The organism is bacterium (assembly GCA_024228115.1).
Classification (GTDB): domain Bacteria; phylum Myxococcota_A; class UBA9160; order UBA9160; family UBA6930.
In genome coordinates this window covers 1-52,399 of the sequence record JAAETT010000175.1, presented here as the reverse complement: position 1 = coordinate 52,399, position 52,399 = coordinate 1, and the positions used below count along the sequence as shown (strand labels likewise).

The following is a 52,399-nucleotide window of genomic DNA, read 5'->3' as shown; positions in this document are numbered from 1 at the left end:
GAATCTCCCGCCACTCCTCGCTCGACCGCCTCACCTTCCCGTTCGCTTGCACCCGCATGCCGCCTCCTCCCGGATTGTCATGCGGTGGGTCTACATCTCGCCGGCGAGCCCGGGAAGAACGGCGATATCCGGCCGCTTACATCTTGCTGGCTCTCGCCCTCGTCCTACCGGCGGGCGCGACCCTGGCCGCGGATCCCGTCCATGACCTGGCCGGTATCTACGATGTCGTTGGTGAAACCATCATCGGCGAGACAGGCGTCCGCTTCGTCATGACCGGCAGCCTCGTCGTTCGCCAGAAGGGTCCGAACCTGGACATCTCGACCGAGGCTTCCGTCAAGCGAGTTGCGGGCGATGCCGGCCCCGCCAGTCTCAAGTTCATCACCCGCGGCGACTCGGTCCTGGTGGGCGACAAGATCGAGGGCGAGCTCGAGGTCCAGACGATCGTGGGCATGGTTCCCGGCGTGGACGTCTCGGTGCCCGGGATGACCAAGAAGACCGTCCCGACCTTCATTGCGAAATCGTCCGGTGTCGTCGTGGAGGAAGGAAAGCTTCACTTCGTGTTGACGTCGGGCACCGAAGTATTCGGGCCCGGTGCCGATCGCCGGACCACCATCGACGCTGTGCGGGTCGCCCGCAAGCCCTGGGAACTCAAGAAAAAGAAGAAGAAGTAGTCGTCGACGGAGCCGTGACGGGGGATTCGCACCTGCTCCGGGACCGTTAGGATCCGCGCGATGCCGAGAGCGCTTCGCAGAGGAACCCGGCTCGGCAAGTACCGCCTGGACCGAGCCATCGGGAAAGGCTCGTTCGGTGCGGTCTGGAAGGCTCGCGACACCGTCGAGGGCCGCTTCGTTGCGCTGAAGGTGGCGGACGCCGAGATGATCGAGGAGCACGGGCGGGCGGCCATCGAGCACGAGGCGCGGGTAGCGCGTCGTCTCGACCATCCGAACGTGCTCAAGGTCTACAACGCGGACTGGATCGATGGGCAATTCGTGTTGGCGACGGAGCTGGCCGAGCGCAGCCTTGCGGACTACATCGGTGCCCGCCGCTCTGGCCCCATCGCTCTCGGCGTGATTCGCGGCATCGCAGCGGGGCTGGCCCACGCCCACGAGCGCGGCGTTCTGCATCGGGACGTGAAGCCCGAGAACGTCATGATCTTCAAGGATCGACGCGCGGCCCTGGGTGACTTCGGAGTCTGGCGGCTCGCCAAGGGTGCGACCGCCACCTACACCGAGGCAGGCACTCTTGGCTACATGGCCCCCGAGCAGGCCTACGGCCGTCCTCGGCTCAGCTCTGACGTCTTCTCGGTCGGATTGATCGCCTACGAGCTCCTGACGGGAAAGATCCCGAGCTGGCCCTTCGAATGGCCACCGCCGAATGCGAAGAGCTTTCTCGCGAAGGTGCCGCCGGCTGTGCAACCGGTCCTTCGGAAAGCAGCCAGTTTTGACCCCAAGGGTCGCTACCCGGATGCCATGACCTTCCATGGCGCCCTTGAACGAGCATTCGACCGGGCCGAGCTGGCCTCCGCACCCCGGCAGCGAAAACGGCGACGGACGCAGACCCAGCTGCGTTCGCCGATGGTGATCGAAGCCGAGCACTTCCGCCGCCGCCACGGCGCGGCCCTCGGCATGCGCTATCGCTGCCATCGCTGCGACGGACCGATCGCGGAGGCGATGGCCTGGTGTCCCTGGTGCGGAAGCCCCGACAACTCGTTCCGCGAAATCACCCGCTATCCGCTCGTCTGCCCCGAGTGCGAACGAGGTGTCCGGGCCGAATGGACCGCCTGCCCCTGGTGCTACCCCGGCCGCTTGGAAGGAAACGGCCGAGATCCGCGGCCCGATGCATGCGCCGAACGTGCCTGCCCGAGGCGGGGCTGCGGCGGGGAGCTGCGCCTCTTCATGCGCTACTGCCCCGAGTGCAAGCAGAAGCCCAAGCGGCCCTGGTCCCACCCGGATCTTCCGGACCGCTGTCCGCGCTGCCGCTGGCCTGTCTCCAAGGCACATTGGCGCCACTGCCCCTGGTGCGGCCGGCGAGAAGCGAAAGCGGGATCCTTCTCGTAGCTAGGAAGTCAACGAGCGGGGACGGGGTTTACAATTGACTTGATTGGCAGCGGAGCCGCCAATCAAGTCAATTGTAAACCCCGTCCCCGCTCGTTGACTTTCCTAGGGGCGGAAGACGACCAGGGTGGCGTCGTCGGGCTTGGATGGGCCGCCGTGTTCGCCGAGCATCCGCTTTCGGCACGTCGTACGAATCGTTTCTACGCCTTGCTCCAGCGGCCCGGTTCGGATGGCGTCTACGATCTCCTGCTGTCTCAGGTTGTCGAGCACTCCATCCGTTGCGAGGAGCAGGGTGTCGCGGGGAGCCATCGTCACCGCGCTGCCGACTTCGATGCGCATGTCGGTCGTGCCCACTGCATTCGAGATCAAGTGCCGCTCGTCGTGTTGGAGTGCCTCTCGCTCGTCGAGCAGGCCGGCCTCCTGTGCGTAGCCGACCGGCGAATGGGCCACAGTCTGGAGCTTGATGCGCCCGCGTTGGCCCACCAACAGGATGGCCGCATCTCCGACGTGAAACGTACGCAGCTCCCGCCCGCGCACCTCAACCACCGCCAGGGTGGTGGCCGCGCCGGTGCCGCCGAGGGTGAGCTCCCGATTCGCGGCTTCGATGCCATCGAGGATCGGAGTGCGCAGGCTGTCTGCCGTCGGATCCGCCGCGAGCAGTGCATCCCACAGACATTCGAGCACCTTGCGCGAAGCGCTCTCGCCGGCTGGATGCCCACCGACCCCGTCGGCAACTGCGAGAATGCCGCCCGACCCGAGTGGGAACATGCCGGCTGCATCCTCGTTCAGTTCCCGGCCGGGAGCGGCTGATGTGAACAGGAAAGCGTTCCCGCCTGCGATGGCCAGCCGCTCTGTCTCCTCCAGGGATACGCCCGCAACGAGCCGGCCCTGGGGCGAGCTCGGCTCGGTCACGCGTCTCCGAGCCCCAACACCCGCTCCATGTCGTAGAGGCCAGGCCCGCGCTCACTCACCCAGGCCGCAGCACGAACCGCGCCGCGCGCGAAGTGGTCGCGGGTCATGGAGCGATGGGCAAGTTCGAGGCGCTCCCCCTGGCCGACGAGGTGGAGCGTGTGTTCGCCCGGGTTGTCGCCGCCGCGCAGGGTCTGGATACCGATTGCGCCTGTCGGTCGTGCGCCCGTGAGGCCTTCGCGCGAGAGCACCTGGTGATCGGCGAGCCGCTCGGCGCGGCCTTCCGCCACGGCGGCACCCAGGCGCAGGGCCGTACCGCTCGGTGCATCGACCTTCGCGGAATGATGCAGTTCGACGATCTCCGCATCGAAGCCGTCTCCGAGCAGACGGGCTGCTTCCCGGGCCAGGTGGAAGAGGACGTTCACCGCGACCGAGAAGTTCGCAGCCACGACCATCGGAACTTTCTCGGCCAGCGCTTCCAATTCAGCGCGTTGCTTCGCATCGAATCCGGTGGTTCCCACCACGCAGGCAACCCCACGGTCGCTGGCTGCCCGTACCACGTCGAGACTACCTGCCGGGTTGGCGAAAACGATTGCCACATCGCAACGCTCGAGTGCGGCGCCGGCATCGTCTTCGATGCAAACGCCCGGTGCGATTTCCTGGCCCAATCGGGGATGGCCCGGCGCCTCGAGCGCCGCACGTAGCGAAAGTGCCGGATGCCCCTCGAGGGCAGCCCGCACCCGCTCTCCCATCCGCCCAAGGGCGCCAACGACGAGAACGCGTCCACTCACAGGAGGCCGAATTCCTTCATGGCGACCTGCAGGCGTTCGCGATTCGGTGGCGTGATCGGTGTCAGCGGAAGGCGAAGCTCGTCGCTGCACAGCCCGCGTAGTGCGAGCGCCGTCTTCAACGGAATCGGATTCGTCTCACAGAAGAGCACGTCGAAGAGCGGCAGCAGGCGATAGAAGGTTTCCCTGGCGCGTTCGAGATCGCCTGTCTGATGCGCTCGCACCAGCTCTACCATGTCAGAAGGCGCCACGTTGGCCGCCGTGGAGATGACTCCCGATCCGCCCAACGTCATCATCGGAAGCGCGGCCCAATCGTCGCCTGAGAGCACGCTGAAATCATCCGGTGTCGCGGCGATCATGTGGGCGACCTGGTTGAGGTCTCCACAAGAATCCTTGACCGCCACGACCTGCTCGATTTCGGCAAGCCGGGCAAAGGTTTCGGGCAGGATATTCGACGCCGTGCGCCCGGGAATGTTGTAGACGACCAGCGGGAAGGCTGTTTCCGCGGCAATCGCCGCGTAATGTCGGAGAATGCCTTCCTGGGTGGGCTTGTTGTAGTACGGAGAGATCAGGAGCGCGCCGTCGGCGCCGGCTTCCTTGGCGTGGCGAGTGAGCTCGATGGCCTCCAAGGTGGAATTCGATCCGGTACCGGCCACGACCTGCACGCGGCCGCGCGCAGCTGCCACCACCACTTCGATCACCCGCCGGTGTTCGCCGTGGCTGAGCGTGGCGGATTCACCGGTCGAGCCGCAGGGTACGAGACCGTTCACTCCAGCGGCGATCTGGATCTCCACCAGCTCCTGGAGTGCACGCTCGTCCACCGCCCCATCCCGGAAGGGGGTGACCAGCGCTGTCAGCACACCTTCGAACATGCTCACCCCTTTGCCAATGCGGCCAGGTCGATCTCGCCGGCGAAGACGGTCGACGCCGGTCCCGTCATGAAGACACTGGTGGTTCCACCACCCCAGGAAACATCCAGTACGCCGCCGCGCAGCACAACGGCAACCTCGGGATCCACTCGGTCCTGGAGCATGAGGGCTACCGCAGCCGCGCAGGCGCCGCTGCCGCAAGCCAGTGTCTCGCCGGTTCCGCGTTCCCAGGTGCGTTGGAGGATGCGCGAGCGATCCTCGACCTGTACGAACTCGACGTTCACCCGGTTCGGAAACGCCGGGTGGTTCTCCACCAGTGGGCCCACCTTCTCGACCGGATACGCGTCGAGATCATCGACCCGTGTCACGCAATGGGGGTTGCCCATCGAGATCGCGGAGACCTCGAGCGATCGTTCGTCCACCTCGAGTGCTACGCCCAGGACCGGGCCCTCGCCCGCGGGATCGCCCAGGGTGGTCGGGATCTTGGCCGGCGCGAGGACCGGCGGTCCCATATCGACGGTTACGCGGCCTTCGCCGGCCCAGCGCGGAAGTACGACGCCGGAGAGTGTCTCTACCCGCACTTCGTTCGCCTCCGTGTGGCCAGCGTCGCGGAGGTATTTGAAGAAGCAGCGGATGCCGTTCGCGCACATTTCCACCTGGGAGCCATCCGCGTTGAAGATTTCCATCCGGAAATCTGCGCAGGCGCTGGGCCGCACGACCAGGAGCTGGTCGAAGCCAACGCCCGTGTGGCGGTCTCCCAAAGCAGCGGCGAGAGGCTCGAGCGGCGGAAGCTCCGCGCGAAGGCCGTCGAGCACGACGAAGTCGTTCCCGGCGCCGTGCATCTTCACGAACGGAGTGATGCTCACGGCGCAGGCGACTCCGCCGGGACTTCGGCCGGAGCCGCTTCCTCCGCGGTCGCCCCCCCTGGGGCCGGAGTCGCTTCGGGTGCGGGCTCCGGCGGGAGGTTGCGAACCGGAGGCCCGTATTTTCCGCAACCGAGCGTCAGGCCAAAGGCCAGAAGCAGTCCGAACCCGAGTTCACGCATTCTCACGCTTCCTTCTCCTGTTCCAGATCGAGCCTTGTTGCGGCCTCGGTCAGAGCCTCTTGAACCTGAGCGCGAGCGGTTCCGCCGGGAAGCGCCCGTTCTTCGAGCGCCCGTTCCAATGCCAACAGCTCGTCGGCCCCGGCGGGAAATGCCGGATGGAAGCTTCGCAGCGCCTCATGGGACAAGCCTCCCAGATCGAGATCGTTCGTCTCGCAATGGGCGACCAGTTTGCCGACCACCTCGTGAGCCTCGCGGAAAGGCACGTCCTCGCGTACCAGCGCCTCCGCCAGATCCGTGGCCAGCAGCATCGGATCACTGGCCGCATCGCGCATGCGCGATGCGTTCACGGTGAGCGTTGCCAACGTGCCCGCGCTCACCTCGAGGCAATCCCCCAACGTGCGCGCCGAGTCGAAGATCGGCTCCTTGTCTTCCTGGAGGTCCCGGTTGTAGGTGAGGGGCAGTCCCTTCAGTACCGTCAACAGGGTCACCAGGTTTCCGATCGCCCGGCCGCTCTTGCCACGTACCAGCTCCGGGACGTCCGGATTCTTCTTCTGGGGCATCAGGCTCGAGCCCGTCGAATACGCGTCGGCCAGGTTCACGAAGCCGAACTCACTCGTGGACCACAGCACCAGCTCATCGGCGAAGCGTGAGAGGTGCACCATGGTGATGGCCACCGCCGACAAGAATTCGAGCCCGCAGTCCCGCGATGCCACCGAATCCATGCTGTTCCGGGAGGGGCCCGTGAAGCCCAGGCTCTCCGCCGTATGGTCCCGATCGAGCGGCAGGGTGGAGCCCGCCAGCGCGCCGGAGCCAAGCGGCGCCCGGTCGAGCCGTGCGCGCAGGTCGCGGAAGCGCCCGGCGTCCCGGGTCCACATCTCGAAGTAGGCGAGCCAGTGATGGGCCAGCCGCACGGGCTGGGCCCGTTGCAGATGGGTGTAGCCAGGCAGCACTGTATCGACGTGCTCCCGGGCGCGTTCGAGCAGTACGCCACGCAGTTGGGCCAGCCCGGCTTCGGCGGCGGAAGCCGCATCGCGCAGGTAGAGCGTCAGATCTGTGGCGATCTGGTCGTTGCGGCTCCGGCCGGTGTGCAAGCGGCCCGCTGCGGGGCCGATGCGCTCCCGCAACGCGGACTCCACGTTCATGTGGATATCCTCGAGGGCATCGTCGAAGACGAAGTGGCCGGCTTCGATATCCGCTCCGATGCTCTCAAGCCCCTCCACGATGGCAGCGACGTCGGCCGGTTCGACCAGCCCTGTCTTGCCGAGCATGCGGGCGTGGGCGATCGAGCCGCGCAGATCGTACCGCGCAAGCGCCTGGTCGAACGCGACGGAGGCGCTAAAGCGTTCGACCGTGGGATCGGTTGCTTGCTGGAAGCGGCCACCCCAAAGCTTGGTCCGAGCCTGTTCATCCTTCCCTGACATAGAGAAACTCTCCGAAAAACCGGGCCGTTCCGCAACGGGTCCCTGGGCCCCGGCTGGCATGGACACCGGATCCTCTCAATGGGTACCGGCCTTCAGGATAGGCGGCTGGAATTTCACGGCCCGGCAGCGCTGGCGCAGGTGGAACCCGGGTCCTGCGGGCGGCCCCCAACGCCATGTGCGAGTTTCCCTCTCGGGGGTGAGCCGGTCCGGCCAGGCGCAAGTGTGCCCGGAGTCCAAGGCCGGCGCCTGGCTCATCGAGACGGGTGGACGGCCTCTCCAGTCGAGGATCGTGCGTGGCAGCAAGGCGGAAAAAGACAGGAAAAGCCGGGAAGCGTTCCGGCGGGGGCTCTCGAAGGAGGCCGGCGCCGCGCCGTAGGGGTCTCCGCTGGCGCCGCTGGGTCGGGGCCCTGTTGCTTCTGGTCAGCCTGGCCGGCGGATTCATGCTCGGGCGCATGGTCCGGGAGCTGGATCGCACGGTGGTCGCCCGTTTCGAGGGGCGACTGTTTCGGGTGCCGTCCCGGGTCCTCTCGGCACCCACGATTCTCTATCCCGGCCTCGATTGGAAGCGGGTTGGCCTGCGAGGGACCCTCGAGCGGCTTGGCTACCGGGAGATCGGCCGCGACGCCGACATTCCCGTGGGGCGCTTCCATTGGAGCCGCCGCGGTGTCCGGCTCCACCGGCGCGCCTTCGATCATCCGAGCAGGCCGGAACCCGCGCGGATGGTCAAGATCCGCTTCGCCGGCAACTCGATCGAGGAGCTGCGCGATGCACGGACTGGCCGCGAACTCGGCGCGCTCTTCCTGGAGCCCGAACTGGTGGGTGCCTACTACGGGCCCGATCACGAACAACGCGATCTGGTGCATGTAGGCGACGTTCCCCAGCACCTGCTCGATGCGGTGCTCGCCGTCGAGGATCAACGCTTCCACCAGCACCCGGGAATCGACATCCGGCGGATCGCCGGTGCCCTCGTCGCCAACCTTCGAGCCGGCGGGATTACCCAGGGTGGCAGCACCCTCACGCAGCAGCTGGTCAAGAATTTCTTCCTCACGCCGGCGCGAAGCTATGAGCGCAAGGCCCAGGAAGCCGTGATGGCCCTGCTACTGGAGGCTCGTTACGACAAGCAGGCGATCCTTGAGGCCTACCTGAATGAGATCTACCTCGGTCAGCGCGGCTCGACGGCCATCCACGGAGTGGGTGAAGCGTCGCGGCTCTATTTCGGGCAATCCGTGCGTCATCTCGAGCTGCACGAATCGGCGTTGATCGCGGCGATCATCCAGAGCCCCAACGGCCTGTCTCCCCACAGGCAGGTCGAGGGTGCCACACGGCGGCGAGATCTCGTCCTGCGGCTGATGCTCGACCAGGGCCGCATCGAAGGGGCGGCCTATCAGTTGGCTGCGGCCCGGCCGCTGAAGGTCGCCACGGTGACGCCGGAGCCGCGGGAGGCGAGGTTCTTTCTCGACGCCCTACGACGACAGTTGCCCGAGTTCTATGGTGCCACCACCCTGACCACCGAGGGTCTCGAGATCTATTCGAGCCTCGATCTCCGCTTGCAGCGGGCCGCCACCCAGGCGGTTCGAGAAGGGTTGGCCGCGCTGGAGGAGAAGCACCCCTCTCTTACCAAGGGCCCCGACAAGCTTCAGGCCTGCCTGGTCGCACTTCGCCCCCAGACGGGGGAGGTGGTCGCGATGGTGGGCGGGCGAAGCTACGCCGACAGCCAGTTCGATCGCTGCACCCAGGCACGCCGCCCGGCTGGGAGCGTTTTCAAGCCCTTCGTCTACGTGGCCGCGCTCGAGCCGGTCGGGGGGACTCCCCGGATCACGCTTGCGAGTCACCTCTCGGATGCGCCGCTCAGTGTGCCGACGACCACCGGGCCCTGGGAGCCGCGGAACTTCGATCGCAAGTTCCACGGCACGGTGCCGGTGCGCACGGCCCTGGAGCGCTCCTTCAATGTGGCGGCTGCGCGGCTCGGGCAGGACGTAGGTGTCGCCCGCATCGCGGAGGTTGCACATCGGTTGGGTGTCGAGAGTCCCCTGCCCGCAGTCCCCTCTCTGGCCATCGGCGCTGCGGATGTGTCGCCCCTCGAGATGGCGCGAGCCTACGCAACGCTCGCGAACCGCGGCGTGCGACCAGAGATCCGGACATTCGAAGATGTCGTCGACCCGCGGGGCGGAACCGTCGAACGCCAGGAGATCCGTTTCGAGCGCGTGCTCGACGCGGGCACGGCGTTTCTGGCGACGTCCTTGATGCAGGGCGTGGTGGACCGGGGTACGGCGGTTGCCTTGCGCCGGGCTGGGATCCAGGGGCCCGTCGCCGGAAAGACCGGGACCAGTGATGAGGAACGCGATGGATGGTTCATAGGCTTCACGCCGGAGCTGGTCGTGGCAGTATGGGTCGGCTTCGACCAACCACGGAGCATGGGTCTTTCGTCGAGCAAGGTCGCCGTGCCCTTGTGGGCGCTCTTCGTACGCGAGGCGACGGGAGGAAAGATCCGCGGACGTTTCGTCCCTCCGGGTGACGTGCTGAGTGTGGACGTGGATCCTGAGACCGGCGCGTTGGCTTTGAACGGTTGTCCTCAGCGAGAAGCCGAGTACTTCCTGCGGGGAACCGAGCCCTCTCGTACGTGTCCGGCGTGGGCACGTGCGCCGCAGGAAAGGGGTCGCGAGGGGGAACGGCGTGGGCAGAATCCCCGCGCTGTCATTCAGCGGCTCTTCGAACGATGGCTGGATCGTTTGTAGTGCGTAGAGGGTTCGCCGTGTTGCTTGCAGTCGCGTTGCTGCTCGGGTGCGCGGGGATGGGTCGCACCCCGCGGGTGGAGCCGTTCCGCATCTCCCAGATTGCGGGCGAGGGCGACGCAGCGCGCAAGGCGTCGACACGTCTCGTCCTGGGTGGCCTCGAAGCGGAGACAGCAGGAAATGCGAATAGGGGTCGCTCTCTATTCGAGCGGGCGCTGCAAGTCGACCCGAACAATCCCTACGCCTTTCTCGCGTTGGCCCGTAGTGCCTGCGCGGCCGGTGCCGCAGAGCGATGCGAGGATTTCTTGGAGCAAGCCGACGCCTTGATGCGGTTGGAGGATGCTCCGCCCGGCGCATTCGTTCACGTGGAGGGGCTGCGAGGTGCGCTGGGTTCTGCACAACAGCTCCGCTATGCCGAGGAGGCCTCTCCTGCAGTCTGGGGTGATGGTCTGCTCGACGCTCGAGAGCTGCGGTGATAGGTTTCTGCGCCCGATGACCCCGAAATTGAAGGTGTTTCTCGTCGCGCTCGCAGCGAGCCTGCCTCTCGACATAGTGAGCAAGCACTGGGTGGTGACGACGCTTGCCTACGGCGATCGAATCCCCGTGGTCGAAGAATTCTTCTACCTGACCCACGTGCGCAATCCCGGCGCGGCGTTCTCGATGTTCGCGACGGCGCCAGAGCCGTTCCGGCGCTGGTTCTTCCTGATTGCCACGTCGATTGCTCTCGTGCTGATCGTTTCCTTTTTTCGTCAGCTTGCCCCGAGGGATCGACTTTCAGGTTCTGCACTCGGGCTCATCCTCGGCGGGGCGCTCGGGAACCTGCTCGATCGCATTCGCTTCGGAGAGGTGATCGATTTTCTGCACTTCCGTCTTGGCACTGGCTATTCGTGGCCCGATTTCAACATTGCGGATTCGGCCATCGTGATTGGTGTAGGTCTCTTGATCCTCGAGCTGATTGCGAGCGAGGGCGCAGAGCGCGGCGCTCCCTCGGGGAGTGACGAAGACGGCGATGCGGCTTCTCATGCGGAGAACCATCCGTAGACACAGTTCGGTGTTCGCTTTGATCAAACAAGTGAGAAACTCATCGAATTCGCACTTCAACTTATTGACACGGGAACGTTGTCTCGACTACAAAGCTCGAGGCTCCGAAGTTCTCCTGTTGCTCCCGCCGCCGCCCCGAGCCTTTCTTTCCTGCCCGTCCCAGGCATCCCGCCGATGGTTGTGGCCGGCCATCTCGAGTGAGCGTTCTTGAAGTTCTTCATTGACACCGCGAACGTGAGCGACATCCGGGAGGCCGCAGGCATGGGGCTCCTCGATGGAGTCACCACCAATCCCAGCCTGCTCGCGAAGGAGTCCGGGAGCCCCACGGAGATCCTGCAGGAGATCACCAAGATCGTGGAGGGCCCGGTCAGCGCGGAAGTCACCGCCCTCGATCACGATGGCATGATCGCCGAGGCCACGGAGCTCGGGAAGATCGCGGACAACATCGTGATCAAGATCCCGATGACCCTCGAGGGTCTGAAGGCGCTCAAGACGCTGTCGTCTCAGGGCATCCAGACGAACTGCACGCTGATCTTCAGCGCACCCCAGGCGTTGATGGCGGCCAAGGCAGGGGCCACCTTCGCCTCACCCTTCGTCGGGCGACTCGACGATCTCGCGACCGACGGCATGGAGCTGATCCGGCAGATCTGCACGATCTACGAGAACTACGGCCTCGCGACGGAAGTTCTCGTCGCGAGCGTGCGCCATCCCATCCACGTCGTTGAAGCGGCCATGCTCGGCGCCCATGTGGTGACGATGCCGCCGAAGGTCATCGCCCAGCTGGTCAAGCATCCCTTGACCGACCGCGGTCTGGAGCAATTCCTGGCCGACTGGGAGAAAGTCAAGGACCGCTAGTAGCCAAAGCCTTTCCGGTGGCCCGACCACGGGCCGGAGTCCCCCCTCACCATGGCACCCCCCTCCACCAAGTTGCCGCGGCGTCCGAAGAGCGAATACGTGATCCAGACGGTCGTCAATGCTCTTCGCTTGCTCGAAACCTTTTCCGAGGTCGAAGAGCTGGGCGTTACCGATCTTTCACGGCGCCTCTCGCTGCACAAGAACAATGTGTTCAGGTTGCTCGCCACGCTCGAGGAGCGCGGATACGTCGAGCAACTGGAGGACACGGATCGCTACCGGCTCGGCTCGCGATGCCTCGAACTCGGTCATTCCTTCTCGCGCGGCCGAAGCCTGGCGCGTCACGGTCGAAGCGAGCTCGAACGTCTGGCCGAGATTGCGGGTGAGACCGCCCACCTTGGCGCCCTTCGGGATCTCCAGGTGACCCATCTGGACGGCGAGCAGCCGAATCAGCTGGTCCTGACCGGTCTGAGGGTCGGCCAGCGTCTTCCGCTGCACTGCACGGCGCTTGGCAAGGCGCTGCTGGCGACAGCCGGGGCGGACGTCTGGGAGCGCTTCGATCGGGAGTGCGCGGCCGATGGCGAACTCCCGCGACACACTCCGGGGACCATCACCGATCGGGACAAGTTCTTCGACCACCTGCAGTCCGTGGCCGGAGAGGGATTGGCCTTCGATGTGGAAGAATGCGCCGAGGGGATGCGCTGCGTTGCGGCTCCTGTCTACGACGCCGCCGGCCGCACGGTGGCTGCGCTCTCGATCTCCGCACCGGCGTTTCGCGTCAATGAGGAAGATCTACGCCAGCGACTCGCCCCCCTCGTCACGGATGCCGCAGAGCGCCTGACCGCTCGCCTCCGCTAGCCAGATCCAGCAGCGAGGAAGGAAGAACGTCCCCGCGCTAAGGTCCGCGCCCCAAGTCCCTGTTTCGTAACGATAAATGACTAGGAGTCAGCATCATGGACTTCACCCTCACCGACGAGCAGCTTGCTCTCCAAGAAATGGCGCGCCGGTTTGCCGAGGAAAAGATCAAGCCGATCGCGGCGGAATACGACCAGAGCGGCGACTTCCCCCATGAGATCATGAAGGAAGCCTGGGAGCTCGGACTCTCGTGCCTGTCGATCCCCTCGGAATTCGACGGGGTCGGCCTGGGCCTGCTCGATTCATGCATTGTCGTCGAGGAACTGGCCTGGGGCTGTTCCGGGATGGCCACCTCCATCATGGCCAACGATCTGGGTCTTACCCCGATCCTCGCCGGCGGCAGCGAAGAACAGAAGAAGGAATGGCTTGGGCGCCTCACGAGCACCCAGAAGTTCGAGCAGATCGCCTTCTGTCTGTCCGAACCCAATGCCGGCTCGGATGTCGCCGGGCTGCAGCTTCTCGCCGAAAAAGACGGCGATGACTACATCCTGAACGGTACGAAGTGCTGGATCACCAACGGTGGAGTGGCCGAGCTCTACACCGTCTTTGCCACCCTCGATCGCAGCTCGCGGCACAAAGGTATCTGCGCCTTCGTCATGCCCTCGGATCTGCCCGGCATCTCCCCCGGGAAGAAAGAGGACAAGATGGGGCAGCGGGCCAGCGACACCCGGGTGATCCATTTCGACAATGTCCGGGTTCCTGCCTCCCAGCTTCTCGGCGAGGAAGGCAAGGGCTTCAAGATCGCGATGCAGACTCTCGACACCACCCGGCCGTCGATCGGTGCCCTGGCCTGCGGCATCGCCCGCCGTGCCTTGGACGAAAGCCTCGCGTACGCCGCTGAGCGCAAGGCCTTCGGCTTCCCGATCTCGGGCTTCCAGGCCGTCCAGTTCATGCTGGCCGACATGGCCAAGGATCTGGAGGCGGCACGCCTGCTGACCCACCAAAGCGCCTGGATGATCGACCAGGGGATGCGCGCGTCGAAATTCTCGTCCTTCGCCAAGTGCTTCTCGACCGACGCCGCCATGAAGATCACCGTGGACGCGGTGCAGGTGTTCGGCGGAAACGGATACACGAAGGAGTATCCGGTGGAGAAATTGATGCGTGACGCGAAGCTGATGCAGATCTACGAGGGCACGAATCAGATCCAGCGTCTGGTGATCGCGCGCGAACTTCTCAAGGAGTAGACCCGACCCCCCCCGGAAATCTCCTAACACGGTGCAGCACAACAGTTTTCTCGCCTCGTAGCACTCCGTCAATTCTGCTACGATCGCGGGCCCGTTGCCCGGGGCCGGCCCGGTGCACCCCCCAGGGATCCACCCTCCCCGGATCCTGAGGACCTGCCTGTGATCACCAAAGAAGAGGCACTGCGCTACCACGCGGATGGGCGGCCGGGGAAGATCAAGCTCGTACCCACCAAGCCGTGCATCACCCAGAAGGACCTCTCTCTGGCGTACAGCCCCGGCGTAGCAGAGCCCTGCCGGGAGATCGCCAAGCACCCGGGGGATGTCTACAGCTACACGGCGAAGGGCAATCTGGTGGCTGTCATCTCGAATGGCAGCGCCGTGCTTGGGCTCGGAAACATCGGTCCCCTCGCGGCCAAGCCGGTCATGGAGGGCAAAGGGGTCCTGTTCAAGCGCTTCGCCGATATCGACGTTTTCGATATCGAGATCGACAGCCAGGATCCGCAGGAGATCATTCGCACCTGCCAGTTGATCGCCCCGACCTTCGGTGGGATCAACCTGGAGGACATTCGCTCACCAGAGTGCTTCGAGATCGAGCGCACGCTCATCGAGACCTGCGATATCCCGGTCTTTCACGACGATCAGCACGGCACCGCCCTGATTTCCGCAGCCGCCCTGCTGAACGCGCTCGAGATCCAGGGCAAGACGATCGACGCGGTGAAGGTCGTCTTCTCCGGCGCCGGCGCCGCCGGTATCGCCTGCGCGAAGCTCTACCGGGATCTCGGTGTGCGGCTGGAGAACATGCTCCTGCTCGATAGCCGAGGCGTCATCTATGACGGCCGCACGGACGGCATGAACCAACACAAGGCCGAATTCTCGCGACCCACCGACGCACGGACACTCGAAGACGCGATGAAGGGCGCCGATGTCTTCGTCGGCGTTTCCCAGGCCGGCCTCGTAACCCAGGAAATGGTGAAGTCGATGGCGGCGAAGCCGATCATCTTCGCCATGGCGAACCCGGATCCGGAGATCTCCCCGCCCGATGTCGAGGCCGTCCGCCAGGATGTGATCATGGCGACGGGGCGCTCCGACTATCCGAACCAGGTGAACAACGTGTTGGGGTTCCCGTTCATCTTCCGGGGCGCCCTCGACGTGCGAGCGACGCGCATCAACGAGGAGATGAAGAGGGCCGCAGTCAAGTCCCTGGCTGAGCTGGCGAAGCGGGGTGATGCGGTGCCTGAAGTGGTGAGGAATGCCTACCCGGGCGAGAACTTCGATTTTGGTCCGCAGTCCATCATTCCGAAGCCCTTCGACCCACGCGTTCTGCTCTACGTGGCGCCGGCCGTGGCTTCGGCAGCCATGGAAACCGGCGTGGCGCGCGCGCCCATCGATCTTGCGGTCTACGAGCGAGAGCTTCGTCAGCGTTTGGGGGAAGTCGCGAGCCTCTGAAGGGCTCCTGCAAGAAAATGGAAGCCTCCGCACCCAGCTACTCCCTCGACAACCCGTTTGCCGCAAGTGGTACCGAGACCGCCGTCGGCGGCGGAGCGTCCCATACCACGGGCGTGTACGACGCGGCTCTCGAACTCGGCGAAGAACTCGAAGCTCGCCCCCGTCGCGGTGGCGGCGTGGCCCGTGTGCGCGTGCAGCACGTGAAGAGCCGCATGACCGTGTTCGAGCGGCTCAAGGTAATGACCGACCGCGAGCCGAACCTGCTCTGGCACAACTGGGGCCCGGGGCTCGACGGTGCGGCGATCGTGACCGGCATCCTGGATCTGAACGGGCGCGATGTCGCGGTCTATGGCCACGATTTCACCCTGCGCGCTGGCTCGATGGACGCGACCAACGGCGACAAGCTGGCGCGCCTCATCTACATGGCCGGCGAGCGTGGCATCCCGCTGATCGGCATGAACGATTCAGCGGGCGCGTTCGTACCCGCCGGCGTCGGCGGGCTCGACGGCTACAGCGAGGCCTTCACGGCGCTGCGCAAGATCAGCGGCGTCGTGCCCAGCATCAGCTTGATGTTCGGCTACAACGCCGGCGGCGGCGCCTACCTGCCCCGCCAGGGCTCGTTCATGATCCAGTGCAACGACACCTTCATCGGCCTGACCGGGCCCGGTGTCGTGAAGAGCGCCATGGGCGAGGACGTGAGCGCCGACGACCTGGGCGGCCCCGGCGTCCACGGGCTGAACGGCGTCTGCGACGTCACCACCCAGGACGAGTTGGCGTCTCTCCGCACGGCGATCCGCCTGCTCGGCTACCTGCCCGACGACAACCGCTCGCTCTCTCCGTTCATGGAGACCTCCGACCCGGTGGATCGCTTCACCATGGAGGAGGACACCCTCTTCCGCCGCACATTCAACTCCCCAGCGGGGATGAACGCGCCTCTGGACATCACACTCTTCATCCAGCAGATCTGCGATCACGGCGAGTACTTCGAGCTCCAGCCCGAGCGGGCGCGAAACATGGTCACGGCCTTTGGCCGGATCGGCGGCTACGTGGTGGGCTTCGTCGCCAACAACTCGGCGGTGGCCTCGGGTCAGATCGACGTGGACGCGGCCCGCAAGGCCACGCGCTTCATCCGCTTCTGCAACGTCTACAATGTGCCCCTCATCTTCCTGGAGGACACCCCGGGCTTCCTGGTGGGCACGGAGCAGGAGAGCCGCGGCATCATCCTCGAAGGCCGCCACCTGCTCGACTCGATCATCGATGTTCGCGTTCCCTCTATGACGTTGATCATTCGCAACGCCTTCGGCGGGGCCTATGCGGCTTACAATTCCCACTACGTCGGTGCCGACATGGTGTTCGCGATGCCTCATGCACGTATTGCAGTGATGGGTTCTGGCGGCGGCACTGAGTTCGTCTACAAGGCTGAGATGCGAGAATTCGAGGCCGCCTACAAGAAGGCCGTGGCCGGCGGTGCCGACGAAGAGGAGGCCCTGGCCGAGCGCGATGCCGGCCTGGCCGGGTTGCGCGATCGGTACGAGGCCGAGCTGATGAATCCGAAGGAGGCGCTTTCGCTGGGCTCTGTTTCCCGGATCGTCCTGCCTGGAACCAGTCGTCGGGTGCTCGCCCAGAACCTGGCCTTCCTGATGCGCACCTATGCCCCGGCCCCGATGGCCGGGCCTCAGCGCGAGTTCGAGTAGACGCTCATGTTGGATCGCAAGCAGGAAATCCGTCCCTTCCACGAGAGTGAGAGTGAGAGCGAGTGGCTTCGCTCGTTCTCATTGGCGCACGTGAAGTGCCTCGTCGTCTGCCGCGGACCCGTGCGCAAGGAAGCCTTCGAGATCTTCGATCGCATGGGCATTCGCGAGTACGGCATGCTGCTTTCCGAGAAGGATTCGGTCGTCTACCCGCGCTGTCTGGCACCGGAGCTGCGCGGCCTGCGCTTCCCGGCCAACGTGCACCGCGTACCGGACTACATGGGCGTTGGGCAGGAAGAGAAGCTCGAGCGGATCGATGAGATCATCGAGATCGCCAAGGCCCACGGCTACACGCATATCTTCGCCGGCTACGGCTTCATGGCCGAGGATGCCGAGTTCATCTCGGCGCTCGAACGAGCGGGTGTCGGTTTCATCGGCCCGAGTTCCGAGGTCGTGCGGCGTGCGGGGGCGAAGGACGAGGCGAAGAAGCTTGCGCGTGGTCTCGGCAACGCGGTGATTCCCGGTGTGGACGATCTCTCCGCCCGTGCACTCGTCAGCAAGGTCGACGGCCAGGCTGGCCTCGAAGCGTTGGCGGCCGAGCACGGCCTCCCGTTCGACTGGAGCAACGACAAGACTCCGGAGGAAAATGCCGAGGCGCTCCTTCAGGAAGGTTACGCTGCGACCGTCGAGCTTGTGACGATCGCCGAACTGCAGAGCCAGGCGGAGCAGCTCGCCCGCGAGATCTGGAGCGACTACCCGAACCACCGCATCCGCTTCAAGCATATTGCGGGCGGTGGCGGCAAGGGTCAGCGCGTCGTACGAGCGCCCGAGGACGTCGCGGCCGCGGTGATGGACGTCCTCGCCGAGGTGAAGGTCGTCGAGGCCGGCTCGAACAGGAACTTCCTGATCGAGCTGAACATCGAGAGCACCCGTCACAACGAGATCCAGCTGATCGGGAATGGCCAATGGTGCGTTTCGCTGGGCGGTCGGGATTGCTCGGTGCAGATGCACGAGCAGAAGCTGCTCGAGGTATCGCTCACCCAGGAGCTACTCGATGCGGAGCTGAAGGAGGCGACGGGCCGCAAGGCGGAGATCCTTCGTGGGGACAAGGAAACCCTTGGCCGCATGGAAGACGAGGGTGCATCCTTCGGCGAAGCGTCGGGTCTCGATTCGGTTTCGACCTTCGAGTGCATCGTCGAGGGCTTCCATCATTTCTTCATGGAGATGAACACCCGCATCCAGGTAGAGCACGGTGTGACCGAGCTCGCCTATGCCTTGAAGTTCAGTCATCCGGATGACCCCTCTGAATCCTTCGTCATCGAAGAACTGATCGAGGCGATGGTGCTCTTGGCTGTCCACGGCCCCCGGGTGCCAAAGCCCGAGCGTGTGCCGCGCGCGGTTTCGGGCCTCGAAGTCCGGATCAATGCCACGAACGCGGCGCTCCAACCGCATGCGGGCGGCTTGATCCGCAGTTGGACGGAGGCCTCGCCGGGCGAGATTCGCTGGGACCAGGGCATCGGCACGCCGAACCCCGATACCGGCAGCTTCATCTGGTACAACCTGGCTGGCGCCTACGATTCCAACGTGGCCCTGGTGCTCACCGACGGCGAAACCCGGCGCGACAACTACGAGCGCATGGCTGAGGTGTTGCGCCGGATGGAGATTCGCGGCGAAGACGTTCAGACCAATCTTTCCGTGCACTACGGGTTGGTCCAATGGTTCCTTGGCAGGGGCGTCATGGCGGAGCCGAACACCGGCTTCATGCAGCCCTTCCTCGCGGCGGTTGGTGCACTTCAGCGGGTCGTGAACGATGTCGATCTCGACCTGGCTGCCCGCGAGCTTTCGAAGGCCCAGCAAGATGCCGAAGCCCGTGGGATCCTCGCCGCCAAACAGACGTTGTTGCTGCGGCCGCTCGTGGAGCTCCTGAGAGATCCCCACGGGCTGGCAGGTTTCCTGGGCCGCTTCGATGGCGAGCTGTGGCAGGCGGATGCCGACGGTGTGCGCTTCGAAGCCAATCCGATCCGTTTCCTGGACCGGCTCTATCACTACCTCGATATGGAAGAGCGTCCTGGCGCGTCACCCTCCGAGAAGATCTGGCAGCAGGATCAGGAGATCCTCACGGCTGCCTTGGCGTTCTACGCCGAGGTCGAGACGCGTACCGGTGCTTCGAGCTTCCAGGAGCTGGAATCGCTCTTCAGTGGGGACGAACAGAGTGCGCTTTCCGGGGGCGATCCTGCGCTCTGGAATGCGTGCATCGCTTCGCATCGGGGCTTCCAGGTCGGTCTCGAGATGTTGCTCCTCTTGCCTCGCATTGGGCAGCGCTCGGAGTTCCTCGACATTTCCATCGATGAGAGCCTCGTGCCTTCGTTCCCGGCGCGCTTTCTCGACGCCGACGAAAGCGCTCTCTGTACGCGCGCCCTTTCGCCGCCGCCCCGGGCGAGTGCAGACGAGATCGTTACACCGATGGGCGGCACCTACTACGCCCGCGAGGCGCCGCATCTTCCCCTGCTCGTCGATGAGGGTGATCACTTCGAGGAAGGTCAACCGCTCTTCGTCATCGAGGTGATGAAGATGTTCAACAAGGTGTTGGCGCCCTTCGCGGGTACCGTCACCAAGAACCTCATGGCCGATCAGGATGCCTCGGTCGTGGCAAAGGGTCAGACGATCTTCAAGATCGAGCCGGACGAGCGGATCGTGGAAGAGGCGCCGGAGACGGTCGCCGCCCGGGTTCGGGCCTCGACGCTCTCGCTCCTGGCGCTCGAGAGCTAGGCCGAGTCCGGCGATCTTCTCCAAGGTCCTCGTCGCCAATCGCGGAGAGATCGCTGTCCGCGTGATCAGGGCCTGCCGCGAACTCGGCATGGGAACCGTGGCCATCTTCTCGGCGGCCGATGCGGGCGCGCCGCATGTGCGCCTCGCCGACGAGGCGCATCCCTGTGGCCCCGCGCCGGCTCGGGAGTCCTATCTCGACGGTGAGCGCATCCTCCAACTCGCCAGGCATTGTGGCGCGGAGGCGATCCACCCCGGCTACGGCTTTCTCTCCGAAAACGCGGATTTCGCCGATGCATGCGTTGAGGCGGACCTCGTCTTCATCGGCCCCAGCAGCGACGTCATGCGCCGGATGGGTGACAAGGTGCAGGCGCGCCAGGCCATGCAGGCGGCCGGCGTGCCGATCGTTCCCGGCACCACGGAGCGACTGACGGACGATTCGATCGCTGCCCGGTGTGCGGAGATCGGCTACCCGGTGATGGTGAAGGCCAGCGCAGGTGGCGGCGGCAAGGGGCTTCGGTTGGTAGAAGACGCCGACGATCTGGCCAAGGCGCTGCCCCGGGCCCGCAGTGAATCGCAGAGCGCCTTTGGAGATGGGGGGCTCTATGTCGAGAAGTGGATGGAGAGGCCCCGGCACATCGAGATCCAGGTGCTGGCGGATGCCCATGGGAATACGTTGCATTGCTTCGAGCGGGAGTGCTCGATTCAACGGCGTCATCAGAAGGTGGTGGAGGAGGCACCGGCGCCGCACATGACGGAAGAGCTGCGCGCCCGCATGGGGGAGGCAGCCATCGCGGCGACGCGGGCGCTCGGCTACGAGAGCGTCGGCACGTTCGAGTTCCTGGTCGACGCGGACGACCAGTTCCATTTCCTCGAGATGAACACCCGCATCCAGGTGGAACACCCGATCACCGAGGCGATCACCGGGTTGGACCTCGTGAAGGAGATGATCCGCATTGCCGCTGGCGAGCCACTGACGATCCGCCAGCATGAGGTTGCCATCCACGGCCACGCGATCGAGGCGCGTATCTATGCGGAGAACCCGCAAAAGGGTTTCCTTCCATCGCCCGGACGGATCGAACACTGGCGCGAGCCAGAAGGGCCCGGTGTTCGTGTGGACAGTGGTGTCGAGGTGGGCACTCAAGTGACCATTCACTACGACCCGATGCTGGCCAAGCTGGTCGTGTGGGGGCGGGACCGATCCGAAGCTCTCGCCCGCCTTGCCCGAGCCGTGAAGGAGTTCGAGGTAGAAGGCATCCATACATCCCTGGCATTCCACCGACAGCTGGTCCAGCATCCGGTCTTCTTGCAGGGGCGCTACGACACGGGCTTCATCGGCGAGCACATGAAGCCGCCGAAGAGAAAAGAGAAGGTGAGATGACGCACAGGATGCTGCTCGATACGGATATCGGCTCCGACGTCGACGATGCAATTGCCATGGGCGTGCTCTTCTCGGCAAGAACGGAAATTGACCTCGTCGCCGTGACCACTGTCGCTGGCAATACCGAGGGTCGTGCCTGGGCCGCTGCGAGGATGCTAGGCCTGGCTGGATTCGAAGCTGTCGAGGTCTGCGTTGGCGCCCAGGAAGCCCTGGCCCGCAAGAAGCGCTTTGCCTGGCGCGACATCGAGATGAAGGACTATCCGGAAGGACCCGATGCCATCCGCTCCGACGAGCCTGCTGCGGAACGCATCGTGCGTGCAGCTCGCGAGGCACCCGGCATCGAGCTCGTCGCGATCGGCCCCCTGACGAATCTCGCCCACGCTCTGGCCCTCGATCCCAAATTGCCCTCGCGGGTTTCCCGCCTGACCGTCATGGGCGGCCACATTCGCGAGGTGCGGATCGGCTCGCATCTCTGCAAGCCGGGCATCGACTACAACCTCTGCTCGGATCCTGAAGCGGCGGTGATGGTGTTGGGTGCCGGCTTCCAGACCCGGCTCGTCAGCGCGGATGTCACGCTTCAGACGTGGATGCGTGAGCAGGATCTAGCGCGCCTGGCCGAGCGCTCCGGCCCTCTTCCGCGCGTTCTCGCCGATCAAATCCGTCGCTGGACCCCCTTCCAGCGGAAGATCTTCACCAGCATCGGCGGCACGCTCGCTGCGGACAATGTGGCCTTCCTTCACGATCCGCTGACGATCCTCTCCCTTTTCGACGCTTCCGCGCTTCATTTCGAGGAGCTTTGCGTCGTGCCGACCATCGAGAAGGGAATCCTGCGCACGATCGAGGTGCCCGCTGCGCTCGGCCTTGGCGCAGCCATGGAGGTGGCGACGGCGGTGGATGCCTCCGCTGCAAGGGACGCCATCGTTGAGCGGTTGCTCGAGATCTAGGGCAGTCCATTCCCCTCGTCGTCCGTCTCCATCGGAAGCTCGGGGTCGCGGGACCATTCGTTCAGCGATCCGTCGTAGACGCCGACGTTCGGATGGCCGAGCCGGCGCAAGGCGAATCCGTTCAGCGTCGCAGCGATTCCGCCACCGCAGTAGCTGATTACGCGTTCTCTTTCGAGTGCGCCTACCGGTCGAAAGTGCTCGCGTAGCTCGGAATCGCTGCGCAGCGTACCGGTCTCCGGGTCGACCACACCGGTGAACGGTGCGTTGTCGCTTCCGGCGATCCTGCCGGGGCGGCTATAGCCCATCTCGACCTGGCCAGTGTGCAGGCTTCGAGGCAGGGAATTGAGTGTGCAGACCGCGCCGCTTCCGATTGCGGCTCGAACCTCATTCTTCGTTGCCCACCAGGATTCGTCGGGCCTGACCGACGGGCGCGTGGGCGGGTATCCGCAGGGGTCCGTGGAAATCGGGTGCCCTTCGGCTTTCCACTTTGTGAAACCGCCGTTCAGCAGCGCGACATTCTCGAGCCCGGCCGCCCGCAAGAGCCACCAGAGCCGCGTTGCCCACATCGTGTTTTCGGAGGCTGCAGCGTAGACGACGACGCGGGAGTCTTCGCCGATCCCGAGTTGCCCCAGAGTTTCTTCGAGACGTCCGGTCGAGGGCCGTGTGTAAGGAAGGTTGGAATCCGGATCGGAGAGTTCGCCAAGCAGATCCACGAAACGCGACCCCGGAATGTGTCCGGCCTCCCAGTCGGCACGGCCGCTGAGGCCGCTCTCGCCCGTGGCGAAGTGAACGGTTGCATCGAAGATCCGTAGGCGGGGATCTTCGAGCGCCAGTTCCAGCTCGTGGGTGTCGATCAGGCTGTCCACGCCCCGAGTCTACTCTCCATGGGCCACTTCCGGGCGCCACCCGGGTACCAGTTGCCGATAGGCGCTTTTGCTCGCCAAGGCTCCAGATCTGGGCAATCATCGAAGCGTGACGGCAAGTTCCAATTCCCGGGACGCGCCTGCTGCGGCGCCTGAGCAAGACAGCTCGACTTACGCTGAAATCGAGTCTCTCTACCGCAACTCCCCGGTGGGCCTCAGCTTTGTCGATTGCGACCTTCGCTATTTGTGCGTCAATCAGGCCCTCGCGGATATGAATGGCTACTCCATCGAGGAGATGATCGGCAGGAGTTACCGCGATCTCTCTCCGGAGACCGCCGATGCCGCCGAGCCCTTCCTGCGCGAATTGATGGAGCGCGGGATGCCGATTCGCAACCTGGAGGTTCGCTCGCGCCCGCCGTCCGATCCGACGGCCGAGCACGTCTATCTGTTGAGTATGGATGTGGTTCGAGACGAGACCGGCGAGGTGATCGGGCACGTCTCGGCCATCCAGGATGTGACGGAGCTGCGCGAGGCGGAGAAGACGGCAGCTCAGCGCCTGAAGGAACTCGAACTCCTGTACGCGCATTCGGCGGTTGGATTGTGTTTCATGGACGCAAGCTTGAACGTCATTCACATCAATCCCATGTTCGCGAGGTTGGGTCGCATACCCATCGCAGACCAGGTAGGCGCGAATGTCGAGGAACTCCTTCCGGATGATCTCCGGACTCAACTCATTCCGCAGCTCCGTCATGTGGCTCGCAGCGAAAGTTCCTCCGCAACGCTCGAGATCCGTGGGCGTCCTGCGGGTGGGGGGCCCGGAGATTGCACCTGGCTCGCGCAGACACACCCGGAGCGTTCTGCGGACGGGAGGGTGAGTGGGATCGTCACCGTCCTGCAGGACATCACCTTGTTGGCGCAGGGTCGCCGTGAGATCCAGGCCGAGCGCGACCGCCTGGTCGAAGCCCAGCACGTGGCGAGGTTCGGAAGCTATGAGTGGGACCTCATCGGAGGCGACGTCTGGTGGTCGCCCGAGCTCTACGAGATCTTCGATGAGAGCCACACGTACCCACCGTCGTACGAGGGATTCTTCGAGCGCGTTCACCCCGTGGACCGTCAGAAGGTTCGCGAGCAGCTCGATCAGACCCTCACCGGCGAGGGCACCCGGTGGGTGACGTTCCGCATCGTTCGTTCCGATGCGTCCGAGCGGATGCTGTTTACGGCGGCTCGCGTCGAGCGCAACGAAAGCGGCATTCCCGCGCGCCTGGTCGGGACATGCCAGGACGTGACGGAGTTCGATTCAATCGGCACCGATCGAGACGACCCCTCTTCTTCCTAGCATGGCATCCCGCAGGAATCGTCCGAACGGATCGCGTTTCCGTCGGCCCGCCCAGCTCTCTCGTTCCTCGGGGATGGTTGGCGTCTCAGGCCGCGTCTTTGTTCCGTCGGGGAGCGAACAGGTACGCCACGACGACACCCAGCAGGTAGAGGACGATCAGCGGTACGGCGAGGAGCACCTGGCTCACGATGTCCGGGGGCGTCAGCACCGCTGCGAAAACGAACGAGACCAGCACGGCGTATTTGAGCCCGCCAATCAGCTGGCTCGGGTCGACGATGCCGGCAGCCGAGACGAAGAACACGACGACGGGCATTTCGAAGCCCGTTCCGAAAGCCAGCAGCAGGCGGGTCGTGAGAGAGAAGACTTCCTTCATCGTCCAGGCGGATTCGACGAAGTCGCTACTGAAGCCCGCGAAGAACTCGTAGACGAGTGGGAAGACGGCGAAGTAGCCGAATGCACCACCGCCGGCGAAGAGCAGGGTGGAGCAGACGACGAAGGGCAGCGCGACCTTCTTCTCCGAGGGGTAGAGGCCCGGCGCGATGAATGCCCAGATCTGCCAGAAGATCACGGGCAACGCGAACACGAAGCCCGCCAACAATGCGCTCTTCAGATAGGTGAAGAAGATCTCGGTCGGCGCGATGGCCTGGAGCTTGCCGCCGTCGCCCAGGGCCTGGGTCGCGGGCTCGAGCAGAATGCTGAAGATCTGCTCGCTGAAATTCCAGGCGCCGGCAAAGCCGAGCGCCCAGGCGAGCAGGATCTTGAAGAGCCGTCCGCGGAGCTCCGCAAGATGCTCGGTAAGCGGGAGAGCCTCATCCATTGTTGGAGGAAATCTCACCCATCCTTCGGGTTCGCGTCATCGCTCTCGGGCACCGGAGCGGCGGCCGTCTCGGGCGCGGCGGCTTCGATCTCGGGGGCCTCGGCCTTCGGCACTTCGGGAGGCGCCTCCGCAGTCGATTTCGCCGGGACGGGCGGCGGAGGCTTGATGGCCTCGCGGGTCTCGTTCTCGGTTTCCATCAGGCTCTGCCGGATATCCGTGGAAGCGCGGCGGAACTCGTTCAGGCCTCGTCCCAGGCTGCGAGCCAGTTCCGGGAGCTTGGCCGGGCCGAAGACGAGCAGCGCCACCACCAGGATGACGATGAGCTCGGGCATGCCGATTCCAAACATGGGTCAGGAGGATAGCCGTTGGCGCGGGGCGGAGCCCTACTCGGCGTCGGGGCCGAGGATCCTCGTCAACGGGTCGGCTCGTGCCGTTCACGGTCGAGCAAGGCGATCCCGACCCAACGCCCACCGTTCTCCGCCGGGCGCGTCCAGGCGACCCGTCCGATCCGTTCGATTTCCGGCTCTCCATCCACTCCACGCGGAATCAATCGCAGCAGGGCACCGACCGGCTCGGAGCCCTCGATCCGGACACATAGCCCCGAAGCGGAGACGTCGCGGGTGAACGCGGTCTTCAACTGCGGCTCGGTACAGACACGGGGAAACCGGCAGTACTGGACGGCCTTCACCCGATCCTCTCGAATCTCAGGGCTCTGGTTCGGGCTCATGCCGCCGCGTCCTCCCGGTGATTGGTGGATTCGGCCAACACCTGGAGCGGCACCTCCGAGGTGTCATGGAGCGCGAGGAACTCGTCGGCGAGGGTCGGATCGAACTGCACGCCCGCGTAGCGTTCGATCTCGAGCCGCACGACTTCGGGAGCCAGGGCGTCGCGGTAGGGGCGATCGCAGGACATGGCATCGAACGCATCGGCGATGGCGACGATGCGGGCCGACAGCGGAATCTGTTCGCCGAACAGGCCGTCGCCGTAACCCCGACCGTCCCACCATTCGTGGTGGTGCTTGATCGCAGCGACGATATCGGTGGGGACATTCAGGGGCGCGACCAGCTTTGCACCGATCTCCGGGTGCTTCTCCAGCGCCGCACGCTCCTTCGGGTCGAGCGCGCCGGGCCGTGTCAGGAGCTCGGTGGGAACGCCTATCTTGCCGACATCATGGAGGAATCCGGCTATGCGAACGTGTTCGACAAGTTCACTCGACAGCTTCAAACGGTCTGCGAGCATGCCGGCATAGAAGCCGGTGCGTCGCGCATGGCCGCGCAAGAAACCGCTCTGATTCTCGACCGTGTCCGCCAGGACTTCGAGGCATTCGAGTGAGCGGGTCAAGTTGTCAGCGACGCGAGACTCTCCCTCTGTTGGATCCAGAAGCGCACCGATGCGCTGTCCGATTCGAGGGTCCTGGCTGGCCTGATCCAAGATGGATTCGATCTGATCCTGGTAGCCGATCGTCTCGCCCAGAGAAGAGAGGAAGCCCACCAACCGGGTGCGTCCCCGGCGGCGGGAGAGGCAGCGAAAGACCGCCGCGCTCACCTGGACCACATCGAACGGCTTCTGCAGGTAGTCAGCGACTCCATAGCGGATGGCGCGGGTGGCGTTCTCCAGTGAGCCGTGGCCCGTGATGATCACCACCTCGACTTCCGGGAACTCCTGGCGCATCAGTCGCATCAGCTCCTCGCCGTGGATTCCCGGCATGCTGAGATCCAGGGTCACCAGGTCGACCGGCTGACTGCGCAGCAGTTGCAGTGCCTCGGAGCCATTTCTCGCCACCAGCACCTCGTAATTCGGCTGGAGGATCATCCGGAGCGATTCCTGGGGGCCCCGTTCGTCATCAACGACGAGCACGACTTCGCGATCGGGTTTCGGGGCGGGCCGGAGAAGGGTCTTGGGCGGGTTCACGGGGGAGTTCCTTATCAAGGGCCGTGCCAGTTCGAGCCGGATCGCGAAACCCGCCTCAACTACACGGAAAACCATGAGTTTCTCCGGTCTTGGCCCCGCAGGGGAAGTTCCCGGAATCTCGCTGGGCCGTTCCATCTGGTTCACCCGATGCGCGGGTCCACAGCCAATCCCGCGCCAAGCCAACGGAAACCCAGATCGTTCCATCTGGAACGCAATCCGGCGTTTGCACCCGCGAAAATGCATGCCAAGCGCTGCTCATCTGCCGGTCAAGGCGGTCGGTCCGCAAGCCGATCCGATGGGAATGCGCCCCGCCCTGGTTCTCCTTGCCCTGGTCGTCTTGGCCAGTGCTGCCACTGCGGAGATCTATCGCTGGACCGATGCTCAGGGCCAGATCCACTTCACCCAGGATCTCTCCCAGGTTCCCGTGGGACAACGCCCCTCGGCCAGGACAGAGGCGGATGCCGCTGCGCCGAGCCGCGTGCAGACCTATTCGAAGGGGGCACCGGCTGCATCGCACCGGAGAGCGCGCAAACCGTCAGGTCGAGGGCTCGTCCACATTCGATACGAGCAGCAGCAAGGCGCAATGATGGTGATGGTACGGTTGAACGACCGGGTCACGGCGCCGTTCGTCGTGGATACCGGTGCCAGCGATGTCACGATTCCCGCTTCGGTCGCGCGAAGTGCAGGTATCCTCGTCGGCCCTGATACCCCGACCGCGCTCTACCAGACGGCCAACGGCGTGGTGAGTCATCCGATCGTCAACCTCGATTCGGTGCAAGTGGGCGACGCCCGTGTCGAAGGGGTTCGAGGGTCGATCAGCGACAGCATGCAGATCGGGCTGCTCGGCGGAACCTTCTTCAATAATTTCACCTTCCAGATCGATCCCGGCGCCCAGGTGATCAGCCTGCGGCCCAACGACCGGGTTCGTGGCGGTGTGAGTGAAACCCAGTGGCGGGGCCGTTTCGCCGAACTGAACGGCAAGATCGAGACCCTCGAGGCCTACATCGCCGACAACCATTTCTTCCGCGAGAGCCGACGCGAAGAGCTGGCCCAGCGCCTGGCCGCGCTTGAAGACTCGCTCGAGGAGCTCGACGTCGCGGCCGATCGTGCCGGGGTTCCCCAGGGCTGGAGGGATGGATGAGCGTCTACCGTACGCTAGGCATGCTGGCGTTGCTGACGGGGCTGGCTCTTGCAAGCCCCGCGAACACCGAGATCTACCGCTGCACCGGCCCGGACGGAACCGTGCGGTTCACCGGAGACGCCTCCCAATGTCCCGGCGCAAAGAAGCACGAGTCCAAGCGCGAGATCCAAGCCATTCCAGCGCCCGCATCGGGCCGTTCGCGAAGGGTTCCCGCGGCCAGGGCCGAGACCGCCGCGACCGAGGATGCCAACGCTGCCCGCTGGCGGGGTAAGAAACTCCAAGCGCAGCAGCAGCTCGCTGCCCTCGAAGCCCGCCTGCCCGGATTGAAGAAGGCCATTGGCTGGTGCAATCGCGGCAGCACGCTCTACAGGACCGACGATCTCGGTCGCCGCCGCACGATCAAGTGCGAAGACGTCCAGGGAGAATTCGAGCAACTCGAACAAGCCCACGACCAGGTATCCCAATACCTCGCCGAAGGCCTCGAAGAAGAATGCCGCCGTTCCGGCTGCCTACCAGGCTGGATCCGCTAGCAACAAGTCAACCGGCGGGGACGGGGTTTACAATTGACTTTTCTCCGAAAAGTCAATTGTAAACCCCGTCCCCGCCGGTTGACTTGTTCTTGGTCAGGCCGTGTTTGTCCATTTTGATCTTGAGGAGGCGGCGGGTCAGGCCTAGTGCTTCGGCGGCGCGCGTCTGGTTCCAGTCGTTGCGGTCGAGGGCTTCTCGAAGCAACTCCTGCTCGAAGCTGGCGACGGTGTTTTCGAGGGAGAGCTGACCGCTCTGGAGCCGTTCTCGAAGCGTTTCCGTATGGGCGCCGCGAGCCAGCGCTTCCGGCAGGTCTTCTCGTTGCAGGACTTCGCCGTCGCAGAGGGTCACGGCGCGCTCGATGACGTTCTCGAGTTCGCGGACGTTTCCGGGCCAGCGGTGACGCTCGAGTGCGAGCTGGGCATCCCGTTCGATGCGCGCCGGGCCGCGACCATCGCGCTCGCGTGCGGTCTTGAGGAAGCGCTCGGCGAGGAGCTTGACGTCTTCGCGACGCTCGCGAAGGGGCGGCAACACCAGGGGCACGACGTGGATGCGGTAGTAGAGGTCTTCGCGGAAGCGTCCCTCCTGAACTTCGCGTTCGAGGTTCCGGTTCGTGGCCGCGAGGATGCGCGCATCGACTTCGATCGTCTGGCTTCCGCCCACGCGCTCGATCACCCGCTCCTGCAGGGCGCGCAGCAGCTTGGCCTGAGGGCCGGGAGCGAGTTCGCCGATTTCGTCGAGGAAGAGTGTTCCACCCGAAGCGGCTTCGAACTTGCCGATACGCCGATCTCTGGCGTCGGTGAACGCGCCGCGCTCATGACCGAAGAGTTCGCTTTCCATCAACGTGTCAGGAATGGCTGCGCAATTCACGGGTACGAAAGGACCGCTCGCCCGCGGTGAGAGATCGTGCAAGGCTCGCGCGGCAAGCTCTTTCCCCGTGCCGCTCTCGCCTTCGATGAGCACGGTCGCGGGCGAACGCGCCAGACGTTCGATGCTACGAAATACTTCTCGCATGGCATCGCTGCGCCCGATCAGATCGCCGATCCGGGTGCGTTGATCGAGTTCATCGGTCAGCCGCACGACCTCGCGTTCGAGTGCGCGATGTTGGAGCAGTTGGCGCACCTTGATGCGCAGGGCGTCGATTTCGTAGGGCTTGGTCACATAGTCGGCTGCGCCGAGCTTCATGGCCTCGACTGCCGTCGTCACCGTCTTGGTCGCCGTCAGTACGACGACCGGTGGTGCGCCTGCCTGCTCCGATAGCTCTTCCAGGAAGGCCAGCCCGCTCTTGCCGGGCATGACCAGATCGAGCAGCACCAGGTCCATCGGAAGCTCGGCCATGGCGCGCAGGCCGGCGTCCGCGCCGTCCGCCGTCACCACCTCGCATTCGTCCTTCAGCAGCATGCGCAAGGATTCGCGGACGCCTGTCTCATCATCGACGACCAGCACGCGGGGCATGCCCTGAAGCTAGCGGTTGGCGGCCGTCCCGGGCGCCGGGCGCCCGATCATCAATCCGATGGCTTGGCGGGTGCCGGAAGCTCGATCGTCACCACGGTTTCTTCGCCCCGGCCCGCATCGATGTCCAGCGTGCCCGCCCCGCGCGCCAACGCAGCTTTGGCCAGCCACAGGCATAGAGAATGGCGTGCGGCGGAGAGTTCGCCGCTAGCGATGCCGTCGTGGTAGCGGAACAGGATGCGCAGGCTCGTCTTGCCATCATTGCCTCGGTGATGGCGGGAGGCCAGGTAGAGATCTGCCCGTTCCGAACTCTGGCGCACGATCCGGTCGAGCAGGCACTCGAGCACGAATACGAGCGCATCTTCGTCGACGATGGCCATCGGGAGGTCGCCCTCGAGCTCACGTAGCACCAACAGGCGCCGCTTCTGGATCGCCTCTCGTCGCTGCGCGAGCATGCGATCCAGCAATGCGGTCACGTCGAGGGGCGCCGGCTGGGGCGCGCGAAGCTCGGCGAAGCGCGTCAGGCGCCCAAGATGGTCTCGAAGCCGTTCGACATCGGCCTGCACCTCCTGGTGATAACGGCCCCGGAACTCCGGGTCGGCGAAGCGCTCGGGCAACAGCTGGGCCGAGGTATGAATCGAAACCAGCGGGTTCCGCAGTTCATGGGCGAGACAATCGATCAGGCCCTGGAGATCCTCAGGCGGCTCCCCTGAATCAGAGGAGGAGGAAGCGGGTTCGAGGTTCGAAGGTTGGGAAGCGGGCGGTTCGACCTTTGGGAGCGGGAGCGGTTCGTTCACGTGCTCAGGAGCCGTCGGCATCCGCGGGGGTGGGCCCAGTCGCTCGGATACGTGCTCGGCCTCGACGGTCGGGCCAACGACGCTGGAAAGCAGCCGCAACACCACGGCTTCGAGCTCCCGCAGGTTTCCGGGCCAAGGCTGAGCGGCGAGGAGTTGCACTGCCGGCTCGGAGAAGCGTCGCTCGAGCCCGCGGTCGTTGGCCCACTGCTTCGCTGTTTCCCGCACGAACGTGGGCACCGAATTGCCGCGATCCCGAAGGGGAGGAAGATGGACTTCGAGGGCCGCGAGGCCGTCGACGAGGTCCGGCAAGAGCGCACCATGCTCGGAAACCAGAGCGATCCAGCGGACCGAATCCGGCGGGACGGGAGCACCCGGAGTTCCGAGTTCCACCCAGCCAAGCAGTTCGCGTTGGGTCGCGGGGCCCACCCGGTCGAGATCCTCCAGACAGAGGGTGAGGCTGCGTGCCTCTCCGGCGGTGAGAATCCGGGTGGCCAAGCCGGCGGCATCCGTCGTTTCATCACAGGCCAGGTGGACGAAGTTCTCGCCGCCCGCCAGGAGATGGGCCGCGCGGGCGAAGAGCAGCCGCCCCGTGCCTCGTTCGCCCCGGACCAGCAGCCCGCGCCCGGCACGCTGCACACGATCGGGCTCCGGCAAAGCCAATCCTTGGAAGTAGCGGGCGAAGCGGCTGCGAATTGCCTCGCGCTGACGCCTCTCCGGGAGGGTCTCGCCGGCCTCGTCCGTGGCGCCCGGGCGTAGGGCGGCACGCAGAGCGGCCGGTTCCGGGGGGTAGGCGAGTCGCGCCGCATCGAGGCCCGAGAAGAGCCGCGCCAGCTCTCCGTCGTCGAGCGCCGGATCCCGAACCAGAACCCAGCGCGCTCGCGGATGCTTTGCGCTGGCTCGCTGGGCGAACTCCAGTGCGGGCGCTGGATCGACTACGCCGAGCACGATGGCGCGCGGGGCGACGGTTCCGTCGAAGCTCGGCTCGCCCACATCGCCACATAGCGCCTCTGTCTCGCCGAGCAGGCGAGCCAGGAAACGTTGGATGCGGGGATCGGGATGGACGACCCAGATCAAGACCAACCTCGCGCCATAGCCGGCCCGGGAGCGAACCTCGCCCCTGGCCGGTCAGAAATAAATTGGCAAGCCGCGTGCCAAACGAATCTCAATCCCGAGAGATACGCAACAACACCGTCAAGTCTATGGAATTTCAAGGAAAATTACCGAAATGCATGAGGCTTCGGAACATGCGTTGGCGCCACTTTCGCGCCCGGCGGGTGTCCAAGTGGGAAAACCTTTCTCCACTGTGACCGGGAGTTCACACACGACTCCCAAGTTTTCCACCTCCGACGGCGGGGTCTTCGCGGGCTAGAATCTCCCGGCCAGGATCGGGTGGGCCAGCTGATGGGCGCCTTCGAGCGGTTTCGGTGGGATGGGGGAGGACGTGGCAGAGCTTCGAGGCCGAGTAACGGAGGCCGTGCAGGACGGCGGGCCGGAGATCCGACTGCGCAATTGTTTCGACGCGCCCTACGACGACGCGATCGCTGCTGCGCGTACCTGCTATTCGCCCCGCGTAATTCGGCCCGATGAGATCACCCCTGGCCAGCGCGAACGCATAGGTCCACTCACCTATCAAGGTGGACACCACACGGTGTATACCCATGCCACGTTCGAGTTCGAGCTTTCGGGGATCTCCCGTCAACTGGTCTGGTCGTTGCTGCATGCATTCCCCTTCTACAACACGGAGCAGCAGAGCCAGCGCTACGTGAAACTCGGGGAACCGTGTGCCCACGTGCCCGATGCGTTGGCCGGCGAGGCGCGCGACGTCTACGAGCAGTCGATCCGAGATGCTTGGGGTGCCTATGCTGAGCTGACGCGGCTGCTCGTGCCGCGTACCTCCGCGATCCTTTCCGATCTCTGGCGCCTGCCCGACCGGGCATCGAAGGCTTTCGGCCGAAGCGTGGCCAAGGAGGCCGAGAAGAAGGCGATCGAGACGGCACGTTATGTCATCCCGGTCGCTTGCCATACGGCGATGGTCTACACGATCAGCGGTATCACCTTGCACCGGTTGCGTCGCATGGCCGCGGCTTGTGATGCGCCTACCGAAGCGCGTCGCGTCGTCGGCCGGATGGTCGAGGAAGTGCGCAAGCTCGATCCGAATTTCATCGATGCGATCGGGGAGGGTCCGCTCGAAGAGGATGAGATCATCGAGTTCGCGGGCCGGCAGCGCGGGCAAGCGGATCTGGCAGGTCTCGAGGCTTTCGATAAATCTCTCGACGGGCGGAGTGCGAGGCTCGTCGACTGGGGTGCCCGTGCACCGCGAGTCGTGGCCGATGCCGTGCGCTCGGTGCTCGGCGAATCGGATCTGGACGATGCTTCCGCCCTCGCCCTCGCACTCGACCCGGCGAAGAATCGTTACCGCCTCGACCGCCTGAACGTCTCCGCTCACTCTCCAGTGATGCGCGCGCTCGCCCACGCCCACTACACGTTCCGCAAGAAGCTCTCGCATACGGCCGATTCCCAGGACCAACGGCATCGCATGGTGCCTGGCTCCCGACCGCTACTGCTCTTCAACGTTCCGGACAGGCCGGATGTCATCGAGCCGGAACTAATCGCCGAGGATCCGGCCTGCCACGCCGTCTTTCGTGAGAGCGTCGAGGCCTCCTGGGAGGCAAGGCGGCAGCTGCACGCCCTCGGAGTGGAACCGGAATTCGCCCTCTACGTTTTGCCAAACGCCCTCGCCCTGCGTTTCGAGGAATCGGGCAGCCTGCTTCACCTGCTGCACAAATGGACGATGCGCACCTGCTTGAATGCCCAGCGAGAGATCTTCGAAGCCTCGATGGACGAGATCGCCCAGGTGCGCGACGTGCATCCAGACCTGATGGATCATGTCGGTCCGCCCTGCTCCGTACGCACCGGGCTCGTCCGCCCGCGCTGCACCGAAGGCAGCCATTTCTGCGGAGTTCCCGTGTGGCGGAGTTTTCCGGACATCGAGCGGAGGATCTGACGATGCGCGTCAAGTTGATCGTGGCCTTCATCGCGGCGCTGGCGCTTGCCGCGCCCGTGGCTGCCGAGCCCACGGACCTGCTCGGTACCTGGCACGTGCTCGTCCACTACAAGGACAAGATGACGAACAACCCGGACACCGAGCGCTGGGAGGATCGCATCTGGATCTTCAAGACCGAAGGCAGCCGGTTGGCCTGGTCCGACTATCCGATCGTGGTCTTCGCCGAAAAGGAGGGCCGCTTCGACAACAGCAGTGGCAGGAACTCCCGCGTGCTCCACTACTGGGAGCCGAATGCCGCTCAGCTGAGCGAGATCCGCGAAGGTCTGGCCATCAATCAACGTGGCTCGAGAACGAAGACGCTGAGGGGTTCGCCCGCCGAAGGCTGGAGCTCTGCGAAGCGCCAACGGGGCTACCGCTCGCTGAACGTGGTGACCTTCCAGGAAACCTGGACGATCGAGATGAACGGCGATCTGCCGAAATTCATTCGCGATGATGTCATGGGCAGCGGTTCTACCGAATCGATGGAAGGCAGCACGATCTTCGAAACGGAAACGATCGAGGATGGAGGCAACATCCTGCGAGGGCGCTTCGAGCGCGATGGAGGCGCTCGTGCGGGGACCTTCCACCTGACCCGCTCCGGCTCGACCCGTTCCGTCGGAAGTTCCGGCAAGTCCCTCATGGACACGGCGGCTTCGGGCGAACGGCTCAACCGCATGTTGGCGGGGCAACTGACCAGCCTGCCCGGTGAGCATGACGAGAACTGGTATCGCGCCAAGGTCAAGGATGGCTCGCTTACCCAGGATGATCGCTTCGCGTTGCGCGCTGCCTTCGAGCAACGCCTCAAGGAAACGCTCGGCAGCGACAAGGAACGCTCCACGTATCAGGTGATCCTCCAGAATCTGGCTCGCAAGATGGAGCGGCTCTTCGTGGAGGAAGGCAAATCGATGAGCGACCTGCGGAAGATGCTGCGCGAAGGTCAGCTGAAGCCGTGAGCCAGCCCGCCGGGCCGATCCGTCCGGCCCGGGTCGAGGAGCGCGGGGCGTTGGGCGAGCTGTTGGCGGGGCTTCTGGCTCACCACGGCGACCATCCACGCTACGCCGCAGCCGCTGCCGGCGGGGCACCGGCCTCGTTGTTGGCGGATTACCTCGGGCATCCCGATGGCAAGGTCTTCGTGGCCGAGGAAGAGGGCCAGCCGGTGGGCTTGATCAGCGTGGCCCTGGCGCGCAGGCCGGCGTTCTTCGCTGAATCGCTGCGAGGGCACGTGGAGCATCTGTATGTGCTGCCCGAGGTGCGGAGGAGCGGCCTCGGCCGTGCCCTGGTGGAGGCGGCCTTTGGTTGGCTGCGTCTGGCCGGTGCCACCCGAGTAGAGCTCGAGGTGGCACGGGACAATCCAGAGGGCCAGGCGTTCTGGGAGGCGCTCGGCTTCGAGCCGGTTACGGTCGTGCTGGAACGCCAGCTCTGAGTCGGTACCGTTTCGGGGCCGAGGAGAACCATGTCTGCCCCCCAGCCTCCCAAAGACGAATCGCTGAACCCGCTCGCCCGCGAGCTGAACGCGAGCCTGGAAGCGGCTGCGCCCGAGGTACTGGCGATGCTCTCGCCGCTCGGACGCCGGCTCTATTTTCCGAAGGGCATCCTCTCGCAATCGGCGGAAGCCAAGGCCAAAGGCCACCGTTTCAACGCGACGATCGGCATCGCCACCGAAGGTGGGCAAGCGATGCACCTGCCTTCGGTGCACCGGCATCTCGTCGATATCGCGCCCGACGATGCCTACACCTACGCGGGCGGTGGTGGCCGTCCGGAGCTTCGAAAGCGCTGGCAAGAGAAGCAGCGAGCGGAGAACCCGTGCCTCGAGGGCAAGGCCTTCGGTCTGCCGATCGTCACGAGTGCGCTCACCCATGGGCTCAGTCTGGTCGGAGATCTGTTCATTGCTCCGGGCGATCGCATCGTCTTGCCCGACAAACTGTGGGGCAACTATCGGCTTGGCTATGAGGTGCGGCTCGGCGCCGAGATCGCGACCTATCCGTTCTACTCGGAGACCGGCTTCAACACGACCGGCTTCGCCGAAGCGCTCGAACGCGAAGCCCAGGGCCGCGAGAAGCTCATCGTGTTGCTCAACTTTCCGAACAACCCGACCGGCTACATGCCCACCGAGGCCGAGGGCGAAGCCATCGTCGCTGCACTATCGGCCCAGGCCGAACGCGGCACGAAGCTGGTGGTGTTGCTCGACGACGCCTACTTCGGCCTCTTCTATCATCTGGGCGGGCCTTCGATGACCGAATCCCTGTTCGGTCGCCTGGTCGGCATCCACCCGAACCTCCTGGCGATTCGCCTCGACGGCGCGACGAAGGAACTCTTCGTCTGGGGCTTGCGTTGCGGCTTCCTCACGTTCGGTCCGGGGCGCGAAGAGACTGCCGACGCGGCATGCCAGGTGCTAGACGCAAAGATCCGCGGTGCCATTCGCGGCAGTATCTCGAACAGCCCGATGCTCTCGCAGACGCTCGTGGAGGAATCGTTGGCCTCGTCGTCCATCGACGAAGAGCGCAAACAGAAATGCGAGATCCTGCGTGCGCGGGCCGAGATGGTCTACGAAGTCGCCAATGCGCCGCGCTTCCGCGAGAGCTGGGACGTCTACCCGTTCAACAGCGGCTACTTCATGTGCCTCGACGTCAAAGGGGTCGACGCCGAGCCCTTGCGCGTCCACCTGCTCGATGCCCATGGCACCGGATTGATCGCAACCGGCAAGCGAGATCTGCGCGTGGCCTTCAGCTGTCTGGAGCTGGAAGAAATCGAACCTCTCTTCGAGACCATCCACCAAGCCATTCAGCAGCTCCGCGAGGACTGAACTAGCGGTCGAGCTCTTCGAGGAGTGAGACGAGAACCTCGGTTCCGAACCGGAGGTTGGCCTTGCTGATGCGTTCGCCGGACCCGTGAATCCGCCGGCCCTCGACGGGCCGAAGCCGGCGAGGAATGAAGCCGTAGGCGACGATGCCGTGCTCGCGGAACCAGTGGGCATCGCTGGCGCCGGTGCCGACACGCGGGACGACGAGCGAGCCCGGGTCGACCCGCGCCGCGACGCGTCGGATTGCGTCCATGAGAGGTGTCTCCGAGGGGGAGGCGCGATTCGCATACGTGAAGCGGACGTCCACCTGGATGTCCGGGTCGTTGGCCGCGCGCCGCGTGGCTTCGGCGAAATCTGCGCAGCTTTCGTCCGGAAGCAATCGGGCATCGACCCCCGCCACGGCCTCACCGGGGATCACGTTGATCTGGCGGCTACCGCGCAACGTCGTGATCGCGAAGGTGTCGCGAACCAGCGCAGCTCGCGCCGGGTCGGCAAGGAAGCGCTGGCGGAAGCCGGCGTCGTCTCGCAGGGCGGCGTCGAGATCGGCAAACCCCGCCCGATCCTCCGCGCTTGCCCTCGGCGCCAGGCCTGCGAAGAGGGTCGCGACCTCGGGGACGACCCGGACGGGCCGCGGCAGGTCCCGAATGCGCTCGAGGGCCCCGAGCAGACGATCGACGGCGGAATCCTGGCTGCCGCCTGCACCATGCCCGGCTGTCCCCCGCGCACGTAGCTCGAGCCAGCAGGGCGTCTTCTCCGCAACGCCGATCTCCCAGAGCCCCGGTGCGGCCCCGATGCCACTTGGGCCAACGGTGATCCCACCCCCAATGGTCAGCAGGTAGGCCGCTCCGGCCACGAGCTCTGGTTGTTCCCGCAGCACCCGCGCCGCGCCTTCCAGGCCACCAAGCTCTTCGTCGGGAGTCGAGAGGACGATGACATCCCGCCCGAGAGGCTTCTTGCGGCCCGCTAGCCGCAAAGCCGCGGCGAGATGCACGACCAGGGCACCCTTGGCATCCAGGGCGCCACGCCCGATCACATTGCCGTCGTATACGACCCCGCCGAAGGGATCGATCCCGCCCCAGCCGGCGCTGTCGGCGGGATCGACAGGCACCACATCGAGATGGGAGAGCAGGATGATCGCGCCCCCCGCCTTGCCCGTTCCCGGGATCCGCGCCCAGAACGCGGCCCGCCCCGCGGGGACAGCAGCCGACTCCGACGGGCCGTGAAGATCGATGACCCGGGCTTCGATTCCCCGGCTCCCTGCCCAGTCCGAAAGGAACCGCGCCAGGGGCCCTTCGTTCCCCGGGGGATTCGTGGTGTCAAACTGAAGAACACGTGAAAGGAGCTCTACTGCCCCCCCTCGCGCACTTGGAGCAACATCGGCATGCTCCTGCCCGGTCGGGCCAGCGAAACCTGAGCACCCTAGCCCTGAGGCCCAGAGCCAGGCGAAGAGGATTCCCCCCACCCACAACACGCGCGCTCGGAACACGCGGGTCCGGATCCGGGGTCGCCCCGGGGCTTGAGATTGAGTGAAGTGATTTGTGATGACGGGCACACGCACTACCGGGAAAAGGAACTATCTAGCATGAGTGCCTGCCGGTCGATGAGGAATCAGGGAAACGCGAGCCCCGCCGAGGCCGGGGCCACCCGTCACAAACCGACCCGCTGCAGCGGACGATGAAGAGAGACCAGGAGATTTGATGAACCTGCGCGAGGTGCGACGGCCGGAGATTCTTGCCGCAGTGCTGACCGGTTTCGGTCTGTTGCTGGTCGTCGTGCTGTTGCACACCGGGCGCACGTCCGTGAGCGTGCCGACCGCCGCCGCGGTCGTGCCCGAGCCGGCTGTGACGGCGCCCGCTTCGCCTGTCGTCCCCGATCCCGCCCTGACCATCACTGAAGGGGAGCTCGCCCAGGCCGAGACCCTTTCCGCTGCGCTTCGTCGCAACAAGGTCGATTGGCTCGTCATTCATCAGATCGATTCGGGCATGCTCCCGGTCTTCGATTTCCGCTACGCGCGGCCGGGTGATCACTTCCGCCTGGCCCAGGACGAGCGCGGCGCGTTGGTTCAATTCAATTACGATCGCTCGGTGCTCGAGCGCTATGAGCTGAACGCCGAGGGCGAGACGTTCGTGGCGGCCCGCATCGAGGCCGAGATCGAGACGCGTCATGCGCGCATCGCCGGCGTCGTGGCAAGCAGCCTGTACGAATCCGTCAGCGCCCTTGGTGAGGCCACTGAGCTGGCCAGCGATTTCGCCGACATCTTTGCCTGGGACGTCGATTTCTCGCGAAGCGTTCAGCGCGGTGACGAGTTCTCGATCCTTTACGAGCGGCGCTTCCTGGAGACCGACGCGGGCGCTGAGGTCTACATCGGTCCGGGCCGGATCCTGGCCGCTCGCTACTCGAATGCCGGCGGCGATTTTCACGCCATCGGGTATGGGAGTGCCGGCGAGCTGGAGGGCTACTACCGGCCTGATGGCTCCTCGGTGGAACGCCAGTTCCTGCGTGCGCCACTCAAGTATCGGAGAATCAGCTCGCGTTACACGATGGGTCGCTTGCACCCGATCCTCAAGGTGCGCCGTCCGCATCAGGGGATCGACTACGCCGCACCGACGGGTACGCCGGTCTGGTCGGTGGCTTCGGGCAAGGTGATCTTCCGCGGTGTCCAGGGCGGCTTCGGCAAGCTGGTCAAGGTTCGCCATTCCAACGGCTACGAGTCCTACTACGGGCACCTCTCCCGCTTTGCGTCGAACCTGCCGGTGGGTGCACAGGTGCAGCAAAAGCAGATCATCGGCTACGTGGGTTCGACGGGTCTTTCGACCGGGCCGCACCTCGATTTCCGGCTCAAGCAGCACGGCCGCTATCTCAACCCGGCGACCCTGCAAACGCCTCCGGCGAAGCCGATTCCTGCTGAAGCCATGGCCCGCTTCCATGCGACCCGCGATGCACTCCTGCGCGAGCTGGATCCGCCGCCGCTCATGGCCGTCACGAACGAGGCGATGTAGCCCGTCGCGGCAGCCCCCCGGTAGCCTCGCAATCCGGCAGGACGTTCCGCCGCGCAGCCGCGCCCGCTCTGTGCCAGGATACCGCCATGCCGGCATCTCATTTGCGGGAGCGTCTCGCAGCCAAGGGCCTTGCCCTGGCGCAGCGCGAAGAAGAGCACAAACGCGACCTGGATGAGGCCCTCAAGCGCGCCACCGCGTTGCGTACACGGGTCGATGAGGGCTTGAAGGGTTATGCCCAGGCCATCGCAGGTGCACCGCACCTCCAGGTGACGCTCGGTCCGGTTCATCCCGACGAGAAACACGTCCGTTCCGTCGAGTTCCAGGTGGCCCGTGGGCGCTTCCGCGCTTTGTTCATCGTAAAGGCCAAAGGCGAGATCACGTTGGTCGGCCCGTTCCGCACCGGAAAGACCGAGGGGCCCTGCCAATCCTTCTCCTGGGATGCGAGTGCCGAGATCAATGAGGCAGTGGCCGTGTTCTTGGAGTCGTTTCTCGAGGAGGCCGCCACGCCGTGAGCGGCCCCGCCTTGGGGCGGCTCGCTGGTCTTCGGCGGGTACGCGTTGGCTCGATGAACCCTCCGAAGCTCGAGGGCGTACGGATGGCCCTGGCTGCCTACTGCCCGGATGCCGAAATCCTGGGCGCTGAAGTGGCCAGTGGTGTCGCCGAGCAGCCCTGCGGCCTCCCGGAGATCCAGCGGGGGGCACGCAACCGGGCCCAGGCGGCACGCGAGAGCGGCGCCTGCGATCTCGCGGTCGGCTACGAAGACGGGCTGGTGGAGATCGAGGGCGCTGGCTGGCTCAACATCGGCTGCGCGGCGTTGCTGGATGCCGGGCATGCGAGCATTGGATTGTCTTCGGGCTTCTCGTATCCCCCGGCGTGCATCCCGCCCGCAGTCGAGGGCGGCGAACCCATCGGGGACGTGTTCGACAAGCTCTGGCGCGAGCATCATCCGGGCGGCGGACGAGAATCTTCCGCTCTTTCCACGGGTAACGTCGGAAAATTGAGTGCCGGCGTTCTCACGCGTGCCGAATACACCCGCCACGCCGTACTCTGTGCACTCGTTTCCTGGCTCCATCCCGAACTCTATGCGCCCGGGGCTGAACCGTGAGTGACGCTTCCAACCTGCCCATCGAATCCAAAGACCAGCTGACCGAGTTCATTCGCGGTGGTGAGAAGCCTCCCGAGGAATGGAAGGTCGGCACCGAGCACGAGAAGATCGGGCTGCTTGCCGAGAGCTACCAGCCCGTGCCCTACGAAGGTGAGCGCGGGATTGGATCGATTCTCGAGGCGATGGCCAGGGAGGACGACTGGGACCGGATCTACGAAGGGCCGAATCTGATCGCCCTCGCGAAAGATGGTGCGAGTATCACCCTCGAGCCGGGCGGACAGCTGGAACTTTCCGGGGCGCCGCTTCGCACCATTCACGAAACCTGTTCCGAGTTCCACGGTCATCTCGAGCTGGTGCGCAATGTTTCCGGGCCTCGCGGGGTGGTCTGGCTCTCTCTCGGCATCAACCCGCTTCATGAGGTCGAGGACATTCCGCGCATGCCGAAGGCGCGCTATCGGATCATGCGCGAATACCTTCCGACCCGCGCGGATCTGCCGCTGCACATGATGCATCTGACGGCGACGGTGCAGGCCAACATGGATTTTGCAGACGAAGAAGACATGGTGCGAAAGCTCCGCACGGCGCTCGGTGTTTCTTCGATCGTGTCGGCCATCTTCGCCAACTCGTCGATTGCCGGCGGCAAGGCCAGCGGTTTTGCGTCGCGACGGGTGCACATCTGGCGCCATACGGATCCAGATCGCTGTGGTCTCTTGCCTTTCGTGTTCGAAGAGGGTTTCGGCTACGAGCGCTACGTCGAGTGGGCGCTCGATATCCCCCTGTTCTTCATCGTGCGCGATGGCAACTACCTGCCCGCATCGGGAACCACCTTCCGGGAATTCATGCAGCGGGGCCTGGAGGGCCATCGGGCCACCGTCGACGATTGGAACCTCCATCTGACGACGCTCTTCCCCGAGGTCCGTCTGAAGCGGGTGATCGAGGTGCGCGGCACGGATGCGGTCCCCGCTGGCTTGATCTGCGCTCTTCCCGCCTTGTGGAAGGGCTTGCTGTATGACGCGGATGCCCTGGCGGGAGCGTGGGATCTGGTACGCAGCCATACGGCTGCCGAGCGGCTGATGGGCCTCGAAGACGTCGCCCGGCGGGGCCTGGGCGCCGAGGTGGGCGGGCGCCCTGTCCTGGAGCTCGCCAAGGAGCTCGTCGCCCTCTCGTCCGAGGGCCTGCGTCGGATCCGCCACGCCGGAAGGCGTGATCCAGACGAACGGGGCTACCTGGACCCGATTCTGAGCCAGCTCGAGGCGGGCCGCAGCCCGGGCGAAGAAATCCTGGACCGCTGGGAGGGCGCCTGGGGGCGATCCGTTCCGCGGTTGATCGAGTATGCGCGTTACTGATAGAGTCGCGCTTCGGCCTGCCGGCCGTTCTACGAGGAGGCGTCATGGCCCGCAAGATGAGAATTTCGTTCACGCTGGACGAGTCGGATACCGCCTACTTCGAACGGATCTACCGGGCGGCCAAGAAGAATGCCTCCGCCGAAGACTGGCCCAAGATCTCCAGGGGCGTCCGGAAGCTGATCAAGGAGGTTCGGGTGAACACGAAGGTTCCGACCTTCGTCTCCGATGCGATCGACTCCCTCGAAGATCTGATGATGATGGTCAACGATCTTCAGTACAAGGCGCCGAAGGCCGTGATCAGTCGAGCGGTTGCCGCGCTGGCCTACTTCGACAACCCCAAGGACGTGATTCCCGATGACGTCCCGCTGGTGGGTTTTCTGGACGACGCGATCATGATCAAGTTTGTCGAGGACGATCTCGAGCACGAGCTCTGGGGCTACCGGAAGTTCAAGGCTTTCCGCGAGGGCAGTGAGCAGCGCTTCTGGACCGATACGGCCAAAGCTCGCCTGGCACCCAAGCTCGAAGCGAAGAGGAAAGAGCTGCGGCGCAAAATCCAGGACAGGGAAGAGAGGGCCGAGGCTCGCGCCGCCCGGTAGGGCCGCTTCGCTTCTCATGACGGCCTGGTAGTCGCCGGTCCCGGGCACAGGCCGGGCGGAATGGCTCGGCCGAGGTTCGGGTGGCCGCGTATAGGGCTGGACGGGGTGTTGCCCTTCGCGGCTTTCGCCGCGGGCAACCTACGCGCACGCCGAACGGGACCTATGCCTGCGCTTCATTTCCGCCCGGCCTGCGCCCGGGACCGGCGCTCGGGGCGTTGGCAGATGGACGCCGGATCTGGCGGTGGTTCTGTGATCGATGCTCCCAGCTCATGAAGAGGGAATGGTGGAGGTGGCGCGGGGGGCGCTTGCCGCCACCAACGTTGGCGTTGCCTCCACCCAAAAAATCCCTCGGTGGCAATTCGCCCAGGTACCTCTCCCACACAAATCGCGGGGCGGGGGGCGGTCAGCGCGGAAATAAAGCGCAGGCATCTCGTTGGTTGGACGTGTGCTCGTTCGCTAGCGGCGATAGCCGCGCAAGCGAACCCGCGTCCAACTCGAACGCGGCCTCCCAGGCCCCAGCCGAGCCATTCCGCGATGGCCGCCCCCCGCCCCGCGATCCACACCGAGAAGCAAAGCGGCCCCCCACCAAGACAGCTAACCTACCCCCCGATGTCCGAAGCCTCCCGTCCTCGAATCCTCATCGTTGACGACGAGGAAGCCATCCTCGAGACGATGACGTTTTCGTTCGAGGATGATTACGACGTGCTCACCAGCTCGTCGGCCGCGAATGCGTTGGAGTTACTGGAGCGGGAGGATTCGGTCGCGGTCGTGATCTCGGATCAGCGGATGCCGGAGATGACCGGTGTCGAGTTTCTCGCCAAGGTTTTCGAGCGCCATCCGACCACTGTCCGGATCATCCTGACGGGCTTCGCGGACATGGACGCGATCATCGGCTCGATCAACGATGGCCACGTCTATGCCTATATCACCAAGCCCTGGGAGCCGGACGATCTGAAGCAGATCGTTCGGCGGGCGGTCGAGCACTACGCACTCGCCGAGGAGAACGAGCGCCTGGTGGGGGATCTGCGGGATTCGAATTCGTTCTTGCAGGCGGTGATGGATCAGCTCGATACCGGTGCACTGGCCGTGGATGCCAACGGCATCGTGCGCGCTGTGAACGCGCCTGCACGTGGATACCTCGGTATCAAGGACGATCCCCACGGACGCCGGCTCGAAGACGTTTTGCGGCCCGATGCCCTGACCATGATCGGTGGTGCGGTCATTCGGATCCGCCAGGATGAGAATGTGAGCTACGAGGAGGTGGAGCTGCCGAGTGGCGATGCAGTGAAGCTGCGGGTCACGATGCATCCCCTGCTCAGCTCCGATGGCCGCGAGCTGGGTCAGGTGATCCTTGGTCGCGAGATCTCCCACGAGCCGTTGAAGCGTCGATTCGAGGAGATCATCGAATGTCTCACCACGACCGAGGGTGAATTGCGTGGGCCCCTGCGCCAGGCGCGAGACGGGCTCGGGTCCCTGGCGGAGTTGGTAAAGGGCACTGGGGTCGCATCGCCCGGCATGAGTGAGCTCGAGGAGCGGACTCTACGTACGCTCACGGCCATCGAATACTGGATGGCCGTGGACGACGTCCTGGCCCGAGAAGACTATCCCGAGGCCCAGCCTCTCCTGGATCGGATGCGCGTCGCTACATCCCGCTGGCCGAGCCCGGATCGATTGCCCGTTCGCGTCCGCGAGCTCGCTCAACGCGTCGAGGCCTACTACGAAACCGGAGAGAACCCGAAGCAGCCCGTCCTCTGACGCGGCATCCGGGTACCCGTCAGCCGATGAATCAATCGGATCCGCCTAACGAACCGGAAGCGACGGCCGAGCGGCGGATCGCGATCCCGCGCATCGCGTTTCGGATCGAACGGCTGCGGACGCTCTACCGCTGTACCTACGCATTCCATGCGCGGGAGGTGCGTTTCGAGCGGGATGCGGGGGAGGGTTTCGAGAACGCATTTCCCGAAACGTTCTCCTTCCATGTCGCTCGCCACGATCCGGCCGAGCTCTACCTTCGCTTCGAGGATCTATGGAGCCAGCCCGCATTGCTCGCGGACCGCGCCGTGAAAAGGGATTCCGAGGAGTTGGTTCTACGCTTGCTGTCGGCGTTGCCCGCCAGCCTGGCCGAGCTGCTCAGGGGGCTCGCCGCTTCCGAGAATTCCGCGCCGTTACTGCGCGCGAGCGAAGACGTGGCCGTTTTTTCGCTGATCGCCCTGCGATTCATCCATGACAAGGCTCTCGCACAGCACCCACGCCTGCGGGTGGCGCGCTTTCATTGGCGAAAACTGGTCTGGAAATCGCTGCTCACTGTCATGGAGGCGCACGTGCGCCCCGAATTCCTTGCGGGTTATCGAGACGGTAGTCTCGACCCTGAACGTTCGGCGGATCCCTACGACACCGCCTTCATCTATGCATTGGCGTCGGGCGAGGCCGAGCGCATCGATCCCCAGCTCGTCGGAGCCGCTGAGTTCGCGTTCATCCGTTGGCTGGACGAAGTCTGTCTCGACGAAGACAACCGCGCGTTCGAGACCGGAAGCTCTCCTTTCGCCGATCGCGAAACCGAAGTTCTCGGGGCGATACGCCTGCGGGGCGCGACCCGGGTGGATCTCGGTCGGGATCTCACGCCATTCCTGCGCAGGCGAAGCCGCGATAGTGCGCGAATCCTGAAGCGCCTCGAGCATTGGTTCCTGCGGCAGTACGACATCCACCATGCGGCCGCGATGCTCTATCACACGGACGCCTTGGTCCGTGCGGACGACGATGGAGATCGTGTGCTCTCTCGTCATAGCGCCCGCAACTATGCCTTGGCTCTGACGATTCCTTCGCTGCCGTTCCTGGCTGCAATATTCGCCTACGATCGCTGGCCGCGTGCCCTGGACCTGCTGGCCTCGCTCGAGGTGGGGCTGGTATTGGCCACGGCGATCTGGTTCCTCGCCTATCGTTTCATGTGGCGAAAGGATCTGCTCCTCTTCCACGCATCCGTGCCTCGTATCGGGGCTGGAATCATCGTCGGCTATCTGCCCGTGTTCCTGATCGACGAAGTCTGGGATCTGGCTGAGCAAGCGCCTGTCTACATTCTCACGACAGTCGCCTTGCTCGGCACGGTCACGCTCCTCTACATCTATGTGGAGGTGCAGCGCAGGCTCGGCAATCCGAACGAAGCCTTCGCCCGCGCTCGTGGGATCTTCCTGCTCGGCCTCGTCTTGTCTTCGGGCTTCGGGCTGATGGTCACGAGCCTGCTCGGCCCCCTGATGGCCGCGCGCAACTGGGGCGCGAACCTGACCGGAACACCGATCGAGGTTCTGGCAGGCGATCTTCAGCCCTTTGCCGGCGAGCTGCCGCGGGTTCTTGGCATAGGCCCCCTCTACGCCTTTCCCACGGCCGTGCTGCTGATGACCTTCATGGCATTCTTCATCGGGACCTTCCTGCAGCTCCTGTGGGAGGATGCGCCCTTCACGGAGCCGCTCTAGGCCGAACACTGTTCAATTTGCGATCCTCACAGTGATTTCTGGCCGGCTTGGCCGGTAGGGCTCGAGTGAGCTTCGCAGTGGGAAGCTGCTCATCTTTCGCTTGACGCCTCGGGGGGTTCTGCGTCCTCGACCGGAGACGACGCGCTCTTCGAGGATCTCGTCGAGCACGGCCTCATGGTGCCTCGACCCGTGCTGAGGCGGGAATAGCAGCGAAGACGGGGAGGTCGCGTCGCACGATCCGGGAGGATAGGCAGAGGAGTTCCAACAGGGGATCCATGTCCGATAAGGGGGGCACTCGACAAGTCCCACCGGGGAAAACGAAGATTCATCGCCAACGATGCAACCCATTGGCGGTACCGCGGCGGCTTGACCCTCGACGGACTCACGGGCACGTCGGACAACCCGATCGTGATCCGCTCCTGCCGGTTCGACCGTGCCGGCTCGCGCGCCGTGAACCTCGGGGGAAGCACAGGTCTCACCTGGTTCCGACCGACCGACGCCGCTTACGAGGCGAGGAACCTGACCGTGGAGGGATGCCGCTTCAGCGAGAGCGAGACCTTCATCGCGTTCGTCGGCGTGGACGGCGCCATCGTCCGTCAGAACACGTTCCACCGACCGCGCTGGTGGGTGTTCCGCATTCTGCAGGAGAGCGTCGCGGAGCGCTTCGTCCCCTGCCGGAACGGGCGCATCGAACGCAACCTCATCGTCTTCGCACAGAGTGAGCTGCACCGCTTCGTGAACGTCGGGCCGAACACTGCGCCGGAGACATTCGTATTCCAGCAGAACGCCTGGTTCGCGACCGACGCCGCAGGACCCGAAGACCATCGACCGACGCTTCCGACGCGCGAGAAGGACGGACGCTACGGCGACGACCCGGGCCTGGATGCGAAGACGCTCACGCTCCCCTCGAGCAACCCGCTGCGGGACCGCAGCGCCGACGGCTTCCGCGTGGAGTAGCTCCGCCACTCCCGCAGGCGGCGGTCCCTCGGAGCAGGGCGAGTGCCTGCGGCGTACGGGAGGGCTAGCGTTCCCCGATGCTCGTCCTCCGCCGCCTGGTAGCGCGCCTCGTCGTCGTCGCGACGGCGGTCCTCACCCTGACCGGGCCACCGCCCGCATGCGGAGCGGAGCCGTCCTTCGTGTGGTGGGAAGGTGAGGCGACCGCCGAGACCAACTTCCCCGACACCTCCTGGTTTGCCGCGGAGACCTTCCCCGAGAAGCGTGAGGAAGTGCTCTCTGCAGGCGACTGGCTCAGCGCATCCGGTGACCGCGGGAAGGACGAGCTGTTCGCGCGGTATCGAGTACGCGTGCCACAGGCCGGCGAGTACGCCCTCTGGACGCGCAAGTTCTGGAAACACGGCCCGTTCCGCTGGCGCTTCGGGAAGGACGCGTGGCAGACGTGCGGTCGGGACATCGCGCTCGCCGACAGCACGCCTATCCGCACGCACCTGGTCGCGAACTGGGTCCATCTCGGGCGGGTCGAGCTGAAGGCCGGTACGCACACGTTCGAGCTGCGACTCCTCGCCGAGGAAGGCGAGGCGGCCACCGCGGGCTTCGATGCGTTCGTCCTCACGCCTGGAGTGTTCGTGCCGCGCGGCCGGCTGCAGCCGGGCGAGAGCTCGGGGCGCGCGCCCAAGGGTTGGTGGGGAGTCGAACCCGCTCCGGACGCGTTCACCGACGACGCCCTGCTCGACCTCTCGCAGCTCAACGAGGATCAGGCCGGGAAGAGCGGGTTCGTCCGGCGAGAAGGTGCGTCCCTGGTGCTCGGCGACGGACGTCCCGTGCGTTTCTGGGGCGTCACCGTCGGCCCCGGGATCGTGCGGCTGGACGACGGGTCGGTCCGCTATCTCGCCCGGCGTCTCGCGAAGGTTGGTGTCAACGCGGTCCGCATCCACGGGCCCATCTTCGATCAGAGCGCTGCCGATCCCACGACCGTGGACGCCGCCTATCTCGAACGCGTGCACTTCTTCGTGGCTGCGCTGAAGGAGGAGGGCATCTACACGAGCCTCTCCTTCCACTTCCCGCTCTGGTTCCGCATCCGTCCGACGTACGGCATCGCGGGCTACGGCGAGTCGAAGAACAAGACGCCGTTCGGGCTCCTGTTCTTCGATCCGCGCATGCAGCAGATCCACCGTGCGTGGGCGCGCACACTGCTCACGACCCGGAACCCGCACACCGGCATCGCACTGGGGAAGGACCCGGCAGTTGCGAGCGTCGAGATCCAGAACGAGGACAGCCTGCTGTTCTGGACGTTCAAGCCGATGGAGACGATCCCGCCCGCGCAGACGAAGGTGCTCGAGGAGCGCTTCGCCGCATGGTTGGAAGAGCGGCACGGCGCGCTGAAGAAGGCGCTACGCCGGTTCGGGTCCGCGTCTCACGAACGGGACGATCTCAGGGCCGCTCGTGCGGGCCTGCTGCCGATCTGGAACCTGACCGGGCGCGGACACGGCGAAGGCGATGCACGCCGCCGCGCCAGCGAACAGCTCCGGTTCCTCGTCGAGCTCCAGCGCGGGTACTACGAACGCACGGTCCGCTACCTGCGCGAGGACCTCGGTGTAAAGAGCCTCGTGAGCTGCGGCAACTGGCACACCGCCGACCCGCCGGTGCTCGACGCGCTCGAGCGCTACACGTACGCAGCCGGGGACATCCTCGATCAGCACGGCTACTTCGGCGGACGTCATGAGGGCGAGGGCGCGAGCCACTCCGTGCGCGTCGGCCACACGTACTCGGATCGCGCGGCGGTCCTGGAGCCGGGGCAGCTCCCGTTCGTGGTGACCGAGTTCGACGGCCGCCCGCACATCGTCAGCGAGATCGGCTGGCCGAGTCCGAACCGCTTCCGCGCGGAGTTCGCGCCGCTGCTCGCAGCGTATGGCGCGCTGCAGGGAGTGGACGGTTACTTCCAGTTCGCGGTCAACGGACCGGCGTGGGGCTCGGCGAGCGCGAAGTTCGCGTACAGCGTTCCATCGGTGCTCGGGCAGTCGCCGGCTGCGGCGCTGCTGTTCCGTCGCGGAGATGTCGCCGAAGCGGCCGGGTGGGTCCATCACGAGAGCGTCGACCTCGAGTCCCAGCTCGACTTCCGCGGCACTGCCGGCGCGACGGCGGCGCAGCTCGACGAGCTGCGCAAGCGAGACGTTCCAGCGGGTGCGGCGGGGAAGGCGGCGCCGTCGAACGCGCTCGATCCGCTCGCCCCGTTCGTAGGCCGCGTCGTGCGCAAGTGGGCAGCGAAGGGCGTCGCGGCGCTGCAATCCTACGATCTGCCGAAGTACATCGATCGCAAGGCCGAGCGTGTCCGCAGTCTCGATGGGTCGCTGCGCTGGGACTACGGGGTCGGCTTCGTCACCATCGATACAGCGCGCGCTCAGGGCATCACGGGGTTCCTCGCGAAGGCCGGCCGCATCGAACTCGGCGACGTCGTCATCGAGAGCGCAACGGAGTTCGGGACCATTCTCGTCATCTCCCTCGACGACGAGCCTTTGTCGTCCTCCAAGCGCGTGCTCGTCCAGACAATGACCGAGGAGCGGCCGTCCGGCTGGAAGGTCGCTGCCGGCGGCCGGATCACCGACCTCGGCGGTCCGCCGACGCTGGTCCGCCTACTCGATGCGAAGGTCACGCTGCGCGGAGCGACACGCCTGCGAAAGGCGACCGTGCTCGACGTGCATGGCTACGCGCGCAAGGGCGCGGTGCGGCGCATCCGAGCCGGGAGCACGACCATCCAACTCAGCCCGGAAGCGCTCTACACCGTGCTGGAGTAGCGCTCACGGCCGCTAGCCGCACCCCCGGAGGGAGCGCGCGAGGCAGCGACGAGCGACCCCGGTAGGGTCTTGAGCCACGAACCGTTGAGAGGATAGGAGTTCCTCTGCCTATCCGGTTCGCTCCGCTGTCAGACGGTGGTAGGGGAAGGGTTCCGCGCCGATCGCGCAGTGCAGAACGCGGGGGAAGAGCTCGGCTTCCTTCCAGCGCTGGTCGAAGCGGAACACGAACTCGTCCAAGTAGCGTTGAAGGTGCTTCGGGCTGACCCCGTGGAAGGTTTCGCGGAGCCACGGCTTGAGGTTGCCGAAGACGGTGTGGGCCCACGGCAGGCCGTCCAGCGCCTGGCGCCCGTGTCCGCTCTTGCGAGAGCGATGGTCGATTCCCAGCTTCCCGAGCGCCATGTAGGCAATCCAGGCGTCGGTATGAACGGTGGCTTCCTGCGGCGAAATCACACCCTTCACAAGCGAGGTCAGCACCGCGCGCGAGCGGGCCTCCCATTCGGTTCACCCGGGAACCCGCTTGATTCGCCGCCTGCCCGTGTGATAGACAGAGAGCATCAGGAGGAGCCGACATGTACCTGCACCTGATTGCCGGACAGCACGCCGCCCCATCGACCAACGTCTTTTCACGGTTCACGATGCTCTTCTGCGTGGTTGCTGCGCTGGTCCTACCGCTTAGCGCGTCTGCCTTCTCCCGCGGGGGCGACCGAGGCCCCGCCCCGGCCCCAGACGAACTCGGGCCCTATGGGGTCGGCCACTCGGCCTTTGTCGCCGTGGACAGCGATCGGGGCGACCGCGCCCTGCCCGTCGAAATCTGGTATCCCGTCGATCCCGAGGACGCGGGCGGCCCCCAGACCTTCTACGAGCTAATGAACTTAGGCGGCTTGTCGCTCGGCCTGACCTCTTCCGTGGCTTTCGACGACGCGCCGGTCAGCGATCACTCCTTCTTCCCCCTTGTGGTCTTCTCCCACGGCTCGGGGAGCATCAACATCCAGTCCGCCGCCCTGATGGAGGCCCTGGCGAGTCACGGCTTCGTCGTTGCCTCGCCGAACCACGTGGGCAATACCACCTTCGACGGCCCGGATGACCTCCCCTACGAGGACACCATCACCGATCGTCCGAAGGACGTCTCCTTCGTCATCGACACGATGCTGGATCGCAGCTTCGACCCCGCCGATCCCATTTTCTTCAGTATCAACCCCTTTGCGATCGGCGTGACCGGCCACTCCTTCGGTGGCTACACCGCCCTGGCGATGGCCGCGGGGTTCAGCGGCACCACCTTTGGACCCGTGGCCCCGGATGAGCGCGTGCGAGCCGTTCTCCCTGTCTCTGGCGTTCAGTCGGCGTTCAGCGACGCCGAACTCGAGGCGGTCAAGGTCCCCGTGATGGTGCTCGGTGGAACCAACGACACGGTCGTCCCGATCGATCCGAACTCGATCCGCCCCTACAACACCGTCGGGAGCAAGTTCGCCTACCGCGCCGACATCGACGGCCCGACCCACTCTCACTTTGCCAATATCTGCGATATCGCGGACGTGATCCTGGGCCTCGGGCTTCCGATCGAAGCCTGGCCCGCGATCGGAGCCGGCGCCCTCGTCGACCCCTACCTCGAGACCTGCGTACCCCCGGCCTATCCGCTGAGCGAGGCCACGCGCATCCAGAACTTGTACACCGTCTCGTTCTTCAAGCGACACGTGGCCTGGGATCTCCGCTATGCGGAGTACCTGACGGCCGACTACGCAGCCGCGAACGAGCCGGACGTCTTCTTCTTGAATCGCGGCCTGCGTTGCGGGCTCGGATCCGAGGTGGCACTGATCCTCCCGCCGATCCTCTGGCTGCGAGGCCGTAGGCGGCGCGCCGCGGCCTGAGCGGGGCGCGACCGCTCGGAGGGAGATCAGACGCCCTCGGCTCTCTCTAGAGTCGGGGGGTCTGGGTCTTGGCCTCGCACGTAAGGCGGTGCCTTTCGTAGCTCCTTCCCTCGCGACGGCGCCGCTGGGCGGGGCGGAGATGGGAGTCGGGAGGTGCGAGAGAACCCACACCGGCGTGCCTTTGCCAGCTTCGTACCGGGCGCGATCTGCCGTGAGCGCGCACCTCGGAGTGAATCCGGTCGGGATCGAAGTCGTCCGTTCACGCTTCCGTCGCTGACAGATGGTCACGGTTCGCGTCGCCATCGCCATGCCTCCCCTGGAAACCCCGATATCGTTCAGTTCGATCGATCCGCGAATCGGCTCGTCGCAGAATCACCGTCCCAAGCCCCTAGCAGGGTGCTGAAAAACCCCGTGCTTCACTCCTTCAAATGGTAGAAAAGAGGCGGGGGTAGAGGGAATGCGGGGAAGCGATCGAGAGCAGGGTTCGATGTTCAGCTACGTAGCGCTGGAAGACCGGATTCCGGCGGATCATCCGCTCCGACCGATGCG

At 65.2% G+C, this 52,399-nt stretch carries 45 protein-coding genes; 30 read left to right on the top strand and 15 right to left on the bottom strand.

All coding sequences use genetic code 11. The features are described 5' to 3' along the window. The first annotated feature begins 143 nt into the window (after positions 1 to 143). Positions 144 to 671 (top strand): hypothetical protein, encoded by a 528-nt coding sequence (locus tag GY937_08920; protein MCP5056830.1) that lies wholly within the window; start codon positions 144 to 146, stop codon positions 669 to 671. 60 nt (positions 672 to 731) lie between these two features. Then, a complete protein-coding gene (locus tag GY937_08915; protein ID MCP5056829.1) occupies positions 732 to 2,057 on the top strand; it encodes a protein kinase in 1,326 nt (441 codons plus the stop codon). 102 nt (positions 2,058 to 2,159) lie between these two features. Here the strand turns inward: GY937_08915 and GY937_08910 are convergent, their stop codons facing one another. Genes GY937_08910 through argH form a run of 6 tightly spaced genes read right to left on the bottom strand, consistent with a single transcriptional unit; the run spans position 2,160 to position 7,086 of the window. Then, a complete protein-coding gene (locus GY937_08910) occupies positions 2,160 to 2,966 on the bottom strand; it encodes a serine/threonine-protein phosphatase (GenBank protein MCP5056828.1) in 807 nt (268 codons plus the stop codon). Further along, entirely contained in the window at positions 2,963 to 3,715 is a 753-nt protein-coding gene (locus GY937_08905; protein MCP5056827.1) for a 4-hydroxy-tetrahydrodipicolinate reductase, read from the bottom strand. Before GY937_08905 ends, GY937_08910 begins: the two co-directional genes overlap by 4 nt. Positions 3,716 to 3,750: 35 nt before the next feature. Further along, positions 3,751 to 4,623 (bottom strand): 4-hydroxy-tetrahydrodipicolinate synthase, encoded by an 873-nt coding sequence (locus tag GY937_08900; GenBank protein ID MCP5056826.1) that lies wholly within the window; start codon positions 4,621 to 4,623, stop codon positions 3,751 to 3,753. Positions 4,624 to 4,625: 2 nt separating this feature from the next. Continuing rightward, the gene (dapF, locus tag GY937_08895; protein MCP5056825.1) at positions 4,626 to 5,462 is read right to left on the bottom strand and encodes a diaminopimelate epimerase; all 837 of its coding nucleotides are present in this window, start codon (positions 5,460 to 5,462) and stop codon (positions 4,626 to 4,628) included. 20 nt (positions 5,463 to 5,482) lie between these two features. Then, a complete protein-coding gene (locus GY937_08890) occupies positions 5,483 to 5,671 on the bottom strand; it encodes a hypothetical protein (GenBank protein ID MCP5056824.1) in 189 nt (62 codons plus the stop codon). After that, on the bottom strand, positions 5,668 to 7,086 hold the full coding sequence (gene argH, locus GY937_08885) for an argininosuccinate lyase (protein MCP5056823.1): 1,419 nt from the start codon (positions 7,084 to 7,086) through the stop codon (positions 5,668 to 5,670). Before argH ends, GY937_08890 begins: the two co-directional genes overlap by 4 nt. A gap of 410 nt (positions 7,087 to 7,496) precedes the next feature. Between argH and GY937_08880 the strand changes: the two genes are divergently transcribed. The 11 genes from GY937_08880 to GY937_08830 all read left to right on the top strand — a co-directional run bounded on the left by GY937_08880 (position 7,497) and on the right by GY937_08830 (position 22,038). Next, on the top strand, positions 7,497 to 9,821 hold the full coding sequence (locus GY937_08880) for a PBP1A family penicillin-binding protein (protein MCP5056822.1): 2,325 nt from the start codon (positions 7,497 to 7,499) through the stop codon (positions 9,819 to 9,821). Next, on the top strand, positions 9,821 to 10,294 hold the full coding sequence (locus GY937_08875) for a hypothetical protein (protein MCP5056821.1): 474 nt from the start codon (positions 9,821 to 9,823) through the stop codon (positions 10,292 to 10,294). The genes GY937_08880 and GY937_08875 overlap by 1 nt, the downstream gene beginning before the upstream one ends. Before the next feature lie 16 nt (positions 10,295 to 10,310). Next, entirely contained in the window at positions 10,311 to 10,859 is a 549-nt protein-coding gene (gene lspA, locus GY937_08870; protein ID MCP5056820.1) for a signal peptidase II, read from the top strand. A 207-nt stretch (positions 10,860 to 11,066) separates the two neighbouring features. Continuing rightward, a complete protein-coding gene (gene fsa / locus GY937_08865) occupies positions 11,067 to 11,714 on the top strand; it encodes a fructose-6-phosphate aldolase (protein MCP5056819.1) in 648 nt (215 codons plus the stop codon). 51 nt (positions 11,715 to 11,765) lie between these two features. Then, positions 11,766 to 12,569 (top strand): IclR family transcriptional regulator, encoded by an 804-nt coding sequence (locus GY937_08860; protein ID MCP5056818.1) that lies wholly within the window; start codon positions 11,766 to 11,768, stop codon positions 12,567 to 12,569. 95 nt (positions 12,570 to 12,664) lie between these two features. After that, positions 12,665 to 13,810, top strand: coding sequence for an acyl-CoA dehydrogenase (locus GY937_08855; GenBank protein ID MCP5056817.1), 1,146 nt, complete (start codon positions 12,665 to 12,667; stop codon positions 13,808 to 13,810). 159 nt (positions 13,811 to 13,969) lie between these two features. Next, positions 13,970 to 15,256, top strand: a complete 1,287-nt coding sequence (locus GY937_08850; protein ID MCP5056816.1) for a hypothetical protein — start codon at positions 13,970 to 13,972, stop codon at positions 15,254 to 15,256. A 17-nt stretch (positions 15,257 to 15,273) separates the two neighbouring features. After that, a complete protein-coding gene (locus GY937_08845) occupies positions 15,274 to 16,950 on the top strand; it encodes an acetyl-CoA carboxylase carboxyltransferase subunit (protein MCP5056815.1) in 1,677 nt (558 codons plus the stop codon). Positions 16,951 to 16,956: 6 nt separating this feature from the next. After that, positions 16,957 to 19,716, top strand: a complete 2,760-nt coding sequence (locus tag GY937_08840; GenBank protein ID MCP5056814.1) for a biotin carboxylase — start codon at positions 16,957 to 16,959, stop codon at positions 19,714 to 19,716. A gap of 13 nt (positions 19,717 to 19,729) precedes the next feature. Then, complete coding sequence (locus tag GY937_08835; protein ID MCP5056813.1) at positions 19,730 to 21,094, top strand: acetyl-CoA carboxylase biotin carboxylase subunit; 1,365 nt, start codon at positions 19,730 to 19,732, stop codon at positions 21,092 to 21,094. Continuing rightward, on the top strand, positions 21,091 to 22,038 hold the full coding sequence (locus GY937_08830) for a hypothetical protein (protein ID MCP5056812.1): 948 nt from the start codon (positions 21,091 to 21,093) through the stop codon (positions 22,036 to 22,038). The genes GY937_08835 and GY937_08830 overlap by 4 nt, the downstream gene beginning before the upstream one ends. On the opposite strand, the gene GY937_08825 is transcribed toward GY937_08830, so the two are convergent. Next, positions 22,035 to 22,904, bottom strand: a complete 870-nt coding sequence (locus GY937_08825; GenBank protein MCP5056811.1) for a sulfurtransferase — start codon at positions 22,902 to 22,904, stop codon at positions 22,035 to 22,037. The genes GY937_08830 and GY937_08825 overlap by 4 nt on opposite strands. 106 nt (positions 22,905 to 23,010) lie before the next feature. On the opposite strand from GY937_08825, the gene GY937_08820 reads away from it, so the two are divergent. Beyond that, complete coding sequence (locus GY937_08820; GenBank protein MCP5056810.1) at positions 23,011 to 24,237, top strand: PAS domain-containing protein; 1,227 nt, start codon at positions 23,011 to 23,013, stop codon at positions 24,235 to 24,237. Positions 24,238 to 24,322: 85 nt separating this feature from the next. Here GY937_08820 and tatC read toward each other — a convergent pair whose 3' ends face one another. The 4 genes from tatC to GY937_08800 form a co-directional block, all read right to left on the bottom strand. Beyond that, complete coding sequence (tatC, locus tag GY937_08815; GenBank protein ID MCP5056809.1) at positions 24,323 to 25,054, bottom strand: twin-arginine translocase subunit TatC; 732 nt, start codon at positions 25,052 to 25,054, stop codon at positions 24,323 to 24,325. 14 nt (positions 25,055 to 25,068) lie between these two features. Then, positions 25,069 to 25,401 carry a twin-arginine translocase TatA/TatE family subunit gene (gene tatA / locus GY937_08810; protein MCP5056808.1) on the bottom strand — a complete coding sequence of 111 codons (333 nt, stop codon included), beginning with the start codon at positions 25,399 to 25,401 and terminating at the stop codon, positions 25,069 to 25,071. A 65-nt stretch (positions 25,402 to 25,466) separates the two neighbouring features. Further along, positions 25,467 to 25,781: a hypothetical protein gene (locus GY937_08805; GenBank protein ID MCP5056807.1), complete on the bottom strand. Its 315-nt coding sequence runs from the start codon at positions 25,779 to 25,781 to the stop codon at positions 25,467 to 25,469. After that, the gene (locus GY937_08800; GenBank protein ID MCP5056806.1) at positions 25,778 to 26,965 is read right to left on the bottom strand and encodes a response regulator; all 1,188 of its coding nucleotides are present in this window, start codon (positions 26,963 to 26,965) and stop codon (positions 25,778 to 25,780) included. The genes GY937_08805 and GY937_08800 overlap by 4 nt, the downstream gene beginning before the upstream one ends. Before the next feature lie 241 nt (positions 26,966 to 27,206). Here GY937_08800 and GY937_08795 point away from each other — a divergent pair, with 241 nt between their 5' ends. Further along, complete coding sequence (locus tag GY937_08795) at positions 27,207 to 28,106, top strand: DUF4124 domain-containing protein (GenBank protein MCP5056805.1); 900 nt, start codon at positions 27,207 to 27,209, stop codon at positions 28,104 to 28,106. Continuing rightward, entirely contained in the window at positions 28,103 to 28,636 is a 534-nt protein-coding gene (locus tag GY937_08790; GenBank protein ID MCP5056804.1) for a DUF4124 domain-containing protein, read from the top strand. Before GY937_08795 ends, GY937_08790 begins: the two co-directional genes overlap by 4 nt. A 52-nt stretch (positions 28,637 to 28,688) precedes the next feature. On the opposite strand, the gene GY937_08785 is transcribed toward GY937_08790, so the two are convergent. Next, complete coding sequence (locus tag GY937_08785; GenBank protein MCP5056803.1) at positions 28,689 to 30,086, bottom strand: sigma-54-dependent Fis family transcriptional regulator; 1,398 nt, start codon at positions 30,084 to 30,086, stop codon at positions 28,689 to 28,691. A gap of 50 nt (positions 30,087 to 30,136) precedes the next feature. After that, complete coding sequence (locus tag GY937_08780; GenBank protein ID MCP5056802.1) at positions 30,137 to 31,954, bottom strand: hypothetical protein; 1,818 nt, start codon at positions 31,952 to 31,954, stop codon at positions 30,137 to 30,139. Positions 31,955 to 32,321: 367 nt separating this feature from the next. On the opposite strand from GY937_08780, the gene GY937_08775 reads away from it, so the two are divergent. The 4 genes from GY937_08775 to GY937_08760 all read left to right on the top strand — a co-directional run bounded on the left by GY937_08775 (position 32,322) and on the right by GY937_08760 (position 36,726). After that, positions 32,322 to 33,884 carry an FAD-dependent thymidylate synthase gene (locus GY937_08775; GenBank protein MCP5056801.1) on the top strand — a complete coding sequence of 521 codons (1,563 nt, stop codon included), beginning with the start codon at positions 32,322 to 32,324 and terminating at the stop codon, positions 33,882 to 33,884. Positions 33,885 to 33,886: 2 nt separating this feature from the next. Then, on the top strand, positions 33,887 to 34,876 hold the full coding sequence (locus tag GY937_08770) for a hypothetical protein (protein ID MCP5056800.1): 990 nt from the start codon (positions 33,887 to 33,889) through the stop codon (positions 34,874 to 34,876). Beyond that, a complete protein-coding gene (locus tag GY937_08765) occupies positions 34,873 to 35,346 on the top strand; it encodes a GNAT family N-acetyltransferase (GenBank protein ID MCP5056799.1) in 474 nt (157 codons plus the stop codon). Before GY937_08770 ends, GY937_08765 begins: the two co-directional genes overlap by 4 nt. A 63-nt stretch (positions 35,347 to 35,409) precedes the next feature. Continuing rightward, positions 35,410 to 36,726, top strand: a complete 1,317-nt coding sequence (locus GY937_08760; protein MCP5056798.1) for an aminotransferase class I/II-fold pyridoxal phosphate-dependent enzyme — start codon at positions 35,410 to 35,412, stop codon at positions 36,724 to 36,726. 1 nt (position 36,727) lies between these two features. Here GY937_08760 and GY937_08755 read toward each other — a convergent pair whose 3' ends face one another. Further along, on the bottom strand, positions 36,728 to 38,209 hold the full coding sequence (locus GY937_08755) for a M20/M25/M40 family metallo-hydrolase (protein ID MCP5056797.1): 1,482 nt from the start codon (positions 38,207 to 38,209) through the stop codon (positions 36,728 to 36,730). Between the two features lie 211 nt (positions 38,210 to 38,420). Here GY937_08755 and GY937_08750 point away from each other — a divergent pair, with 211 nt between their 5' ends. The 9 genes from GY937_08750 (at position 38,421) to GY937_08710 (ending at position 49,985) form a co-directional block, all read left to right on the top strand. Further along, positions 38,421 to 39,722: a M23 family metallopeptidase gene (locus tag GY937_08750; protein ID MCP5056796.1), complete on the top strand. Its 1,302-nt coding sequence runs from the start codon at positions 38,421 to 38,423 to the stop codon at positions 39,720 to 39,722. A gap of 86 nt (positions 39,723 to 39,808) precedes the next feature. Then, positions 39,809 to 40,234: a hypothetical protein gene (locus GY937_08745; GenBank protein ID MCP5056795.1), complete on the top strand. Its 426-nt coding sequence runs from the start codon at positions 39,809 to 39,811 to the stop codon at positions 40,232 to 40,234. Further along, positions 40,231 to 40,827 (top strand): DUF84 family protein, encoded by a 597-nt coding sequence (locus tag GY937_08740; GenBank protein ID MCP5056794.1) that lies wholly within the window; start codon positions 40,231 to 40,233, stop codon positions 40,825 to 40,827. Before GY937_08745 ends, GY937_08740 begins: the two co-directional genes overlap by 4 nt. Beyond that, entirely contained in the window at positions 40,824 to 42,173 is a 1,350-nt protein-coding gene (locus tag GY937_08735) for a glutamate--cysteine ligase (GenBank protein ID MCP5056793.1), read from the top strand. Before GY937_08740 ends, GY937_08735 begins: the two co-directional genes overlap by 4 nt. A 44-nt stretch (positions 42,174 to 42,217) precedes the next feature. Next, positions 42,218 to 42,769, top strand: a complete 552-nt coding sequence (locus tag GY937_08730; protein ID MCP5056792.1) for a DUF1232 domain-containing protein — start codon at positions 42,218 to 42,220, stop codon at positions 42,767 to 42,769. Positions 42,770 to 43,378: 609 nt separating this feature from the next. Further along, positions 43,379 to 44,524, top strand: a complete 1,146-nt coding sequence (locus GY937_08725) for a response regulator (GenBank protein ID MCP5056791.1) — start codon at positions 43,379 to 43,381, stop codon at positions 44,522 to 44,524. 26 nt (positions 44,525 to 44,550) lie between these two features. Next, positions 44,551 to 46,236 carry a hypothetical protein gene (locus GY937_08720; GenBank protein ID MCP5056790.1) on the top strand — a complete coding sequence of 562 codons (1,686 nt, stop codon included), beginning with the start codon at positions 44,551 to 44,553 and terminating at the stop codon, positions 46,234 to 46,236. Positions 46,237 to 46,602: 366 nt separating this feature from the next. After that, the gene (locus GY937_08715) at positions 46,603 to 47,193 is read left to right on the top strand and encodes a hypothetical protein (GenBank protein ID MCP5056789.1); all 591 of its coding nucleotides are present in this window, start codon (positions 46,603 to 46,605) and stop codon (positions 47,191 to 47,193) included. 77 nt (positions 47,194 to 47,270) lie between these two features. Further along, on the top strand, positions 47,271 to 49,985 hold the full coding sequence (locus tag GY937_08710) for a hypothetical protein (GenBank protein ID MCP5056788.1): 2,715 nt from the start codon (positions 47,271 to 47,273) through the stop codon (positions 49,983 to 49,985). A 108-nt stretch (positions 49,986 to 50,093) separates the two neighbouring features. Here the strand turns inward: GY937_08710 and GY937_08705 are convergent, their stop codons facing one another. After that, positions 50,094 to 50,459, bottom strand: coding sequence for an IS1595 family transposase (locus GY937_08705; protein MCP5056787.1), 366 nt, complete (start codon positions 50,457 to 50,459; stop codon positions 50,094 to 50,096). Between the two features lie 95 nt (positions 50,460 to 50,554). Here GY937_08705 and GY937_08700 point away from each other — a divergent pair, with 95 nt between their 5' ends. Then, complete coding sequence (locus GY937_08700) at positions 50,555 to 51,850, top strand: hypothetical protein (protein ID MCP5056786.1); 1,296 nt, start codon at positions 50,555 to 50,557, stop codon at positions 51,848 to 51,850. The last annotated feature ends 549 nt before the right edge of the window (positions 51,851 to 52,399 follow it).

Coding starts and splice junctions, on each gene's coding strand:
- GY937_08795 (MCP5056805.1), top strand. CDS start 27,207: ATGCCAAGCGCTGCTCATCTGCCGGTCAAGGCGGTCGGTCCGCAAGCC.
- GY937_08720 (MCP5056790.1), top strand. CDS start 44,551: ATGAATCAATCGGATCCGCCTAACGAACCGGAAGCGACGGCCGAGCGG.
- GY937_08700 (MCP5056786.1), top strand. CDS start 50,555: ATGTACCTGCACCTGATTGCCGGACAGCACGCCGCCCCATCGACCAAC.
- tatA (MCP5056808.1), bottom strand. CDS start 25,401: ATGTTTGGAATCGGCATGCCCGAGCTCATCGTCATCCTGGTGGTGGCG.
- dapF (MCP5056825.1), bottom strand. CDS start 5,462: ATGCACGGCGCCGGGAACGACTTCGTCGTGCTCGACGGCCTTCGCGCG.
- GY937_08915 (MCP5056829.1), top strand. CDS start 732: ATGCCGAGAGCGCTTCGCAGAGGAACCCGGCTCGGCAAGTACCGCCTG.
- lspA (MCP5056820.1), top strand. CDS start 10,311: ATGACCCCGAAATTGAAGGTGTTTCTCGTCGCGCTCGCAGCGAGCCTG.
- GY937_08745 (MCP5056795.1), top strand. CDS start 39,809: ATGCCGGCATCTCATTTGCGGGAGCGTCTCGCAGCCAAGGGCCTTGCC.
- GY937_08855 (MCP5056817.1), top strand. CDS start 12,665: ATGGACTTCACCCTCACCGACGAGCAGCTTGCTCTCCAAGAAATGGCG.
- argH (MCP5056823.1), bottom strand. CDS start 7,086: ATGTCAGGGAAGGATGAACAGGCTCGGACCAAGCTTTGGGGTGGCCGC.
- GY937_08710 (MCP5056788.1), top strand. CDS start 47,271: ATGCTCGTCCTCCGCCGCCTGGTAGCGCGCCTCGTCGTCGTCGCGACG.
- GY937_08785 (MCP5056803.1), bottom strand. CDS start 30,086: ATGCCCCGCGTGCTGGTCGTCGATGATGAGACAGGCGTCCGCGAATCC.
- GY937_08905 (MCP5056827.1), bottom strand. CDS start 3,715: ATGGGAGAGCGGGTGCGGGCTGCCCTCGAGGGGCATCCGGCACTTTCG.
- GY937_08770 (MCP5056800.1), top strand. CDS start 33,887: ATGCGCGTCAAGTTGATCGTGGCCTTCATCGCGGCGCTGGCGCTTGCC.
- GY937_08860 (MCP5056818.1), top strand. CDS start 11,766: ATGGCACCCCCCTCCACCAAGTTGCCGCGGCGTCCGAAGAGCGAATAC.
- GY937_08830 (MCP5056812.1), top strand. CDS start 21,091: ATGACGCACAGGATGCTGCTCGATACGGATATCGGCTCCGACGTCGAC.
- tatC (MCP5056809.1), bottom strand. CDS start 25,054: ATGGATGAGGCTCTCCCGCTTACCGAGCATCTTGCGGAGCTCCGCGGA.
- GY937_08730 (MCP5056792.1), top strand. CDS start 42,218: ATGGCCCGCAAGATGAGAATTTCGTTCACGCTGGACGAGTCGGATACC.
- GY937_08790 (MCP5056804.1), top strand. CDS start 28,103: ATGAGCGTCTACCGTACGCTAGGCATGCTGGCGTTGCTGACGGGGCTG.
- GY937_08900 (MCP5056826.1), bottom strand. CDS start 4,623: ATGTTCGAAGGTGTGCTGACAGCGCTGGTCACCCCCTTCCGGGATGGG.
- GY937_08750 (MCP5056796.1), top strand. CDS start 38,421: ATGAACCTGCGCGAGGTGCGACGGCCGGAGATTCTTGCCGCAGTGCTG.
- GY937_08725 (MCP5056791.1), top strand. CDS start 43,379: ATGTCCGAAGCCTCCCGTCCTCGAATCCTCATCGTTGACGACGAGGAA.
- GY937_08845 (MCP5056815.1), top strand. CDS start 15,274: ATGGAAGCCTCCGCACCCAGCTACTCCCTCGACAACCCGTTTGCCGCA.
- GY937_08805 (MCP5056807.1), bottom strand. CDS start 25,781: ATGAGCCCGAACCAGAGCCCTGAGATTCGAGAGGATCGGGTGAAGGCC.
- GY937_08840 (MCP5056814.1), top strand. CDS start 16,957: ATGTTGGATCGCAAGCAGGAAATCCGTCCCTTCCACGAGAGTGAGAGT.